Source organism: Rhizobium moroccans, assembly GCF_057559155.1.
Map to the genome: position 1 here is coordinate 1 of NZ_JBHFJG010000012.1, position 41,712 is coordinate 41,712.

Sequence of the window (41,712 nt, forward strand, 5' to 3'; positions counted from 1 at the left end):
CCGATTCCTGATTGGTGATCGCCGCGGACAGGTGGTTGCGGGCAGCCGTCTTGTCGCCCGCCACGATCGCCATGGCGCCGAGGTGATAATCGGTGAAGACCTTGAACCAGTCCGGGCCCTTGAGCGCGCGCACGCTTGCCATCGCCGCCTTGCCCTTGCCGGCGCCGACATCCGCCCATGCGGTGATCAGCGCATGGGTCAGCCGGTCGAGGTCGTTAGGCCCCTCGTAGGGGAGTAGCGCCTTTGCTTCCTTGAACTTGCCGTCGCGAATGGCGTCGAGCCCACGTACGATGGTGGTGATCCGCTCGACGGCCTTGTCGTCCTTGAGGGCGTCGGCTTCCTTGAGGCCCTCCTCGAACTCGCCATTGAGGAAGAGCGCGATCATCAGCCTTTCGCGGATTTCGAGATTGGCGGGATCGAAGCCGAGCGCCTTGCGGTAGAGCGTGATCGCGGTCGGATAGTCATGATCCACGTCGGCGGTGCGGGCTGCGAGAAATGCGCCGGAGAAGGAATGCACGTTCTCGGGGGTGAAGGTTACGATTTCCTTCGCGGTGGGAGCTTCCTCGGAAGGAGCGGCCTTCGCCGTCATGCCGAAGGAGAGTACTGCGACGAGAGCCGCGCTGGAAAGCAGAAGAAGGCTGGAGTTCCGCCGCATGAATATGCCTTTCGCTGATGGTGGCGCGACGTTTCGCGCTCGCCGTCCCGCATCACTTGATTCACGATAGAATGGCTTTTTTGGTACCGGACTGCAAGAAATCTCGGGCTTCGTTTCCTGCCGCGGCGATCACGAAGCGAGCAGCGCCATCCGTTCCAGGTCCTTCGGCCGCCCGCAAAGCCGGAAGACGGCGAGAAGGTCGTCACGGCTGGCGATGAAGGTTTTGGCGGTGCGATAGCTGACTTCCTGTCGCTCCTTGATTGCCACTCGATGCCAGGCACCCTCCGAGAGCGCGTCGAAGCCGGCCATGATTTCCACCGGTATTTTGCCGAGATCCGGGCGCAGCAGGATTTGCGAACGAAAACGCTCGGTACCGGTGCCGGCCACGTTGGGAAACCCATGCCGGCGGACAAGCCGCTCCGCGTCGGCAATGGAAATCAGAACATCGATATCGGCAATCGGCGTCGGCATCCGGTATCCGTGGAGCCGCATCGCGGTTCCGCCGAACACGCACCAGGGATCCCGGCACGCCGACATCAGGTCGGCGAGACGGTTCAGCGCCTCTTCGAGCCGATGGTTGTCGTCCCCAGCCCTGTCGTCCGGAGCACCCATCAGCTTTAGTTGACGCGCTGGATCGAGAAGTCGATCACTTCCATGAGCGCGGATTTGAGCGGCGAGGCCGGCAGCGGTGCCAGGGCATCCCGCGCGATGGTGCCGTAATGCTCCGCCCGGCTGATAGTGTCGTTGAGCGCGCCGTATTTGTTGATGAGCCCGAGCGCCTTTTCCAGGTTCTCGTCGCTGCTTTCGCCCTTCTCGATCGCCTCGCGCCAGAAGGCCCGCTCGGCTTCCGTGCCGCGGCGATAGGAGAGAATGACCGGAAGCGTGATCTTGCCTTCGCGGAAATCGTCCCCGACATTTTTGCCGAGATCGGCTGCCTTGCCGCCATAGTCCAGCGCGTCGTCGACGAGCTGGAAGGCAAGCCCAAGGTTCATGCCGTAGGATTTGAACGCGGCGCGGCCGGCCTTGTCGGCATTTGCGATGATCGGGCCGACTTCAGCCGCCGCAGCGAAGAGGGCCGCCGTCTTGGCGCGGATGACGGCGAGATAATCGTCCTCCGTCGTCTCCATGTTCTTGGCGACGGAAAGCTGGAGAACTTCACCCTCGGCGATCACAGCCGCGGCCGTGGAAAGCACGTCGAGCGCCTCGAGCGAGCCGACATCCACCATCATCCGGAAGGCCTGGCCGAGCAGGAAATCGCCCACCAGCACGCTCGCCTGATTGCCCCATATGGTGCGCGCGGTGGATCTGCCGCGGCGCAGGTCACTTTCGTCCACGACGTCGTCATGCAGCAGCGTCGCCGTGTGCATGAACTCGACGCTGGTCGCGAGCTTCACATGGCCATCGCCCCGGTAGCCGAAGAGCGAGGCGGACGCGAGCGTCAGCATGGGCCGCAGGCGCTTGCCGCCCGAAGAGATCAGGTGGTTGGCGACCTCCGGGATCATCTGCACGTCGGAGCCCGCCTTCGACAGGATAAGCTGGTTCACCCGTTCCATATCCGCTTTGGTGAGATCCACCAGTGGCTTGACGGAAGCCGGTTTGTTTTTGCCTTCTTCAAGCGGTATCACGACGCCCAACGATCGGACTCCTGTTCAAATCTTGTGCAGGACAATAGAAAGGGGAACATAGTGCGGCAAGGGCCAAATCGCTTTTTCGCCCAGTTTTGGAAGGGTTTCCCAAGGGATGCGTGAATTAATCCGAACGAATGATGCCGTGCTTCTGTCGTTTGCGGAAAGCCTCATGAAGGATGCGGGCATCCATTGCCTGATCGCCGACCAGGCGATGAGTGTGCTCGAAGGCTCGCTCGGCCTCCTGCCGCGCCGCTTCCTGGTCGATGAGGAAAGGGCGAAACAGGCTCGCCGCATATTGATCGACGCAGGATTAGAGGCGGAGTTGAGGGACGACCAGGCATGAAGGAGACCGTCGATGCCTTTCATCGCGGCCGCTTCCATGTAATCCAGCCGAAGGGGGAAGGACATCGCTCCGGCGTCGACGCAATGCTGCTTGCCTCTCTTGTCGAGGGGGAAGGGCCGATCAGCGTGGCCGACCTCGGCGCGGGCGCGGGCGCGGCCGGACTGGCCGTAGCGTCACGCCTCGATCACGCGAAAGTGCTTCTTGTCGAGCGTTCGCCGCTGATGGCCGACTACGCCCGCAAGACGCTCGCCTATCCCGAAAACGAAAGATTTGCCGATCGGGTGCGGGTGATCGAGGCGGATGTGACGCTCACCGGTAAGGCACGGCTTGCCGCGGGGCTTGATGACGAGGTCCATGACCACGTCATCATGAACCCGCCGTTCAACGATGCAGCGGACCGGCGCACGCCCGACCAGTTGAAGGCCGAGGCTCATGCGATGAGCGAAGACCTGTTCGAGAGCTGGCTTCGTGCCGCGGGCGCGATCATGAAGCCGGGCGGGCAACTTTCCCTGATCGCCAGGCCGCAATCGATCGGCCAGATCATTGCCGCCTGCGGGAAGCGTTTCGGCGGGCTGGAGATCACGGCCGTCCATCCTCGTCCCGGCGAGGATGCCACCCGGATACTGGTTACCGCGATCAAGGGTTCGCGAGCGCGGCTTACATTCAGGGCACCCCTCATCCTGCATGGCGAGACGGGGCATGGTTTCACGAAGGAGGCCGACGACCTCAACAACGGCCGCGCCGTCTATTCCCGCCGGAAACGCTGAAATTACTGAATTTTCACCGATCAACCATTGCGTTTGCGGTCCGCTTACATACATCACGGGTTCACGATTTGCGTCTGACAGGATGGACAATGGCAGGTTTTTTTCAGCGTTTGATGCCGAAACGGTTTCGCAAGAAGGGGGTGACCATCCCCGTCGTCAGGCTTCACGGCGCAATCATGACCGGCGGCGGGCAGTTCCGCCCGGTTCTGAACCTTGCCACCGTCGCGCCCGCTCTGGAAAAGGCCTTCGCCAGGAAGGACGCGCCGGTCGTCGCCATCTCCATCAATTCGCCGGGCGGCTCGCCGGTGCAGTCGCGGCTGATCTTCCAGCGCATCCGGTCGCTGGCCGAGGAGAAGGACAAGAAGGTCCTTGTCTTCGTTGAGGATGTCGCGGCCTCCGGCGGCTACATGATCGCGCTTGCCGGCGATGAGATATTCGCCGATCCGACCTCGATCGTCGGATCGATCGGCGTCGTTTCGGGCGGCTTCGGTTTTCCGGAACTCCTGCGCAAGATGGGTATCGAGCGCCGCGTCTATACCGCTGGGGAGAACAAGGTGATCCTCGATCCCTTCCAGCCGGAAAAGGAAGGCGACATAGAATACTTGAAGACGCTGCAGCTCGAAATCCACACGGTCTTCATCGACATGGTGAAGGCGCGCCGCGGCAGACGGCTGGCAGATGATCCGACGGTCTTTTCCGGCCTGTTCTGGACCGGCACCCGCGGGCTGGAGCTGGGGCTGGTCGATAGCCTCGGCGAGATGCGGGATACGTTGAAACGCCGTTATGGGGCGGATACGAAGCTGGAATTGATCGGCAGCGCGCGGACGCTTTTCGGCCGCAAGGTTCCGGGCGTCGTGTTCGGCGGTGGCCATGCCGGCGAAATTGCCGCGGGCGCCACGGCGGGCCTTGCAGCCAGCCTCGAAGAAAAGGCATTGTGGAGCCGTTACGGGCTTTGAAGACCGCGCGAGGATACGAGGGGAAATGGCGCAGCTCATATTTCTGATTATTTTGTTGGGTGGCGGATGGCTGCTCTACAAGAAATTCATCAAGGATGCAGAAAAGCTGACGGAACGTTCCCGCCGGCAGGAAAAGGAGCGCCAGACCGGCGCGATTGCCACGCTGGAAAAGGATCCTGTGACCGGGGAGTATCGCGTAAAGAAGGACGAGGAGTGAGGCCCGGCCTTCTATTTTCTCCCTTTTATCTGTCGTTCCCAATTTGAGCCCGCATAGCCCACACAGATGATGAACACCGTGCGCGTTTCATCATCCACCGTGAAACAGATGACAGCTTTTTCCGCTGCGGGAATGGCGCGGAGCCTTGGCCGTAGATCGTCGCGAATGCTGCCGATCTTGGGAAGGTCCGCCAGTCGATAAGTGGCAGCTTCTATCTCTGCAAGTTTCCGATCTGCTGTGATTTTGCCGCTATAGTCCTCAATGAATTTGTGGATATCGACCAGATCTTGTTCGGCTCGGGGATGATACTCAAGTCGATAGACTGGCATCAGCTACCCTTGTGCTTTTCTTCGAGCCGTGCACGTACGCGGTCGAAGAGATTATCCTTGTCCATCGCTATCCACTGATCCCTGGGCAATTCCATCCGTCGACGGATTTCGTCCGCCATGCCTGCGAGAGGATCACGGGCCTCGGTTGTTTCCTCGCTCTGTCGCAGGGTGTCGATGCCGGCTTCCAGCACCTTCTCGACCGAAGGAAATTGACCGCTCTCGACCAACTGCTCGGCATAATGCAGATATCGCTCCGATAGGGTCACGTTGTTTTTGACGTTCATCGCGGTTCTCCGGAAATTGCCCGATCCTACCATAGATCGAAATTCAGCGGCATAGTGCAATATGGGCGAACGCATAAATCCTTGACCCTTGGCTGCCCTCGTGGCACTCGTCCGCGACGAAATCACAAAATTCCGGCCATAATCCATGACGAACCTGCCCGACCATATGTCTCCGAAGCGCTCCTTCCAGGGGCTCATCCTCGCGCTCCACAATTATTGGGCGGACAAGGGCTGCGCTGTACTGCAGCCCTATGACATGGAGGTCGGCGCCGGCACCTTCCACCCCGCAACCACGCTTCGCGCGCTCGGGCCGAAGCCGTGGAAGGCGGCCTATGTGCAGCCGTCCCGCCGCCCTTCGGACGGTCGTTACGGCGAAAACCCGAACCGGCTGCAGCACTATTATCAGTATCAGGTCATCCTGAAGCCGAATCCCTCCAACCTGCAGGAGCTCTATCTCGGCTCGCTGGAGGCGATCGGCCTCGATCCCCTGCTGCATGACATTCGCTTCGTGGAGGACGACTGGGAAAGCCCGACCCTCGGCGCTTGGGGCCTCGGCTGGGAATGCTGGTGCGACGGCATGGAAGTCTCGCAGTTCACTTACTTCCAGCAGGTCTGCGGCATTGAATGCTCGCCGGTCGCGGGCGAACTCACCTATGGCCTGGAACGGCTCGCCATGTATGTGCAGGGCGTCGACAACGTCTACGACCTGAACTTCAACGGCCGCGAGGGCGAGGAAAAGATTTCCTATGGCGACGTCTTCCTACAGGCCGAGCAGGAATATTCCCGCCATAACTTCGAGTTCGCTGACACCGCCATGCTGCACCGGCATTTCATCGACGCGGAAAAGGAATGCCAGGCGCTTCTCGCTGCCGGCGCTCCGGGCGCCAGCGCCAATCAGATGCTGCACAAATGCGTCTTCCCGGCCTATGACCAGTGCATCAAGGCAAGCCACGTCTTCAACCTTTTGGATGCACGCGGCGTGATCTCCGTCACCGAGCGCCAGAGCTACATCCTGCGCGTACGTACGCTCGCCAAGGCCTGCGGCGAAGCTTTCCTTCTGACGGATGCCGGCGGTGCGAATTTCGGCAGGGAAGCCGCCTGAGGAAGGCTGGATTTCTCCAGCCCTTTGGCTCTAACCCTTTGGAAATTTGACGCAACCGACGATTTATGCCTAGTGTCCCGCCGTAGACTTCCGGTCTCAGGGGGATTCGCGCATGTATATCCTGCTCGGCATCATCGTCGTCGTCGGCCTCTATCTGGTCTTCCTCTACAACAGCCTGGTGAAAAGCCGGCAGATGGCCGAAGAGGCCTGGTCCGGCATTGACGTGCAGTTGAAGCGTCGCGCCGATCTCATCCCGAACCTCATCGAGACGGTGAAGGGTTACGCGGCGCACGAGAAGAGCACGCTTGAGGAAGTGATTTCGCTTCGCAATCAGGCACAATCCATCCCGAGCGGAGATGTCGCTGCCCGCGCGCAGACAGAAGGGCTGCTCTCCCAGGCGCTCGGCAAGCTCTTCGCGCTGGCGGAGGCCTATCCCGATCTCAAGGCCAACCAGAACTTTTCGGAGCTGCAGGCCTCGCTGGAAACCATTGAAAGCGAGATCCAGATGTCCCGGCGCTACTATAATGGCGCCGCCCGCGACCTGAACGTCAAGGTGGAAAGCTTTCCGTCCAATCTCGTCGCCGGCCAGTTCGGCTTTTCGCAGCGCGAGTATTTCGAAATCACCGACGAGGCGGATCGCGCCGTGCCCGCCGTCAAGTTCTGACGCCGTTGGACTTTGGCGAAGAAGGCATTTATGAGCGGGCTCGCGCCCTTTGATCGACTGCGCGAGCGACGGAAGAGACAGACATCATGGCCAGAGCCAAGCTCACGATAATCCCCCCCGGCAAGCCGCTTATCGGCCGCGCCGCTCCTCCCGGCTCGAAATCGATCACCAACCGCGCATTGCTTCTGGCCGGTCTGGCTAAGGGTACGAGCCGGCTCACTGGTGCGCTGAAGAGCGATGATACGCGCTATATGGCGGAGGCTCTGCGCGCCATGGGAGTGAAGGTCGAAGAGCCCGACGCGACCACCTTCGTGGTGACCGGCTCCGGCAAGCTTCAGCCCCCCGCAACACCGCTCTTTCTCGGCAATGCCGGTACTGCGACCCGCTTCCTGACGGCCGCTGCGGCGCTCGTCGATGGCAAGGTCGTGGTCGATGGCGACGAGCATATGCGCAAGCGGCCGATCGGCCCGCTGGTCGAGGCACTCCGCTCGCTCGGCATCGACGCCTCAACCGAGACCGGCTGCCCGCCGGTGACGGTCAACGGCAAGGGCGGCTTCGAGGCAGAGCGGGTGCGGATCGACGGCGGACTTTCCAGCCAGTATGTCTCCGCACTTCTCATGATGGCGGCAGGCGGCGCCCGCCCCGTCGTCGTGGAATTGCTCGGCGAGCATATCGGCGCGCTCGGCTATATCGATCTCACGGTTGCCGCCATGCGCGCCTTCGGCGCAAAGGTCGAGCGCACCAGCCCCGTCACCTGGCAGGTGGAGCCGACTGGCTACCGCGCCGCCGATTTCCACATTGAGCCGGATGCCTCCGCCGCGACCTATCTCTGGGCCGCGGAAGTGCTGACCGGCGGCCAGATCGATCTCGGCACGCCGGCCACAGATTTCACCCAGCCCGATGCTAAGGCCTACGATCTGATCGCGAAATTCCCGCATATGCCCGCGGAAATCGATGGCTCCCAGATGCAGGATGCCGTGCCCACGCTCGCCGTGCTTGCCGCCTTCAACGAGACGCCGGTGCGCTTCACCGGCATCGCCAACCTGCGTGTGAAGGAATGCGACCGCGTTCGCGCGCTATCGACAGGCTTGACCAATATCCGGCCGGGTCTCGGCACGGAGGAGGGGGATGACCTGATCGTCGCCTCCGATCCGGCGCTCGCGGGTCAGGTGCTGCCTGCCGATATCGATACTTTCGCCGATCACCGCATCGCCATGAGCTTCGCGCTCGCGGGCTTGAAGATCGGCGGCATCACCATTCTCGATCCCGATTGCGTGGCGAAGACCTTCCCGGCCTACTGGGATGTGCTGGCCTCGCTCGGGGTAGCTTACGACGAAGACGCATAAAGGTTTGCAAAAGGCGCGCGGCGCGCAAAGAGGAGGAAGGTCGTGATACGGTGGTTCTCCGGTTTCTGCGTCGCGTTCTTCGCCTTTCTGTCGGTCTTCGTTCTCGCCCTTCCGGCGGTGGCTGAGGAATATATCCGCTCCTATCATTCGGAGATCCGGGTGGCGCCGAATGGCGAACTGGCGGTCGTCGAAACTATTACGGTGAATGCCGAGGGCCGGAATATCCGTCGCGGCATCTTTCGCGATTTTCCTCTGACCATGCAGGATGCGGCGGGCCGCACGGTACGCGTCGGCTTCGATGTGGTATCCGTCACCCGCGATGGCCGGCCGGAGCCCTGGCAGACCGAATCCGTCACCGGCGGCACCCGCATTATCGCCGGTTCGCAGGATGTGCTGCTCGATTATGGCGAGCATACCTACGTCATCACCTACACGACCGACCGGCAGATCCGCTTCTTCGACGATCATGACGAACTCTACTGGAACGTCACCGGCAATGGCTGGCAATTCCGCATCGCCAATGCTTCGGCGCGCGTGACGCTGCCGGAGGGCGCGCGTATTACCCAAACGGCAGCCTTCACCGGCGCTTTCGGCGCGAGGGAACGCGACGCGACCATGTCGGGCAACGGCAATACGGCCGTGTTCGCCACCACGAGAACGCTCGGCCGGCAGGAAGGCCTTACCATCGTCGTCGGCATTCCGAAGGGCGTGATTGCGGCTCCGTCCGCCGATCAGCAGCGAGCCTGGTGGCTGCGCGACAATATGGGTCTTCTGATCGGTTTCGGCGGGCTCGTTCTGGTGGCGCTCTATTATGGCCGCAGTTGGCTTGCGGTCGGCCGCGATCCGGCGCGCGGTGTCATGGTGCCCCGCTGGGATGCGCCGGACGGCATCTCCCCGGCGCTCGTCAATTACATCGAGAACAAGGGCTTTTCCGGCGCGGGCTGGACAGCGCTTTCGGCAAGCGCGCTGGACCTTGCCGTGAAGGGCCATGTCACGCTGGAGGATCTGGATAAATCCATCACCATCCGCCGCACGGACAAGCACGCGGAAAAGGCCCTTCCGGTCGGTCAGGCGGCGCTCCTGCAGGCCGTCGGCGGTCCGGGCGATGCGCTGGTGATCGACAAGGCGAACGGCGACCGCGTGCAGACGGTCGGGGCGAGCTTCCGCCGCGCCATGGAAAGAGAGCACCGCGGCAAATACTACCGTTCGAACACCGGCTATGTGATCGGCGGCATCGCGCTGAGCCTGCTGATCCTGGGCGCGGTGCTCATCTTCGGCAATCTCGATCCGGATATGATCGCCGTTCTGATCGTGCCCACCTTCTTCGCCGTGTTCTTCGGCATCTTCGCGGTGAATTTCGGCAAGGCCATGCGGCGCAAGAGTTCGCTGGCCTCCAAATTCATGATGATCCTGATGATGGGTTTCTTCGGTTTCGTGGCGATCTCCACGCTCTCGGGCATCGTTGTCGGGCTTGCCTCGGAACTGACTGGCATGGACCATTGGCCGATCTTTGTCGCCGTTGGCGGCATCGTTCTCCTGAACGTCATCTTCTTCTTCCTGATGGGCGCGCCCACTCCGCTCGGGCGGAAGATGATGGACGGCATCGAGGGATTGCGGACCTACCTCACGCTTGCCGAAAAGGACCGCATGAACATGGCGGGCGCCCCGCAGATGTCGCCGCAGCATTTCGAAACGCTGCTCCCCTATGCGGTCGCGCTCGATGTCGAAAAACCCTGGAGCCGCGCCTTTGAAACCTGGCTCGCCACGGCGGCGGCCGGTGCGGTGGCAGCGGCTTACGCGCCTACCTGGTATAGCGGGCATTCCATCGGTAATTTCGGCGAGCGCATCGGCGGCTTCTCCTCCTCCATGGCGGATACGATCGCCTCCACCATCCCGACGCCGAAATCCTCCTCGTCCTCCTCCGGCTTCGGCGGAGGCGGCTTCTCCGGGGGTGGCGGCGGCGGAGGTGGCGGTGGCGGGTGGTAGCTTCTGCCGGCGACGGTTCGGCATAGCGTCACCTCCCCCTCAAGGGGAGGGTGAGTGTCTGCCTCGACGGCCTGCCCATATCCGATATGTTGCATCTTGAGATTGAAATTCGGCCGGATGACATGATCAAGAAGAAGCCCTCGAAAACCACTCCGTTCAAGGTTGCCAATGCACGTCGCCTGCGCAATGGCAGCACTGATGCGGAGGCGAAGCTTTGGCGCAATCTGTACCGCATTCCCATGGAAGGGACGCATTTCCGTCGTCAGGTGCCAATTGGCAGGTATTTTGTTGATTTCGCCTGCCATCAAATCGGTCTGGTGATCGAGCTCGATGGCGGTCAGCACGCGGAAGACGCCGCAGTCCTATACGATAACGAGCGCACGGCATTTCTCGAAAACCAAGGCTATCAGGTCATCCGTTTCTGGAACCATGAGGTGACGAGCGAGCTGGACGCCGTTCTCGACACGATATTTGCCATTGTGCAGCAGCGCCTAACTTTGCTAGCAGAGGCCGACAATTTTCACCCCACCCCGGCACTGCGTGCCGACCCTCCCCCTCAAGGGGAGGGTGAGGAAAAGTGACATGCCCGACCTACTCCTAGAGCTTCGTTCCGAAGAAATCCCGGCCCGCATGCAGCGCAAGGCCGCGGGAGACCTGAAAAAGCTCGTTACCGACGTGCTGGTGGAAGCGGGTTTGACCTATGAGGGCGCGCGCGAATACTGGACGCCGCGCCGGCTGACGCTGGATATCCGAGGCCTCACCGCCCGCTCCGCCGACCAGCGCGAGGAGCGCAAGGGACCGCGCACCGATGCGCCGGAAAAGGCGATCGAAGGCTTTCTACGCGGCGCGGGCCTCGCTTCGGTCTCCGAGGCGCAGGTCGTCAGCGACCCGAAGAAGGGCGATTTCTATGTCGCCGTGATTTCGAAACCCGGCCGCGCCGCGGAAGAGATCATCGCCGATGTCATGCCCGGCATCATCCGCAATTTCCCTTGGCCGAAATCCATGCGCTGGGGCGCGGCTTCCATGCCGAAGGGCGCCCGCTTCGGCGGCATCGATGGCAAGGGATCGGAAAGCCTGCGCTGGGTGCGCCCACTGCAGTCGATCGTCTGCGTCTTCGGTCCCGAGCACGAGGAAACCCAGGTCATCCCCTTCGAGATCGACGGGATCGTGGCCGGCAACGTCACCTACGGCCACCGTTTCCATGCGCCGGGCGCGATTACCGTGCGCCGCTTCGAGGATTATGCGGCGAGCCTCGAAAAGGCGAAAGTCATGCTCGATGCCGAGCGCCGCAAGGACGTGATCCTGCACGATGCGCGCGACATCGCCTTCGCCAACGGTCTCGAATTGGTGGAAGACGAAGGCCTGCTCGAAGAGGTTTCCGGCCTTGTCGAATGGCCGCATGTGCTGATGGGCGAGTTCGAGAAGGAATATCTCGAAATCCCTTCCGAGATCATCCGCCTCACCATCAAGACCAATCAGAAATGTTTCGTCTGCCGCCCGCAGGGTGGCGAGGGCCTTTCCAGCCGCTTCATCCTTATCTCGAACATCGACGCCAAGGATGGCGGCAAGGAGATCATTCACGGCAATAGCAAGGTGGTGCGCGCGCGCCTGTCCGATGCCAAGCATTTCTGGACCCGCGACCAGGGCGACCTGCCGGACCTGGAGACGCTGCAAGACTCGGCCGCGAAGTTCGACCTCGATCTCGCAAAGCCGCTCGACCAGCGCATGGCCAAGCTCGACGCGTTGAACGTCACCTTCCATGCCAAGCTCGGTACGCAGGGCGAGCGCGTCGCGCGCATTCGGGCGCTCGCGGCGGAGTTGGCCAAGATCACCGGTGCGGGTCCGGCGCTGGTCGATCGCGCAGCCGTGCTGGCCAAGGCGGACCTGCGCACCGAGGCGGTCGGAGAATTCCCGGAACTGCAGGGCCTGATGGGCCGCAAATACGCGGTGCTGCAGGGCGAAAATCCCTCTGTCGCCGCCGCAATCGAGGATCACTACAAGCCGCAGGGCCCCTCCGATCGCGTGCCGGACGACAAGGTGGCGATCACCGTTGCGCTCGCAGACAAGCTCGATACGCTCGTCGGTTTCTGGGCGATCGACGAAAAGCCCACCGGCTCCAAGGACCCCTTCGCGCTGCGTCGCGCCGCGCTGGGTGTGGTGCGTATCCTGCTGGAGCGGAAGGTGCGGTTGCCGCTTCTCGCCGTGACGAAGGATGCCGATCTCCTCGCCTTCTTCCATGATCGTCTGAAAGTCTACCTGCGCGATATGGGCGCCCGGCACGACATCATCGACGCCGTGCTGACCCCCGATGCCGACGACCTTCTGATGGTCGCCCGTCGAGCCGAGGCGCTGACTGCCTTCATCACGTCCGAGGACGGCAAGAACCTGCTGGCCGGCACCAAGCGCGCCGTGCAGCTCCTCGCGGCCGAGGAGAAGAAGGGCACCGTGATCGCCGATAGCGTTTCGGAAGAGCTGTTGAAGCTCGATGCGGAAAAGGCCCTCTGGGCCGCCATTCAGACGGCTTCGAAGGAAGCATCCGAGGCGATCGCCAACGAGGATTTCCGCTCCGCCATGGAGGCGCTGTCGAAGCTCCGCGCGCCGGTCGATAAATTCTTCGATGACGTGCTCGTCAACGACGAGGACGCGGCGATCCGCGCCAACCGCCTGGCATTGTTGAAGGCGATCCGCGAGGCGACCGGCACGGTCGCGGATTTCTCCAAGATCAGCGGCTGATTTCCCAAATCCATTGGCAAATGGTGGCATATGTGTTACTAATTGCCAATGAAGATCACCGAATACCTGGACCGGAATGGATCGAGCCCGTTCAGCCGGTGGTTTACGAAAATCGACGCACGCGCCGCTTCGAAGGTAACAATCGCCTTGGCGCGGATCGAACAGGGCAACCTTTCGAACGTCAAATCGGTCGGCTCGGGAGTCATGGAATACCGGATCGACTACGGTCCCGGATATCGAATTTATTTCGGCCGTGACGGCGATCAACTGATCATCTTATTGGTTGGCGGCACCAAGCAGCGGCAACAGAACGATATCGAGACGGCGCAAACCTACTGGCAAGAATATAAATCCAGGAAAGGAAGCTAAGATGGCGCTGACCCGGGAATTTAAGGAAACGATCAAGGCGCGTATGGACAAAGACCCAGCATTTCGCGCGGCTCTGCTTTCCGATGCCGTGGAACTGCTTCTCGAAGGCGATCTGGATACGGGCAAGAGCGTTTTGCGCGACTTCATCAACGCCACGATTGGTTTTGAGGAATTGGCCGGAAGGGTGAACATGCCCTCGAAGAGCCTGATGCGGATGTTCGGCCCAAAGGGCAATCCGCGGGCCGACAACCTTTTCAATGTCATCCGCGAACTTCAAGAGAGTTCAGGCATCCATCTTGCGGTTGCCGCAGCATAAGAAAACCGCCGGGCTTTTGACCCGGCGGCTTTGTTTTTGCCTGAAGGTGGCTGCTCAGCCCGCCATGCGCATCCGCTGCGCCATCTGCTGCAGCCCGCCCGAAGCCGAACCGGAACCATTGACTCGGAATCCGCTGATGAGGCCGATCAGCTCTTCGGTGTCGACCGCGAGCGCTTCGGCCGAGGCCGTGGTCTCTTCCGCCATTGCCGCATTGTGCTGGGTCGCAGCGTCGAGCTGATTGAGCGAGGAGGCTATGGAACGCAGCGTCGTATCCTGTTCGGATGCCGAATGGGCGATCTTGCTGACGATGTCGCTCGCCGCCTTCACCTGATCGGAGATGCGCTTCAGCGCCTCGCCGGCTTCGCCCACCAGCCGCACGCCGTTCTGCACCTGGCCGGAGGAGCGGGAGATCTGGTCCTTGATCTCCTTGGCCGCCGCGGCGGAACGCTGGGCAAGCTCGCGGACCTCTTGAGCAACGACCGCGAAGCCCTTGCCGGATTCCCCGGCACGGGCGGCTTCCACGCCCGCGTTGAGCGCAAGCAGGTTGGTCTGGAAGGCGATGTCGTCGATGACGCCGATGATCTTGGAGATTTCGTCCGAGGAGTGCTCGATCGCGCCCATGGCGTCGATCGCCTGGGTGACGATCTGGTCGGAGCGGCTGGCTTCGCCGCTGACGGAAGTCACCCGCTGGGCGGCCTCATGCGCGCCTTCAGCGGTCTGGCGCACGGCAACCGCCAGTTCGTCCAGCGCGGCGGAGGTCTCTTCCAGGTTCGCGGCCTGCCGTTCCGTCCGCTGGGAGAGTTCGGCGGAAGCCCGGCGGATTTCCTCCTTGGAGCCGCCGATATCGACGCTCTTGGAGTTCACCTTCGCCATCGCGGCTTCCAGATGGGAAAGCGCGTCGTTGAAGTTCGTGCGCAGCGAGGCGTAGCGGCTGCCGAGATCGCCGCAGCGGACCGTCAGGTCGCCGCGGGCGAGATCGGCCAACGCATCGCCGATCGTGGAAACGACGCGGGCCTGAAGCTGCGCTTCTTCCTGCTGCATGTCGGCGTTCTGCTGCCGCTCGCGGTCGAGCTCCTGCTGCTGCTTCACCTGGCGCTCGGCCATGGCATGGCGTTCGCGAATCTTTTCCTGCAGCGCCTGGGTGGCTTTGGCCATCAAGCCGATTTCGTTCGACATCTCCGTGTGGGGAATGGCGATCGAGACGTTCTCGTCCGCCACCGCTTCGAGAGCGGTGTGGACTGCCGCCAGCGGCCTGGTGATATTGCGGATGACGATCGCCGCAACGCCGAGCGCCACGAGGAAGGCGATGATCCCGGTGCCGACCACTTCCATGATCGTGTTGTTCACCTTGGCGTCGAGGTCGTCGGTATAGACGCCGGTGGCGACCACGACTTCCCAGGGTTTGAAGTCGGCCGAATAGACCGCTTTCTTATAGACTTCATCAGCCGGTGTGCCGGGCTTTTCCCAATAATATTCGGTAATGCCGCCGCCGGCGCGACCCTTGGCGACCAGTTCCTCGCGGAACAGGTTCCCCATCTTGTCGGGCTGGCCCTTCTGCTGGACGCCGACGGTTTTCGGGTTGAAATGAAAGACTGTGACCATGTCGTAGCTCATGCCGAAGATATAGCCGGCCGGCTCGAACTTGATGGCCGCCACATTGGCATAGGCGAACTTCCGGGCGTCCTCGCGGGTCAGCGTGCCGGCCTGCTCCTGCTCGTAATAATACTGCATGATCGAGACGGCGGATTCGACCTGGTTTTCCAGCATCTCGTAACGCTCGGCATAGATCGAAGCGATCGAGGAGCGGACCTGGTAATAGGTCACGGTGGCGAAGGCCACCATCAGCACGGCCACGAGGGCCAGCAGTTGGTAGGATATCTTCAGATTCTTCATTTTCTACTCAATGTTCAGGCGGCCGGAAGCTTCCGCCAGGAAGCGGCCGGTGCGATGCGGGGTCTTGTTGGGGAGGCGCATCCTGCGCCGATCATGTGCGTCATCGCACCTGGCCGCAAAGTGCAGCCGAACATTTGAGAAAAATTTAATATTCTTCGCGGCTTGGCGAGAAAGACCCATAAAATTTTATGGGCCTGCGCCGGTCGCTGGTTAGATGCGCTCTTTGAGTGTTCTGCCTCAGTCGAGGCGGGGGCGAAGCTGGAAGCCGGCAAGCTCGAGCTCAGCGGGTTCGGTGGTCTCGTGCGCATCGACGGCGCTCGTCATCGTCGCAAGGTCTATCCCGTCCGAAGGCGGGTCCGCGGCGGCGATCGCCGCTTCGGTCGAGAGCCCGTCGAGCAGATCCACCTTCGCAACGGCATGGGGCCCATCCGCCATCCATGCCGGCATCTTGCGCACATGCACGACAGGCGAGCCGCCGAGCCAGGCTTCGGTGCGGGCGATCTTCCGTTCGCCGTTGATCTCGATGACGGCGGTCTTTTGCGTTCCGGGTTCGAGCTGCGGCACACGGTAATCGGTGCTTTCCTGCTTGGCAGGCGGAGGCGGGCAGTCGGGGCAGGCCTTCATCACGATGCTGCCATTGCCGCTTGGAGTGTCGGCGAGCGGCGTGATCGATGACGCGAAGGCCGCGTCGGTCGCAAACACCAGGGCGATGGACAGGATCAGACGGCGCATGACGCAACTCCCCTTTTGCTCGAGAGATAGCGTCGCTTCGTTTCGATCCCGTCAGGAGAAACGGTAAATTTTGAATGAATCCCGCGTGTGGATTATTGCTGTTCGCGCGCAACCGCTCGCCAGCCGATATCGCGGCGGCAGAAGCCGTTCTCCCAGCCGACATGCTCCACCAGCATATAGGCGTGCGCCTGGGCCTCGGCCACGCTCTTGCCGGTGGCGGTCACGTTGAGCACGCGCCCGCCGGTCGCGACGAGCGCGCCGTCTTTCAGTGCCGTTCCCGCGTGGAAGATCTTCTCGCCTTCGCGGGTCTGCGGAAGCTCCTTGATCGGAGTTCCCTTGTCGTAGGAGCCGGGATAGCCCTTGGAAGCCATCACCACGGTCAGCGCGACATCGTCGCTCCATTCCGCCGAAACCTTGTCCAGCGTGCCGGTCGCGGCCGCATAAAGCAGCGGCAGGAGGTCGCTCTTCAGCCGCATCATCAGCACCTGGCATTCCGGATCGCCGAAACGGACATTGTATTCGATGAGCTCCGGCCCCTTGGCCGTGATCATCAGCCCGGCGAAGAAGACGCCGGTGAAGGGATAGCCGCTTTCCGCCATGCCGCGGATCGTGGGCTCGATGATTTCGCTCATGGTGCGGGAGACCATCTCGGGCGTCATCACCGGGGCAGGGGAATAGGCGCCCATGCCGCCGGTATTGGGTCCGGTGTCGCCATCGCCGACGCGCTTGTGATCCTGCGCGGTGGCGAGCGCCAGCGCCGTCTCGCCGTCGGAGAGGCAGAAGAAGCTCGCCTCCTCGCCGTCGAGATAAGCTTCCACCACCACTTCCGCGCCGGCCGCGCCGAAGGCGCCTTCGAAGCAATCGTCGATTGCGGCAAGCGCCTCGTCGACCGTCATGGCGACGGTGACGCCCTTGCCGGCGGCAAGCCCGTCCGCCTTCACGACGATCGGAGCACCCTGTTCCTCGATATAGGCGCGGGCGGCGGTGGCATCGGTGAAGCGGCGATAGGCGCCGGTCGGAATATCGTAGCGGGCGCAGAGGTCCTTGGTGAAGCCCTTCGAACCTTCGAGCTGCGCGGCGGCGGCGGAAGGCCCGAAGACGGCAATGCCCTTCGCCCTCAGGCTGTCGGCCAGGCCATCCACCAGCGGCGCTTCCGGCCCGATGACGACGAATTCGATCCCCTTGTCGGCGCAGAAGGCGGCGACGGCGGCGTGATCCTCGACATTCAGGGAGACGAGTTCGGCATGTTCGGCAATGCCGGGATTGCCCGGCGCGCAGTAGAACTGCGTCAGTAGCGGCGACTGGGCAAGCTTCCAGGCGAGCGCATGCTCGCGTCCACCCGAACCGATCAGCAGAACCTTCATGTTTCGCCCCTTCCTGTTCCTGACCGGCGGTTAAGGGGAGGGGCGGTAAAGGTCAAGTGAAATGCGCGCGATGTCGCTCCTCACTCTAATCCCTGCGGAAAGAGGGGCAGGCAAAAATGTGGAGCTTATGAGCGGCCACATTGCCTTGCCTTAAACTTTGACTATGGTCTCGCCTCCGATTTGAAAGTGAGAGACCATATGGCCGCCGACACCCGCTTCCTTGCCGCCGCGATCGCCGTGGAGATCAACGCCCGACCGGAGCAGGCCGCTGCCGCGATCGGATTGATCGATGAGGGTGCGACTGTCCCCTTCATCGCCCGCTACCGCAAGGAAGTGACCGGCGGCCTCGACGATACGCAACTGCGCACGCTCTCGGAGCGGCTCGTCTATCTGCGCGAGCTCGAGGCCCGCCGCGCCACGATCGTCGAGTCCATCACCTCGCAGGGCAAGATGACCGACGATCTTGCCGCCAAGATCGGCAAGGCGGCCACCAAGGCGGAGCTGGAAGATCTCTACCTGCCCTATAAGCCGAAGCGCCGCACCCGCGCCGAGATCGCCCGCGAACGGGGCCTAGGCCCGCTGGCGGAGGCGATCTGGGCGGATCGCTCCGCCGATCCTGCAAAGCTCGCGGAAGCCTATATCAGCGACGAAGTGCCGGACGTGAAGACGGCGCTGGAAGGTGCGCGCGATATTGTCGCCGAAACGATCTCGGAAAATGCCGACCTGCTCGGACGCCTGCGCCAGCATATGCGCGAGCGGGCCGTGCTGAGGGCGAAGGTGGTCGATGGCAAGCAGGAGCAGGGCGCCAAGTTCGCCGATTATTTCGATCATTCCGAACGCTGGGCGAACGTTCCGAGCCATCGTGCGCTCGCCATGCTGCGTGGCTGGAACGAGGAAGTCCTGACCGTGGCGATCGAGGTGGATCAGGACGATCCTTCGCCGGTGAAGCCCGCACAGCGCATCATCGCCGCTGCTTTCCAGATTACAGACAAGGGGGCTGCCGACCGCTGGCTGATGGAGGCCGCCGGCTGGACCTGGCGCGTCAAGCTCTCCACCTCGCTGTCGCTCGATCTGATGCGTGAAATGCGCGAAAAGGCGGAGGAAGAGGCGATCCATGTCTTCGCCCGCAACCTCAAGGATCTGCTGCTCGCCGCGCCCGCCGGCTCGCGCGCCACCATGGGTCTCGATCCGGGCATCCGCACCGGCGTCAAGGTCGCGGTGGTGGACGGCACGGGCAAGCTGGTGGAGACCACGACGGTCTATCCCTTCCCGCCGAAGAACGATATCCGCGGCACCCAGGCGGAACTTGCCGCGCTCGTCCGCAAGCACAATGTGGAGCTGATCGCGATCGGCAATGGCACCGGCAGCCGCGAGACGGAAAAGCTGGTCGCCGACATGCTGGCGGCTCTGCCGGCTCCCACTTCGGGAACCAAGCCCACCAAGGTGATCGTCTCGGAAGCGGGCGCCTCGGTCTATTCTGCCTCCGAAACCGCTGCCGCCGAGTTTCCCAATCTCGACGTATCACTGCGCGGCGCCGTCTCCATCGCCCGCCGCCTGCAGGACCCGCTTGCCGAACTGGTGAAGATCGAGCCGAAATCGATCGGCGTCGGCCAGTACCAGCACGATGTCGATCAGGGAAAACTCTCCCGTTCGCTCGATGCGGTGGTGGAAGATGCCGTGAACGCGGTCGGCGTCGATCTCAACACGGCGTCCGCGCCGCTGCTCGCGCGCGTTTCCGGCCTCAGCCGCTCGATCGCCGATGCGATCGTCATCCATCGCGACACCAATGGCCCATTCGAAAGCCGCAAGGAACTGTTGAAGGTCGCCCGGCTCGGCAACCGCACCTTCGAGCAGGCGGCGGGCTTCCTGCGCATCCCCAACGGCAAGGAGCCGCTCGATGCGTCGGCCGTCCATCCGGAAGCCTATGGAGTGGCCAAGAAGATCGTCGCCGCCTGCGGCCGCGATCTGCGCTCGCTGATGGGCGATAGCGCCACGCTGAAAGGCCTCGATCCGCGAAAGTTCATCGACGAAACTTTCGGCCTGCCGACGGTGAAGGACATCATTGCGGAGCTTGAAAAGCCTGGCCGCGACCCGCGTCCGAGCTTCAAGACGGCGACATTTGCGGAAGGCGTGGACGAGATCACCGACCTCAAGCCCGGCATGATGCTCGAAGGCACGGTGACGAATGTCGCCGCCTTCGGTGCCTTCGTGGATATCGGCGTGCATCAGGATGGACTGGTTCACGTATCCCAGCTTGCCGACCGCTTCGTGAAGGACCCGCATGAGGTCGTGAAGGCGGGTGACGTCGTGAAAGTGCGGGTTGTCGAGGTGGACGTGAAGCGCAAGCGAATCGGTCTCACCATGCGCAAGGATGGCGGCGAGCCTGATCCGGCCCCGCGCGGCGATCGAAACAGCCGGCCCGCCAACCCGAAATTCGCGAATACCGAGAAGCCGGCGGCCCAGGGCGCGTTCGGCGCCGCACTCGCAGAAGCCTTGAAACGCCGATAAAAATTCGCCTTACCCCTTGGAAAATCCAACCGTCAATCCATGTTTGACGGTTGGATTTTCTGTGTCATTTTGATGGCAAAAATCCGCTTGTAAGTTCCCTGGAAAGTATTATTTCTTTCCAAATTGATAAGGCAGCCTTAGTATCTCTGGAGGTGAGACCATGGCCTCGTCCCTTCGCAAACTCCTCGACAGGATTATCAAAACTGGCACCCTGACCGTGAAAGGCCCAGGGGGAGAGCAGCGATTTGGAGGAGGAGGGGGAAGGACCGTCGGTCTTCGCTTCACCGATGACGAGGCCGAGCGGGAGCTTGCGGCCGACCCTCAGTTGAAGCTCGGCGAGCTTTATATGGAAGGCCGGATGATCGTCGAAGAAGGCGACATCTACGAGCTCATGGCGCTCGTCAAGGACAACACGCTGAGCGAGGGCCTGTCCTTCGGCATGATGTGGCGGGGGCTTGCCCGCATCGCGGTTTCCCAATTCCGCAATCGCGTGCCGATCAATCACAATCAGCGCAACGTCGCTCATCATTACGATCTCAGTGAAAAGCTCTTCTCGCTGTTCCTCGACGAGGACTGGCAATATTCCTGCGCCTATTTCAATCCGCCGGGCATTTCGCTCGACGAGGCGCAGCTCGCCAAGAAGCGCCATATCGTGGCGAAACTTCAGGCCGAGCCCGGCCAGCGGGCGCTTGAGATCGGCTCCGGCTGGGGCGGCATGGCCATGTATCTCGCCGAGTCCTCGGGCGTCGATGTCACCGGCATTACGCTCAGCAAGGAGCAGCTCAAGATCTCGCGCGAGCGAGCGGCCAAGCGCGGGCTTGCCAACAGCGTCCGTTTCGAACTGCAGGATTATTATTACCTGCCGCCGCAGAAGCAGTACGATCGCATCGTTTCCGTCGGCATGTTCGAGCATGTCGGCCGGCTGAACTATCGAAAGTTCTTCAACAAGGTGGATGATGTGCTCGCCGATGACGGCGTCATGGTGCTGCATTCGATCGGCCAGCCCCACCCGGCGCTCATCACCAATCCGTGGATCGAGAAGTACATCTTCCCCGGCGGCTATATTCCTGCGATCAGCGAGGTGATGCCGGCGATCGAGAAGGCGGGTCTCCTGGTATCGGATATCGAGATCCTGCCGATGCACTATGCCCATACGCTGCGCCACTGGCGCCAGCGCTTCATGGCGAACAGGGAGAAGGCGGCCGCCCTTTACGACGAGCGTTTCGTGCGCATGTGGGAGTTTTATCTGGCCGGCTCGGAAATGGCATTCACGCACGAGAAGTTCTTTATTTTCCAGATGCAGATCGTCAAGCAGCGGATGGCGGTGCCGGATAACCGGAACTACATCTACGAACGCGAGGCCGAATTGAAGGCCTTCGAAGAGCAGCGCCTGCCGCTGGACAAGATCGCGGTCTGAGAGGCAATCGCTTTTCCTTGACCGGTTCGCGGGGCGGGGAGTAGAACCCGCCAATGACCAACGCCGACGATCTCAACGGGCGCGTTTTCGACGCGCCCTCGGACAACTGGGTCTACCGGGTGCTGCCGCGCCCGGCATGGCCCTATGCGCAACTCGCCCGCTGGGATCGGCCGATCGGCTGGCAGCTTCTGCTCTGGCCATGCTTCTGGTCTTCGGCGCTCGCCGCCAATGCAGCGGCGGCCGAGGGTAGCTTCTCGCTACCGCTCTTCCTCTTCCATCTCGTCCTCTTCTTCATCGGCGCGGTCGCTATGCGCGGCGCGGGGTGCACCTATAACGATCTGGTCGATCATGACATCGATATGGAAGTGGCGCGCACCCGTTCGCGGCCGCTGCCTTCGGGCCGGGTGACCCGTTTCGAGGCAAAGGTCTTTCTGGCCGCCCAGGCATTGGTCGGTCTGCTTGTGCTGGTTCAGTTCAACGGCTTTGCGATTTTCCTCGGCATCCTGTCGCTTGCCGTGGTTGCGATCTATCCCTTCGCTAAGCGGTTTACGGATTGGCCGCAATTCTTCCTCGGGCTTGCCTTTTCCTGGGGTGCGCTGATGGGCTGGGCCGGCATGTTCGGCAGCCTTTCCATGGCGGCGATCTGGCTCTACATGGCCGCGATCGCCTGGACGATCGGCTACGACACGATCTACGCGCATCAGGACAAGGAAGACGACGCGCTGATCGGCGTGCGCTCGACTGCGCGGCTTTTCGGAGAAAGAACAAAGCCCTGGCTGATCGGGCTATACGGCGCGGCACTCGTCTTCCTGCTGCTCGCCTTCCTCGCGGCCGGCGTCGGCCTGCTTGCCTATCTCGGCTTGCTGGTCGCGGCTCTCATGTTCGCTTGGCAAATCCTGGTTCTCGATATCGACAATCCGGACCAGTGCCTCAAGCTGTTCAGGTTCAATTTCTGGGTCGGCACGGTTCTTTTCGTCGGCTTGCTTCTGGCCCTTCTCGTGGCTTAGATAATTTCAGAAGAAGTGTGAAAACGCAAAAAGCCCGGCAATGAGCCGGGCTTTTTCGTAAATCGCGGTCGGCGGTGGATCAGCGGCGCGCGATGATCTCCTTGCCTTCGATCTTCATGGCGACGCCGAGGCTGCCTGTCGAGCGGCGCACTAGGAAGCGCGGCCGGCGGGCGGCGAAATAGGAATGGCGGCGGCGGGGCTTTATGTCCTGGGTGCGCACCTGGCCGATATGGTTTTCCAGCGGCCGTGCGACGCCATCGGCTTCCACCATCAGCATGGGAATGCGGAAGGCTTCCGACCAGTTGCGCCAATCGGCGGCGATATCGCAGAGATCGTGGGCGACGAGCAGCGGAATGCAGAGATCCGGATCGTCATGGTGCAGTTCGAGCGTTACCGTCACTTCGCCGTCGCCATGGTCGATGGCACGGGCGGCCACGCCCTTGAAGGCGCGCGCCGGCAGGGCGAAGGAAAGCGGCAGGCCGCTTGAGGGAAGGGTCTTGCGCAGCACGGCGCCACGCTCGTCGATAGTGATTGCAACATCTCCTGATGTCTCGCGCAGGGCATAGGTGACCTGCTGCGGAAAGCGAGACGGATCGAGCCTCAATGTCGACCCTGCCCATGAGGGCTTCAGAACGGAATTGGTCATTGTGTATGCTACCCTTGTTTTACCTGAGAGCCGTTTTCCGGTCTTCTCCACGGGACTTTTGTCCTCTGAGGGCCAAGATAGGGTGCCCATCTTCGAGACTGCTTAAAAATCGCGGTTAAGGAAGGTTTGCCGCCTCCGATGGTTAGCGAAACGCCCAAGCTTTTGGGTTTCCAGAGGGTGAACGCCCTCCGAACCGTTTCATCGCGGGATTGGTTCAAAAGCTACGGACAAGGCTGATGGCCGATACTCGCCGGGCATCATTCCGACCTGAAGGGCACGTCCATGGTAACGACCTATCTCAGCTATGATCTCGTTACGCGCAACCTGCCGCAGAGCCTCTCGCGCGTCGCAAAGCAGACGGACGTTGCCCGTGACTCTCAGTACTACAAGGACAATATCGGCAAGATCAAAACGGTGGACGAGTTCGTCAACGATTACCGGCTGTTCTCCTATGCCATGACGGCCTACGGACTGGAGGACATGATCTACGCCAAGGCCTTCATGAAGAAGGTCCTCGAAAGCGATTTGAGCGACGCGAACAGCTATGCCAACCGCCTGGCCGACGAGCGTTACCGGGACTTTGCCGCAGCTTTCAATTTCGGGGGAGTCGGCGGAACGGCCGTCGCGCAGTCCTCCGCGCAGATGGACGATCTGATCGGCCTCTACGACCAGACCGTCAAGACGGTGGAGGACACGGTTTCCGAGGAAACCCGCTATTTCAAGGTGATGATGGGCGAGGCCGGAAACGTCAAGAATGTCGATCAGTTTCTGCAGAACGACCGGCTGCGCAATCTCATGTTCACGACCTACGGCATCGATGGGACCTACTACAATTATTCGGTCATCAAGGGCGTGCTGACCAGCGATCCCAACGATCCGAACAGCTATTACAACACGGTCTTCGGAACCAAGCTCGAGCAGTACCCGGCCCAGTACAATGCCGCAAAGCAGGAGGATACCGACCTTCAGAACCGGCAGACCATTATCGGAGAGATTCCGAAAGCGGAGGAATCGCTGGCTTTGGGCCAGGAGGCCAAGGCCGATGCGGAGGCGGAGATCGCCGAACTCGAAGCGCAGTTGAGCGATCCCGATTCCGGTGTCGATCCGGAGGAGACGCAGGCAAAGCTCGACGCCAAGAGGAAAGAGCTGGCGGATATCGAGGAGGCGCTGGTCTCCGTGCAGGAGGGGCTCGATGGGTACCGCGAAACCCTTGAAGAGCTGAACGCCAAGTTGGTGCCGGTCGAACAGACCGATGCGCGCCGCGCCGAACTCGCCACCCTCATGAACAGCCTCGGTCCGCAAATCACCTATGCGGAGAAGATGAAGAAGCTGGCGGAGGATTTCCAGTTCAACGCGGATGGCAGCGCACCGGCCGATGGCGCGCTGACAGAGGAAAAGCTGGAGTCGATCCTGGCCAGCTATTTCAGCAAGCAGTCGCGCGAGACCAATGCCGAGGCCATATTCAACCAGCAATATTTCGAGAAGAAGATCGCCACGGTCACCAATGTGAGCGAGATCGTCAACGATCCGATCCTCTACGATTACATCCGGGCGGCCTTCGATCTGAACGAAGTCTATATCGTGAAGTCCACGATCGAGCAGATCCTGATGAATTATAACGGCATCGTGGAGGAGTACGCCGAGACGCGTCCCCAATACAAAGAGCTCTACGAAGCCTTCAACTTTGCGGCTGATGGCACCGTGGCCGCCGGCCAGGCGCTGAAGCCCGAGGCGCTCAACTCCGTGCGCAGCAACTATTACAGCCGCTACGATGATAAGCAGGACGAGGCCCATGACAAGGCCTACAGTCTCTACAAGCAAGGCATGGCGGCCGTCAAAACGCTCGATGATTTCCTCGGCACAAAAGCGGTCTACACCTTTGCTTTGCAAGCCGTCGGCATCGACCCGGCCTCTATCTCGACCATCAAGTTGAAGAAGGTTCTGACCAGCGATCTTTCCGATCCGAAGAGCTATGTCTACCAGTTGAAGGACGAGCGTCTGCTGACGCTGGCAAGAACGTTCAACTTCAATGCCAAAGGACAAATCACCCCGCCGGCTCTGGCGCAGTCCACTGCCACCATCACGAATGTCGGCAAGGAATATATCCTGCGCGAGACGCGTTTCCTCAAGGGCGATGCGCTGGAAGCGGCCAAGAAGAAGGCGGAGGAGGAATCCAAATACTATACCTCCGCCATGCAGGCGCTCGACAATCGCGACCAGCTCCTCAAGGACCGGCGCCTGATGGATATCCTGCTGACCGCCAAGGGCATCGATCCCACGACGGTGACGGACGATTTCCTCAAGAAGGCCTTCACATCCGATCTCGATGACCCGGAAAGCTTCGTCAACACGCTGGAGGACAAGCGCTTCGCCCAGATGGTCGGCAGCTTCAATTTCGACAAGGACGGCAATGTCAGCCGGGCCGCCTCCGCTCAGGTGCAGAATGCCGGCGAAGTGCTGGCGACCGAGAGCGCCTATCTGCGCCAGGTTCTGGAAACTCAGCAGGGCGGGGAGAATGCCGGCGTGCGCCTCGCGCTCTACTTCCAGCGCATGGCCGACAGCATCACCGATCCTTACGTGATCATCGGCGACGACGCCCTCTTGGAATTCTTCCGTATTACCTTCAGCCTGCCAGCAGAAATCAGCAACATGGATGTCGATCGGCAGGCGAAGGTGGTGGAGAAATACCTCAATCTCGAAGATCTCTCCGATCCGGAAAAGCTCGACAAGCTCGTGAAGCGCTTCACCATGATGTACGATCTGGAGAACAACGTGGCCACTTCGCCGGCGCTCGGTATCCTAACCGGTGGCGGTGGCGCAGTCGGCATCAGCGCCGATACGCTTTGGGCGCTCTCTCAGGTCCGTTCGGGATAGGCGAGACGCTCAACCGTCCTCGGTCTTGTCGCGGGGCTCGTAGGCCGGGTCCGCCTTCGCTTCGAGCCAGGCGAGGTCCTTGCGCATCGCTTCTCGGGCGGCTTCTTCCATCTGCCGGTATCGGGCGAGCAGTTCCTGTCCGAAAGGAGTCAGCCCGGCGCCGCCGCCGGACTTCCCGCCGTGGCGGGTGGAGATCGACGGCTCGCGGAACATCCGGTTGATCTCGTCGCCGAGCAGCCATGCCCGGCGGTAGGACATGCCGATCGCCGCGCCGGCCGCGCGGATCGAACCATGCTCGGCGATCAGCTCCAGAAGCTGCGCCTTGCCGGGCCCGAGGCGCACCCCGTTTTCCAGATCGAGGCGGATCGTCAGTTTCGGTTCGCGGGCCATCACGCCTCGACCACCTTGCCGGGGTTCATGATGCCGGCGGGATCAAAGGCGCGCTTGATGCGCCGCATCAGCTCGATCTCGATCGCGGGGCGGATATGCGCCAGCTCGTCGCGTTTCAACTGGCCGATGCCGTGTTCGGCGGAAATGGAGCCGCCTTCGGCCAGCACGATGCCGTGCACGATCTCGTTCATCTCCCGCCAGCGGGCCAGGAAGGCGGGCTTGTCGGCCTCTATGTCCGGGCCGATGGGCTGGGAGATGTTGTAATGGATATTGCCGTCGCCGAGATGGCCGAAGGCGCAGATACGTGCGCCGGGCATCGCCGCCAGCACCGCCTTTTCGGCTTCCGCCATGAAGGCTGGAATGCGCGAGACCGGCACGGAGACGTCGTGCTTGATCGAACCTCCCTCCGGCTTCTGCGCGTCCGACATGCTTTCGCGCATGTGCCAGAGCGCCTTCTGCTGCGCCACGGAGGAGGCGATCACCGCGTCACGTACGAGGCCGGCCTCGAAGCCTTGCCCAAGCAGGGATTGCACCATCGTCTCGGCGGTTTCGGCGGAATCCGAGGTGGAGATATCGATCAGCGCGTACCAGGGATGCGGTTGGGAAAACGGATCGCGCACGCCCGGAATGTGGCGGGTGGTGAATTCGATGCCGATCCGCGGCATGAGCTCGAAGCCGGTCAGCGCCGTGCCGCAGAGATTGGAGGCGCGCTCGAAGAGAAGCAGCGCATCCTCCGGCGAATTGACGCCCGCCAGCGCCACTTGATGGCCGACCGGCTGCGGAAAGAGTTTCAGCACCGCACCGGTGATGATGCCGAGCGTGCCCTCCGCGCCGATGAAGAGGTCGCGCAGGTCGTAGCCGGTATTGTCCTTTTTGAGGCGGCGCAGCCCGTCCCAGATTTCGCCGGTCGGCAGCACCACTTCGAGCCCAAGGCAGAGCTGGCGCATATTGCCATAGGCAAGCACCGCCGTGCCACCGGCATTGGTGGAAAGATTGCCGCCGATGCGGCAGGAGCCTTCCGAGCCGAGCGACAGGGGGAACAATCGGCCCACGGATTCGGCTGCCCTTTGGACGTCGGCGAGGATTGCGCCGCCATCGGCCACCAGCACATTGGCGATCGGATCGACGTCGCGGATGCGGTTCATGCGTTCGAGCGAGATGATGAGATCGCCGCCGGTGCTGCGCGGCGTCTGCCCGCCGACGAGGCCGGTATTGCCCGTCTGCGGCACGATGGGCGTGCCCGTCTCGCTGGCAAGCTTCAGGATGGCGGAAACCTCTTCCGTCGATCCGGGCTTCAAGAGCATGGGGGAGGTGCCGTGATAGAGGCCACGGTTCTCGACGAGATGCGGTGCGAGGTCCTGTGGATCGCGCAGCACGTGATTGGCGCCGACGATCGCCGCGAAGTGTTCCAGCACTTCTGGCGCAGGTCCCGGAACGTCCATCGGCTACTCCTCCCGTTATTCTCTCGGCGCGGCCGCGCGCGCCAGCCGGTCGTTGATCGCTTCGCCCAAGCCCTCGTTGGGGATTGGGCCGATGGCGATGCGCTTAGCTCCGCTGGCATCCGCCCGTTTTAGATAGTCGAACAGGTTTGCGGCGGCTTGCGCAAGATCGCCGGAAGGGCTCAAGTCGAAAACTGCCGTGGCAGGTTCGATCCCTGTTATCGGAGTGTCGCCGAAGCGGATGAGGGCCTCGCCGGGCTCCACATGGCTGGCGTTCAGCCGCACGGCGGCCGTCGGTGCATAGTGTGAGGCGAGCATGCCCGGCGCCTCGATGATCGCGACAGGCCCTTCGGCGCGGATGAGCGGAAGTCCGGTGATCCTCTCGATCTCCTCGCCTGCCACCCCACCGGGGCGCAACATCCGCACCGCGCCGTCCTCCACGCGCAGGATGGTGGATTCGACGCCGACTGGTGCTGCACCCCCATCGAGGATCAGTTGCAGCTTTTCCCCGAGATCTTCAGCCACATGGGCCGCACTCGTCGGGCTCACCTTGCCGGACGTATTGGCGCTGGGTGCGGCAAGCGGCCGATCGAGGACGCGGATGAGCTCGCCGGCAAAGCCTCGCGGAATGCGGATGCCGACGGTATCGAGCCCGGCGGTTGCGAGTGCATGAATGCCGCTCCCGGCCCTCAGCGGCAGGATGAGGGTGAGCGGCCCCGGCCAGAAGGCTTCCGCAAGCTTTCGGGAAATGGGATCGAACTCCGCATAGCGCTCCGCCATGGCGAAATCGGCCACATGGCAGATCAGCGGATTGAAGCGCGGTCGGCCCTTGATCTCGTAGATGCGGGTGATCGCGGCGGGATTGGTGGCGTCTGCGGCAAGCCCGTAGACGGTTTCGGTCGGAAGCGCGATGGGAAAGCCTTCCGAAAGCACGGTCGAGGCCCGCGCCAGCGCGCGTTCCCTGTTCTGCCGGATATCGATGATCTCTGCGGTCATGTCCGCTCGTCAATAGCGCGGCGGAGGCCGTGTTTAAAGCCTTTTGATGATGGCGCGAACCGCCTCGTCCGGCGCCCCGAGCAAAAGCACGTTCTTCAGCGCCTCCTTGGGGTCGCGTGTTTGGAACAGGAGCCCGTTCCCGCGGATCGAGCGGTCGAGCCGCGTCGGCTTGCCCGCTTCGCCCTCGATCGCGACGGCAAAGAACATGCGGGAATAATCCGGGTTGATGCGCTCGAAGAACCGATCGTTCTCGCCGATCTCGGAAAAGAAGTTGGCGATGTAGAACGACCAGCTCACCTGCGCATGGCGCGAGAGGAGGGTGCTCGCGGCCGTCACATGGCAATAGCCGAGATGCGGATTGTCCTCGAGCGTGCGGTGGAAGATCAGCTTGGGGAAACGGATGGAGCGGTGAAAGCCGTTGATCCGCTCATGGCTCTTCTCGCCGGCTACCGTGAGTTTCTTGCCGGTGCGGTCGGCCACTTCCTGATAGGTGAGATAGCGCCGCTCCTCGGGAACCCAGATGGGGTGCGCGCGCGAAATGCGCCCGGTGCGCAGGAATTCGGAGTGATAGGTCGCCTTCGCTGGCGCGACATAGGGCCTATACTCCCTGCTGTCGTAATAGCGAAGCTTTCCCCTGGCCTGCACGTCCCGCCCTCCGTTTTCGCGCGGAATTTAGAGGCCGACGATTAACGTCTCGTTTCTCTGGAACGACGGAGGCTGGCGGCATTTGTCGCCGGTCGTCAATACGGCTGCGGATGTCGCATTGTCGCCTATGCGACAAGGAGGACCGGTGATTATATGCCCTCAAGCTCAAGGTGCCGCTCTTGCTAGGGAAGAGCGGAAAATTGGGAAGCCGGCGAGGGTTTTACCACCCTGATCCGGCGCTGCCCCCGCAACGGTGGTGGAGTGTCGAGGCATGGCAAATGCCACTGGGAAAGAAGCCGCAAAGGCCGCCTGGGAAGGTGTCATGCCGGTCCTTCGGGACAGCTCCTGAGCCCGGAAACCAGCCTTGAACGATAAGTCATGACCGATCGCGGTGGGCGTTCGGAGGACGGGTAGAGGCAGGCGCTCGCCTGTCGGCTTTCCCATGTCCTTCCGCAACCCGATTTACGAGGAAACGGAAGATGGATATCCACAATCAGGTCCTGCGGCAGCTCAAGAACCGCCGTGAGGGATTCAGCCTGGAACAGCCTTTTTATATCGATCAGGAATATTACAAGCTCGATCTGGAAATGATCTGGTATCGCGATTGGTTGTTCATCGGCCATGATTGCGAGGTGCCGAAGGCTGGCAACTATTTCACCGTGCAGATCGGCGATTATTCCGTCATCATCGTCCGTGGCCGCGATGGTCAGGTCCGCGCTTTTCACAATTCCTGCCGCCACCGCGGCAGCCGCGTCTGCACCACCGAGCGGGGCTCGTCCGCGCGCCTGGTTTGTCCCTATCACCAGTGGACCTACGAGCTGGATGGTTCCCTGCTTTTTGCCCGTCACATGGGCGAGAATTTCGACAAGGCGAACTTCGGACTGAAGAAGGTGCATTGCCAAAGCGTCGCCGGCTATATCTTCATCTGCCTTGCCAACGAGGCGCCGGATTTCTCAACTGTGCGGGCCGCGATCGAACCCTACATGGCGCCGCACCGGCTCTCGGAAGCCAAGGTCGCCCACCAGTCGACCATCATCGAGAAGGGCAACTGGAAGCTCGTCTGGGAAAACAACCGCGAATGCTACCACTGCGCGGCGAACCATCCGGAGCTTTGCCGCACCTATCCCGAAGCGCCGAGCGCGACCGGGGTTCAGGGCGCCAAGGACGATCCGGTGATCGCCGAACATTGGGCGCGTTGCGAAGCGGCGGGCCTTCCGAGCGAGTTCCGCATGTCGCCGGATGGCCAGTTCCGCGTGGCCCGGATGCCGTTGATCGAGGACGCCGAAAGCTATACGATGAGCGGCAGGCGCGCCGTGCGGCGTCCATTGTCCGATGACGTCACGATCTCGCATATCGGCACCATGCTGCTCTTCCACTATCCCACCACCTGGAACCACATGCTTGGCGATCACACGATTTCCTTCCGCGTGACCCCGATCGGCCCGCAGGAGACGGCCGTCACGACCAAGTGGCTCGTCCACAAGGATGCGGTCGAAGGCGTCGACTACGACCTCGAGGAACTGACGCATGTCTGGAACATGACCAACGACCAGGACCGCCAGATCGTCGAGGAGAACGCATTCGGCATCCGCTCGCCCGCCTATGAACCCGGCCCTTATTCGCCGGAAGACGAAGGAGGCGTCATGCAGTTCGTGGAGTGGTATTCGAATTTCATGATCGAGCGCCTGCAGGGCGAGCAGAAACTGTCGGCGGTGGCGTAAGATGAACATGGCGCTCACCGCTTCGACTTCCTATCCGCATCTGGACGAGATGAAGCCCTGGAACGACCGGCAGCATCTCCTCGAATGCCTCTCCGTCACGCCGGAAGCGCCCGACGTGATGACCTTCACCTTCCGCGCCGACCGCATGAACTGGTTCCGCTATGTACCGGGCCAGTTCGTGACCCTGGAACTGCCGGTCGGCCCGGAACCGGTCATGCGGACCTATACGCTTTCCTCCAGCCCCTCGCGGCCCTATGCGCTGGCGGTGACGGTGAAGGCGCAAAAGGAGAGCATCGGCACCCGCTGGATGTTCGAGAACCTGAAGCCCGGCATGCGCATCCGGGCCTTCGGTCCGCTCGGGGATTTTTCCTATGTCCGGCATCCGGGCGAGAAATACCTCTTCATTTCGGCGGGCTCCGGCATCACGCCGATGATGTCGATGACCCGCGACATGAGTGACCGGGCGCCGCAGAGCGATATCGTTTTCCTGAATTGCTCGCGCTCGCCCTCCGACATCATCTTCCGGCACGAGCTGGAATATATGGCCCGCTTCATGCCGAAACTGTCGCTCGGCTTCATCGTCGAGCAATGCGGCCGCACCGATCTCTGGTCGGGCCTGAAGGGCATGGTGGACAAGGCGAAGATCGCGCTGCTCGCACCCGATTTCCTGGACCGGACGGTCTTCTGCTGTGGCCCGGAACCGTTCATGGCGGCGGTGCGCTCGCTGCTCGAAGCCTCGGGTTTCGACATGCGGCGTTACCATCAGGAGAGTTTCCAGCCGGCCCAGCCCTCGGTCGAGGAATTGCCCGCGACCACCGCCGATGGCGAGGCTCTGGCGACCATCGCCTTCTCCTCCTCCGGCAAGCAGATTTCCGCCCAGCCCGGCCAGACGGTGCTGATGACGGCGCGCGCGAACGGGGTACGCATCCCGGCGGCCTGCGAATCCGGTCTCTGCGGCACCTGCCGGGTCATGCTGCTTTCGGGCGAGGTGGAGATGAACCACAATGGCGGCATTCTCGATGAGGATATCGAGGAGGGCTACATCCTCGCCTGCTGCTCGCGCCCCAAGGGTGATATCGAGGTGGAAGCCTGAAGAATCCCCTGAATTTCCAGTGGCTTGGAACAAAATCGCGGTGACTGCGTTGTGGCTCGTCCAACTCCTGCAGGGGAAGCACCGACATGAATGCTCTTCGTTTACGCTTGGCCGCCGCTGCCGCCGCCCTGGTCATGACGATCACCGGCATCGGCCCGGCCCAGGCCTTCACCATGCCCGCCATGCCCCAGCCGGCGGCATCCCGTATCATAACCGACGTGCAGTATCGCGACCGCGATCGTTGGGAGCGTCGCCGCGACTACCGCCGTGGTTATCGCGAGGGCTATTACAACGGCCATCGCGGCTACCGTGATCGCCGTCCGGGCTATCGTTTCCACAATGGCTATTGGTTCCCGCTCGCGGCTTTCGCGGCCGGCGCGATCATCGGCGGCGCCACGCAGGCGCGGCCGGTCGTTCCGCGCGGCGACTATAGCAACAGCCACTATGCCTGGTGCGAGAACCGCTACCGGACCTATCGCGCATCGGACAACACTTACGTGTCGAGCCCCGGCGTGCGCCGCATTTGCAACTCGCCGTATTGACGAATCCGAAAGATCTACGGAACCATCCCGCCCGGAGAAATCCGAGCGGGATTTTTCATATTTCGCCTTCGTTTCAGCCCAAAGAAGCCATTCCCTATCGTTAATCGCCGGTTCAGGATCATCTTCCTAGGATCGCGACGGATTTACGGGTTGCCTGCCCTCGAGGATGACTATTCGCCCGAAGGCAAGCGCCGCTCCGACTGGAACTGTTCCGGTCAACTAGAAATGGAGATAGAAATGCTCACGCTGTTCAAGAAACTCGCGGTTGCCGGTCTTTCCGCCGCCGTGCTTGCCGGCTCCCTCGTGCCGGCTGAGGCCATGCCGCTGCCGGCGCTCGATAAGCCGGCTGCCGCCTCCGAGGTGACGCAGGTGCAGTATCGCGACTGGGACGGCCGGCGTGACTGGCGCGACCGTGGCGATTGGCGCGATCGCCGCGACTGGCGGGAATCCCGCCGCGATTACCGCCGCGGCTATCGCGAGGGCTATTACAACGGCCATCGCGGCTACCGTGATCGCCGCGCCGGCTATCGCTACCATGAAGGTTATTGGTTCCCGCTCGCGGCCTTTGCCGCCGGGGCGGTGATCGGCGGCGCCGTTGCCGCACCGCGCTATGTCGAGCCGGCTCCGGCTCCGGCTCCGGTCGCAGGTAACCTCAACCCGCGTCACTACGACTGGTGCGCTACCCGCTATCGGTCCTATGACAGCTACAGCAACACCTTCCAGCCCTATAACGGGCCGCGCCAGCAGTGCCTTTCGCCCTACTACTGATCGGCCAGTCTGAATAAGAGCTTGATGAACCCGTCCGGTGAAAGCCGGGCGGGTTTTCTCGTTTCTAGAGGATTCCCGCTCGCCGCAGCACCCACCATGCCGCCGCCACAGAAAACAGGATGAAACCGACGGCAAAGGCTGTTCCTCCTATGCCTTCGGCGAAGGGAAGCGACGAGGTGTTCATGCCGAAAAAGCCCGTCACCAGGGATGGCGGCAGCAGGAAGGCGGTCATCAGCGACAGGATGTAAAGGTGGCGGTTCGTCTCCGAGGAAAGCTTCGAATCGATCTCCTCGTGCAGCAGTCTTGCCCGCTCCTGCAGCGCATAGACGTCGTGATCCACGGCTTCCAGCCTGTTCATCAGCCGGGAGGCGACATCGTCGAAACCTTCCGGCATCTCGTCGTCTTCGGAGGCCGCCGCGCGCCTGAGCAGGGTCAGCACCGTACGCAAGTGACGATGCAGTCTTACGACGGTCCGCCGAACCGGCGCGAGCTTTCGCCGCTCGTCGCGGGGCGCGTTGTCGTAGACGAAATCCTCGATGAGGTTCAGCTCCTCCGTCAGCTCCATCACCAGCGTAATCAGCGTGCGTTGGAATTCCGCGACGATGGTTTCGAAGACGTCGATCGGGCGTTTGAAACGCGAGGCGTTCTTCTCGACCGCTCCGCGTACGCGGTCGATCGAGCGCAGCGGCTGCAGCCGGGTGGTGATGATGATCCTGTTAGAAACGAAAAAGTGCAGCCAGCCGATATCCCTGGTCTCGCTGTCGAACTCCCGCTGGAAATCTACCAGCGTGCCATGGACGAGCTGTTCGTCGAGCGTGATGGTCGCGTGCGTGTCATGGGTGGTGAGCGCCGCGACGGCCGCAGGCGTAAGGCCTTCGAGCCCCTCCAGAAACGAGGTGACGCGGCTGTCCGCGAGGTTGAGATGCAGCCAGAGGAACCCTTCGCCGATGTCGAGATCGCTACGGTTGGCCTCGGCCGGAAGGCGGGTACAGGAGGAAGAGCCAGGATGGAAATGATAGGCCCAGACGAGACCGGGAATGGCAGGCGGAACAAGAAGCATGAGGCGTGGACTCGCGAAATGATCCGCTAGATTATCGGAGTTATGTGACGCCAATTTCACGCAGGAGGGTTCAGGGCGTAATCGGACGAGGCGGCAGCTCATTGACAACCGTATTTACGTTTACGTAAAAGAAAGTAATCGCGATGGTGGAGTCGGCTTGAGGGGGGCTGCCGCCTGCCGAGAGGGCCACGAGGAGGAAGAACCATGTACAAGGCACCTGTGGAGGAGATCGCCTTCACGCTCAATCACGTCGCGGGACTGGCTGACGCCATCGAGATCGGCCGCTTCGGAGACCTGAGCTCCGATCTCGTAGAGGCGATCCTGGAAGAGGCGGGCCGCTTCGCGAGCGACGAGATGGCGCCGCTCGGTGAGGCGGGCGACAGGCAGGGCGCGAAGCTGACCGATGGCGAGGTCAGGACGCCCGACGGCTGGGCGGACCTTTATCGTCATTGGCGTGAAGGCGGCTGGAACGGCCTGACGGGCCCGGAAGCCTTCGGCGGCCAGAACCTTCCGCACATGCTGAACGTCGCGACGCTGGAGATGTGGAACTCCGCCTCCATGGCCTTTGCGCTGGCGCCGACGCTCACCATGGGCGCGATCGAGGCGCTCGACAAGCACGGCAGCGAAGCCCTCAAGGAAACTTACCTCGCGAAGCTGGTATCCGGCGAATGGACCGGCACCATGAACCTCACCGAGCCGCATGCGGGCTCGGATCTCGGCGTGCTGAAGACCCGCGCCGAACGCAATGACGACGGCTCCTACCGCATCTTCGGCCAGAAGATATTCATCACCTGGGGCGAACACGACGCGGCGGAGAACATCATCCATCTCGTTCTCGCCCGGCTTCCGGATGCGCCGGCCGGCACGCGCGGCATTTCGCTCTTACTGGTGCCGAAATTCCTGGTGAACGAGGACGGCTCGCTTGGACCCCGCAACGACGTCTTCTGCCATTCGATCGAACACAAGCTCGGCATCCATGGCGCGCCGACCTGCACCATGATTTATGGCGACGGAAAATATGGTGAGGAAAAAGGAGCGATCGGCTGGATCGTCGGCGAGGAGAACAAGGGCCTCGCCTGCATGTTCACCATGATGAACAATGCCCGCCTCGCGGTCGGCATGCAGGGTGTCGCGATTGCCGAAGCCGCCACCCAGAAGGCGATCGCCTATGCCAGGGAGCGGACGCAGGGCAAGGCGCCCGGCTGGTCCGATTCGGGCCAGGCAGGAGGGATGAGCCCCATCATCGAGCATCCGGATGTCGCCCGTATGCTCATCACCATGAAGGCGTTGACGCAGGGCGCTCGCGCCATTTGCTATGCCTGCGCCCATGCCATCGACACGGCGCACCACACCGAAGGCGACGAGGCCCGCCATTGGTCCGAGCGCGCCGCGCTTTTGACCCCCATCGCCAAATCCTTCGCCACCGATATCGGCGTGGATGTCGCCTCGCTCGGCATCCAGGTGCATGGCGGCATGGGCTTCATCGAGGAGACGGGTGCTGCCCGCTACCTCCGCGATGCGCGCAGCGCGCCGATCTACGAAGGCACCAACGGCATCCAGGCGATGGATCTCGTCACCCGCAAGCTGCCGCTTTCGGACGGAAATCATGTGAGCGGCTTCATCGCGGAACTGAAGGATATCGCAGACAAGGTCGCGGCCTCCAACAATGTAGAGTTCGGCGAGACCGCGGATCGCCTGAAGGCGGCGATCGTCGCACTCGAAAATGCCACGACCTGGCTGCTCGAGGGGCAGGCGGAAGGCCGCCTATCCGAGGCGCTTGCGGGCGCCACGCCCTATCAGCGGCTGTTCGGGCTGGTGCTGACCGGCGCCTATCTCGCCAAGGGCGGGCTCGTCGAGGCGGATGATGGCGGCCCGGCAAGGCGGGTGGCGCTTTGCCGCTTCGCCGCCGAAAACCTGCTGGCCGAAAGCTCGGCCCTGCGTGACCGCGTGATGTCGGGAGCGGCGAGCCTGGAAGCCGCCCGCTCGGTTCTGGCTTGAAGGGGAACGGCGTGAGCGACAGTCATATCCTTGTCGAGCGTCCGGAGAACCATCCGGGCGTCATGGTCATCCGCTTCAACCGGCCGGAAAAGAAGAACGCAATCACCTCCGCCATGTACGATCGCATGACGGCGGCGCTCGAAGAGGCGAATGCGGATGAGGCAATCCGCGCCGTCGCCTTCCTCGGCACGGAAGGCTGCTTTTCGGCCGGCAACGACATGGGCGATTTCCTCGCCTATGCCATGTCCGGCTCGAAGGAAGCGCCCGCCGCGGCCGTTTTCATCAAGGCGCTGGCGGTGGCCGAAAAGCCGCTCGTTTCCGGGGTCGATGGCCTGGCGATCGGCATCGGCACGACGCTGAACCTGCATTGTGACATGACGGTCGCATCCTACCGTAGCCTGTTCAGGACGCCCTTTGTCGATCTGGCGCTCGTGCCGGAAGCCGCCTCCAGCCTTCTCGCGCCGAAGGTGATCGGCCATCAGCGGGCCTTTGCCATGCTGGTCGCGGGCGAGGGGCTTTCGGCGGAAGCCGCCCTCCAGGCCGGCATGATCTGGAAGGTCGTGGAGCCGGAAGCGGTGGAGGTGGAAACGCTGGCGCTCGCCGCGAGCCTGGCGAAAAAGCCGCCGCAGGCCTTGAAGATCGCCCGCGATCTCGTCCGCGGCCCGCGCGATGCGGTGCTCGCCCGCATCGATGAGGAACTCGTCCACTTCGCAGCCCGGCTCAGGAGCGCCGAGGCAAGGGCGGCGTTCGAGGCGTTTCTGAAGCGGTAGCTCCTACTTCTCCAGCAGCGCCGCCGCTTCCACATGCGGCGACCAGAGGAACTGGTCGATCGGCGTGACGGAGCGGATTTTGTAACCGGCATCCACCAGGATCTTGAGGTCGCGGGCAAGGGTGATGGGATTGCAGCTCACCGCCGCGATCGTCTTGATGTTGGAGCGGGCTATTTCCTTCACCTGCGCTTCGGCGCCGGCGCGAGGCGGATCGAAGACCACGGCGTCATAGTTCTTCAGTTCCATGGGGATCATCGGCCGGCGGTAGAGGTCGCGCTTCTCCACGGTTACCGGCTTCAACCCTTGCGTATTGCGGGCGGCATGGTCGAGCGCCTTCAGCGGCTTTTCTTCGCCTTCTACCGCGTGCACCTTGGCGGTGCGGGCAAGTCTCAGCGCGAAGGTGCCGGAGCCGGCGAAAAGGTCGAGCACGCGCTTGGCTTTGCCGATATGGGAAAGCACGAGCTCGGCCATGGCTTCTTCCGCCTGTTTCGTAGCCTGCGTGAAGGCGCCCGCCGGCGGCGAGACCTTGACCCCGCCGAAATCGATCAGCGGCTTCTGCGGCTCGATCAGAATTTCGCCGTTCACCGAAGCCCGGGCGATGCCCTTGAGCCCGAGCACGGTTTCGGTCGCCGCCCGGCGCTGCTTGTCGGAAAGCGGCTTCAAGCCTTCGGCGGCGATATCGAGGCCGGAAAGCGTTTCGAGAACCGTGATGCGGAAGGTCTCCGATCCGGTCGCGAGCGACTGGCCGATGGCGCGGATTGCATCGAGCCTCGCCACGATACCCGGCGAGGCGATGGGACATTCCTCGATCGAGACGATATGATTGGTCTCGGCACGGTTGAAGCCGAGCAGGAAGTCCTTCTCCGTCCGCCGCGCCGAAAACACTGCGCGGCGCCGCTCGCCGGGGTTGGCGACGACGAGTTCGCGGACTTCCGGGGTCAGCCCTTTGGATTTCAGCGCGTCGATGACGAGCGCCCGCTTGAAGGCCCGGTAGGGAGCATCCGCCAGGTGCTGCAGCGAACAGCCGCCGCAGGCGTCGCGATCCGGGCTGAAATGGCGACAGAGCGGCTCGATGCGGTTCGGGGAGGCGATGGAAGTCGACATGACCGCGCCGTGATTGCCGTTTCGGGCGATCGCCACGGTCTCGCCGGGCAGCGCATAGGGCACGTAGATCGGCCCCTTCTCGCTCTCCGCGATGCCGTGTCCCTGCGCGCCGAGCCGCGTGATGGTTACCGTTTCCGTGCTCATGCCTTCTGTCCTGCCAACAGGAATTCCTGGTTGCCGTCGCCGCCGGAAATAGGGGAGGGAATGAGGCCGAAGCTCTTCCAGCCCATGTCTTTACTCAGCCAGCGTTCGAGTTCCGCCGCCACCTCGGAAGCGCTTTCCGGGTCTTTGAGAAGCCCACCCTTGCCGATCGCCTCGCGGCCGGCTTCGAATTGCGGCTTGACGAGCAGCGCGCATATGGCGCCTTGCGCGACAAGCTTCAATGCCGGCGGCAGCGCAAGCTTCAGCGAGATGAAGGAGACGTCCGATACGACGAAATCGATCGCCCGCCCGCCGAGATCGCCTTCCGAGAGATTGCGGGCGTTCAGCCCTTCGATATTCGTCACGCGCGGATCGCCGGCGATGCGCTCATGCATCTGGCCGTGGCCCACATCGATCGCCGTCACATGCGCCGCGCCGCGTTCGAGCAGTACCTCGGTAAAGCCGCCGGTCGAGGCGCCGACGTCCAGGCAATCGCGGCCTTTCGGATCCAGGCTGAAATGATCGAGCGCGGCGACGAGTTTCAGCGCGGCGCGCGAGACATAGTCCTTGGCCGGATCGTCGATCGCCAGAGGGACATCGGGCGGAAAAACCTGGCCCGCTTTCGTCACGATCTGTCCGTTGGCGCTCACCGTGCCGCGCGTGATCGCATCGCGCGCCCGGGAGCGACTTTCGAAGATACCGCGCGAGACGAGAAGCTGGTCGAGGCGCTGTGTTTGCGGGGTTTGAGACATGACCGCAGTCAATGACCGTCATCGACAACGCATGCAAGCGTTTCCTGTCATGCGCTGCCTTCGGACCTCCCTCAAAATCCCCATGAAAACTCGGGGCCGGACCGCAAGACATTCTTAAGGCGGATCGGATTCTGTGGAGCATGGGAGAGAAGTCCGCCGTCCCTAGGTCCACCGAGAACCCGTCATGTCCTTGAAAAATCTTTCGCTGAACAAAAAGCTCATCTTCACCTTCGCCGCTTTGATGTCGGTTTGCCTTCTCGCCTCCGCGGGCGTTTACTGGCAGGCCTCGAAATCCCGCGATGCCTCCGCAAGGCAGGTCGCGTCCCAGACGATCGTCGGGCATGTGGATGCAGCCCTCCAGGCCATGCTGGAACAGGCCGTCAACCAGCGCGGCTTCCTGCTCTTCAAGAGCGACAGCACCTATAACGATGTCTTCGCCAATCGAGAGAAGATGATCGCGGCGATCGACGCGGCAAAGCAAGCCGCGGCGGATATGCCGGCGCTGATCGCTTCGCTGGACGCCATGCGCAAGGCGGCGGATGTCTTCCACACGCAGCTTACCGAGCCGCAGCTCGCGGCGCGCAGGAACAGCGACATGCCGATCGATCAGGTCATCGAGATCGGCCGCAACCAGTCGCGCGGCCAGCTCGATGCCTTCCGCGAGACGGCGGCAGAGATCAAGCAGCAGGTGCATGAGCTTTCCGCCGGCCTGACGGCAGAACAGAGCGAGGCGTTCGGCGATCTGCGCATGGCCCTGCTCCTCGGCGGTGCTGCTGCCGGTCTCATTGCTGCGCTGCTCGTCTGGGCGCTGTCGCGGGCGATCGTCACGCCGATCGTCGGCATGACACAGGCCATGTCCCGGCTTGCCGGCGGCGACAATGATATCGTCGTTCCCGCCCTCGAGCGCGGCGACGAAGTGGGTCAGATGGCCAAGGCCGTCGCGGTCTTCAAGGATGCCGCGATCGAAAAGCTCCGCCTTTCGCGCGATGCCGATCACCTGCGCGAAACCGCCGATCGCGAGCGCCAGGCCGCCGAGGCCCAGAAGGCGAACGAAGCGGCCGAGATCGAATTCGCGATCGACTCGCTTGCGACCGGCCTTGCAAGCCTCGCCAACGGCGATGTCGCCTATCGTCTGGAAACACCCTTCTCCGCTCGTCTCGACCGGCTGCGCGTCGATTTCAACCAGTCGCTCGAAAAACTGCAGGCGGCGCTCCGGTCTGTCGGTGAAAACGCATCCGCCATCAATGCCGGTGCTTCCGAGATCCGTTCCGCTGCCGATGATCTCGGCCGCCGAACCGAACAGCAGGCCGCGGCCGTTGAGGAGACGGCTGCCGCTCTGGAGGAGGTAACCACGACCGTCAAGGAATCGGCACGCCGCGCCGAAGATGTCGGCCAGCGCGTCGAACGTGCCCGCATGGGTGCCGAGAAATCGGGCGATGTCGTTCGCCGGGCGGTTTCCGCCATGGAGGGGATCGCCAAATCCTCCGGCGAGATCATCAACATCATCAGCGTCATCGACGATATCGCCTTCCAGACGAACCTTCTCGCCCTCAACGCGGGCGTCGAGGCGGCGCGTGCGGGCGATGCCGGCAAGGGCTTCGCAGTGGTGGCGCAGGAAGTGCGCGAGCTCGCCCAGCGCTCCGCCAATGCGGCCAAGGAGATCAAGGCGCTGATCACCACTTCCAACCAGCAGGTGCAGGCGGGCGTCGGATTGGTCGATGAGACCGGCAAGGCGTTGCAGGCGATCGTTGGCGAGGTGCAGGAGATCAACGAGCATCTGAACGCCATCGTCACCTCCACGCGGGAACAGTCTTCCGGCCTTCAGGAGATCAACACCGCCGTCAACAACATGGACCAGGGCACCCAGCAGAACGCGGCAATGGTGGAGCAGCAGACGGCGGCAAGCCATAAGCTCGCTCACGAGGCGCAGGCGCTTGACGCATTGCTGCGTCAGTTCAAGCTTGGCGTCGAGACGGCCACAAGAGTGGCGCGTCCGGCTCCGGCTGCCACCGGCGCCCGTCCGGCGGCATCCCCCGCCAACGCGCTGCGTTCGACTCTTGCCCGCGCATTCTCCTCGAAGACGGCTTCGTCCGCCGCGGTAAAGGAAGACTGGTCGGAGTTCTGATCCTTAAGCGGATGATCGCCTTGAGACAGGCC

General features: G+C 62.4%; 38 protein-coding genes, 1 pseudogene and 1 riboswitch. Of the genes and pseudogenes, 23 read left to right on the plus strand and 16 right to left on the minus strand.

What is annotated here, in order from left to right; genetic code table 11:
* The 3 genes and pseudogenes from ACE04I_RS08970 to ACE04I_RS08980 form a co-directional block, all read right to left on the minus strand.
* Positions 1-655 (minus strand): annotated as a pseudogene (locus ACE04I_RS08970) (tetratricopeptide repeat protein); the annotation flags it as partial.
* Positions 656-784: 129 nt separating this feature from the next.
* On the minus strand, positions 785-1,267 hold the full coding sequence (locus ACE04I_RS08975) for a hypothetical protein (RefSeq protein ID WP_046796008.1): 483 nt from the start codon (positions 1,265-1,267) through the stop codon (positions 785-787).
* A 5-nt stretch (positions 1,268-1,272) separates the two neighbouring features.
* The gene (locus ACE04I_RS08980) at positions 1,273-2,289 is read right to left on the minus strand and encodes a polyprenyl synthetase family protein (RefSeq protein ID WP_046796007.1); all 1,017 of its coding nucleotides are present in this window, start codon (positions 2,287-2,289) and stop codon (positions 1,273-1,275) included.
* Positions 2,290-2,395: 106 nt separating this feature from the next.
* Between ACE04I_RS08980 and ACE04I_RS08985 the strand changes: the two genes are divergently transcribed.
* The 4 genes from ACE04I_RS08985 (at position 2,396) to ACE04I_RS09000 (ending at position 4,566) form a co-directional block, all read left to right on the plus strand.
* Complete coding sequence (locus ACE04I_RS08985) at positions 2,396-2,626, plus strand: putative signal transducing protein (RefSeq protein ID WP_046796006.1); 231 nt, start codon at positions 2,396-2,398, stop codon at positions 2,624-2,626.
* On the plus strand, positions 2,623-3,393 hold the full coding sequence (locus ACE04I_RS08990) for a tRNA1(Val) (adenine(37)-N6)-methyltransferase (RefSeq protein WP_487206657.1): 771 nt from the start codon (positions 2,623-2,625) through the stop codon (positions 3,391-3,393). Before ACE04I_RS08985 ends, ACE04I_RS08990 begins: the two co-directional genes overlap by 4 nt.
* A gap of 89 nt (positions 3,394-3,482) precedes the next feature.
* Positions 3,483-4,349 carry a S49 family peptidase gene (locus ACE04I_RS08995; protein ID WP_046796004.1) on the plus strand — a complete coding sequence of 289 codons (867 nt, stop codon included), beginning with the start codon at positions 3,483-3,485 and terminating at the stop codon, positions 4,347-4,349.
* A gap of 25 nt (positions 4,350-4,374) precedes the next feature.
* Complete coding sequence (locus tag ACE04I_RS09000) at positions 4,375-4,566, plus strand: hypothetical protein (protein WP_046796003.1); 192 nt, start codon at positions 4,375-4,377, stop codon at positions 4,564-4,566.
* Positions 4,567-4,577: 11 nt separating this feature from the next.
* On the opposite strand, the gene ACE04I_RS09005 is transcribed toward ACE04I_RS09000, so the two are convergent.
* On the minus strand, positions 4,578-4,895 hold the full coding sequence (locus ACE04I_RS09005; protein WP_046796002.1) for a type II toxin-antitoxin system RelE/ParE family toxin: 318 nt from the start codon (positions 4,893-4,895) through the stop codon (positions 4,578-4,580).
* Positions 4,895-5,179, minus strand: a complete 285-nt coding sequence (locus ACE04I_RS09010) for a hypothetical protein (protein ID WP_046796001.1) — start codon at positions 5,177-5,179, stop codon at positions 4,895-4,897. The genes ACE04I_RS09005 and ACE04I_RS09010 overlap by 1 nt, the downstream gene beginning before the upstream one ends.
* Positions 5,180-5,324: 145 nt before the next feature.
* Between ACE04I_RS09010 and ACE04I_RS09015 the strand changes: the two genes are divergently transcribed.
* The 8 genes from ACE04I_RS09015 to ACE04I_RS09050 all read left to right on the plus strand — a co-directional run bounded on the left by ACE04I_RS09015 (position 5,325) and on the right by ACE04I_RS09050 (position 13,695).
* Complete coding sequence (locus ACE04I_RS09015) at positions 5,325-6,281, plus strand: glycine--tRNA ligase subunit alpha (RefSeq protein WP_046796000.1); 957 nt, start codon at positions 5,325-5,327, stop codon at positions 6,279-6,281.
* Positions 6,282-6,393: 112 nt separating this feature from the next.
* Entirely contained in the window at positions 6,394-6,945 is a 552-nt protein-coding gene (locus ACE04I_RS09020) for a LemA family protein (RefSeq protein WP_046795999.1), read from the plus strand.
* Between the two features lie 86 nt (positions 6,946-7,031).
* Positions 7,032-8,291 (plus strand): 3-phosphoshikimate 1-carboxyvinyltransferase, encoded by a 1,260-nt coding sequence (locus ACE04I_RS09025; protein WP_046795998.1) that lies wholly within the window; start codon positions 7,032-7,034, stop codon positions 8,289-8,291.
* Positions 8,292-8,333: 42 nt separating this feature from the next.
* A complete protein-coding gene (locus tag ACE04I_RS09030; protein ID WP_046795997.1) occupies positions 8,334-10,277 on the plus strand; it encodes a DUF2207 domain-containing protein in 1,944 nt (647 codons plus the stop codon).
* Between the two features lie 122 nt (positions 10,278-10,399).
* Positions 10,400-10,858 carry an endonuclease domain-containing protein gene (locus ACE04I_RS09035; RefSeq protein ID WP_046796088.1) on the plus strand — a complete coding sequence of 153 codons (459 nt, stop codon included), beginning with the start codon at positions 10,400-10,402 and terminating at the stop codon, positions 10,856-10,858.
* Position 10,859: 1 nt separating this feature from the next.
* Positions 10,860-13,010, plus strand: a complete 2,151-nt coding sequence (glyS, locus tag ACE04I_RS09040; RefSeq protein ID WP_487206992.1) for a glycine--tRNA ligase subunit beta — start codon at positions 10,860-10,862, stop codon at positions 13,008-13,010.
* A 48-nt stretch (positions 13,011-13,058) separates the two neighbouring features.
* A complete protein-coding gene (locus ACE04I_RS09045) occupies positions 13,059-13,379 on the plus strand; it encodes a type II toxin-antitoxin system RelE/ParE family toxin (RefSeq protein ID WP_487206993.1) in 321 nt (106 codons plus the stop codon).
* A gap of 1 nt (position 13,380) precedes the next feature.
* Positions 13,381-13,695, plus strand: a complete 315-nt coding sequence (locus ACE04I_RS09050; RefSeq protein WP_046795995.1) for a helix-turn-helix domain-containing transcriptional regulator — start codon at positions 13,381-13,383, stop codon at positions 13,693-13,695.
* Positions 13,696-13,749: 54 nt separating this feature from the next.
* Here ACE04I_RS09050 and ACE04I_RS09055 read toward each other — a convergent pair whose 3' ends face one another.
* The 3 genes from ACE04I_RS09055 to purD form a co-directional block, all read right to left on the minus strand.
* Positions 13,750-15,588, minus strand: coding sequence for a methyl-accepting chemotaxis protein (locus ACE04I_RS09055; protein WP_046795994.1), 1,839 nt, complete (start codon positions 15,586-15,588; stop codon positions 13,750-13,752).
* Between the two features lie 237 nt (positions 15,589-15,825).
* A complete protein-coding gene (locus ACE04I_RS09060) occupies positions 15,826-16,320 on the minus strand; it encodes a plant virulence effector HPE1-like domain-containing protein (protein WP_046795993.1) in 495 nt (164 codons plus the stop codon).
* A 92-nt stretch (positions 16,321-16,412) separates the two neighbouring features.
* Complete coding sequence (gene purD, locus ACE04I_RS09065; protein WP_046795992.1) at positions 16,413-17,684, minus strand: phosphoribosylamine--glycine ligase; 1,272 nt, start codon at positions 17,682-17,684, stop codon at positions 16,413-16,415.
* 198 nt (positions 17,685-17,882) lie between these two features.
* On the opposite strand from purD, the gene ACE04I_RS09070 reads away from it, so the two are divergent.
* The 3 genes from ACE04I_RS09070 (at position 17,883) to ubiA (ending at position 22,616) form a co-directional block, all read left to right on the plus strand.
* Positions 17,883-20,192 (plus strand): Tex family protein, encoded by a 2,310-nt coding sequence (locus ACE04I_RS09070; RefSeq protein ID WP_046795991.1) that lies wholly within the window; start codon positions 17,883-17,885, stop codon positions 20,190-20,192.
* A 160-nt stretch (positions 20,193-20,352) separates the two neighbouring features.
* Positions 20,353-21,609 (plus strand): cyclopropane fatty acid synthase, encoded by a 1,257-nt coding sequence (locus tag ACE04I_RS09075; protein ID WP_046795990.1) that lies wholly within the window; start codon positions 20,353-20,355, stop codon positions 21,607-21,609.
* Between the two features lie 53 nt (positions 21,610-21,662).
* Positions 21,663-22,616: a 4-hydroxybenzoate octaprenyltransferase gene (gene ubiA / locus ACE04I_RS09080; RefSeq protein WP_046795989.1), complete on the plus strand. Its 954-nt coding sequence runs from the start codon at positions 21,663-21,665 to the stop codon at positions 22,614-22,616.
* Between the two features lie 79 nt (positions 22,617-22,695).
* Here the strand turns inward: ubiA and ACE04I_RS09085 are convergent, their stop codons facing one another.
* On the minus strand, positions 22,696-23,262 hold the full coding sequence (locus tag ACE04I_RS09085; RefSeq protein ID WP_046795988.1) for a DUF6101 family protein: 567 nt from the start codon (positions 23,260-23,262) through the stop codon (positions 22,696-22,698).
* Positions 23,263-23,544: 282 nt separating this feature from the next.
* Between ACE04I_RS09085 and ACE04I_RS09090 the strand changes: the two genes are divergently transcribed.
* Entirely contained in the window at positions 23,545-26,136 is a 2,592-nt protein-coding gene (locus ACE04I_RS09090; RefSeq protein ID WP_046795987.1) for a DUF1217 domain-containing protein, read from the plus strand.
* A 9-nt stretch (positions 26,137-26,145) separates the two neighbouring features.
* Here the strand turns inward: ACE04I_RS09090 and ACE04I_RS09095 are convergent, their stop codons facing one another.
* The 4 genes from ACE04I_RS09095 to ACE04I_RS09110 are packed head-to-tail and all read right to left on the minus strand — an operon-like array spanning position 26,146 to position 29,606.
* On the minus strand, positions 26,146-26,526 hold the full coding sequence (locus ACE04I_RS09095; protein WP_046795986.1) for a winged helix-turn-helix domain-containing protein: 381 nt from the start codon (positions 26,524-26,526) through the stop codon (positions 26,146-26,148).
* Positions 26,526-27,968: an FAD-binding oxidoreductase gene (locus ACE04I_RS09100; RefSeq protein ID WP_046795985.1), complete on the minus strand. Its 1,443-nt coding sequence runs from the start codon at positions 27,966-27,968 to the stop codon at positions 26,526-26,528. Before ACE04I_RS09100 ends, ACE04I_RS09095 begins: the two co-directional genes overlap by 1 nt.
* A gap of 15 nt (positions 27,969-27,983) precedes the next feature.
* Entirely contained in the window at positions 27,984-28,961 is a 978-nt protein-coding gene (locus tag ACE04I_RS09105; RefSeq protein ID WP_487206994.1) for an L-threonylcarbamoyladenylate synthase, read from the minus strand.
* A 33-nt stretch (positions 28,962-28,994) separates the two neighbouring features.
* Complete coding sequence (locus ACE04I_RS09110) at positions 28,995-29,606, minus strand: DUF6656 family protein (protein ID WP_046795983.1); 612 nt, start codon at positions 29,604-29,606, stop codon at positions 28,995-28,997.
* A gap of 151 nt (positions 29,607-29,757) precedes the next feature.
* A riboswitch (cobalamin riboswitch) is annotated at positions 29,758-29,987 on the plus strand.
* A gap of 98 nt (positions 29,988-30,085) precedes the next feature.
* Here ACE04I_RS09110 and ACE04I_RS09115 point away from each other — a divergent pair.
* The 4 genes from ACE04I_RS09115 to ACE04I_RS09130 all read left to right on the plus strand — a co-directional run bounded on the left by ACE04I_RS09115 (position 30,086) and on the right by ACE04I_RS09130 (position 33,730).
* Positions 30,086-31,327, plus strand: coding sequence for an aromatic ring-hydroxylating oxygenase subunit alpha (locus ACE04I_RS09115; protein ID WP_046795982.1), 1,242 nt, complete (start codon positions 30,086-30,088; stop codon positions 31,325-31,327).
* A gap of 1 nt (position 31,328) precedes the next feature.
* On the plus strand, positions 31,329-32,420 hold the full coding sequence (locus ACE04I_RS09120) for an FAD-binding oxidoreductase (protein ID WP_170986308.1): 1,092 nt from the start codon (positions 31,329-31,331) through the stop codon (positions 32,418-32,420).
* 86 nt (positions 32,421-32,506) lie between these two features.
* Positions 32,507-32,962, plus strand: coding sequence for a BA14K family protein (locus ACE04I_RS09125; RefSeq protein ID WP_487206995.1), 456 nt, complete (start codon positions 32,507-32,509; stop codon positions 32,960-32,962).
* Positions 32,963-33,199: 237 nt separating this feature from the next.
* Positions 33,200-33,730, plus strand: coding sequence for a BA14K family protein (locus ACE04I_RS09130; protein ID WP_487206996.1), 531 nt, complete (start codon positions 33,200-33,202; stop codon positions 33,728-33,730).
* Between the two features lie 64 nt (positions 33,731-33,794).
* Here the strand turns inward: ACE04I_RS09130 and ACE04I_RS09135 are convergent, their stop codons facing one another.
* Positions 33,795-34,790, minus strand: a complete 996-nt coding sequence (locus ACE04I_RS09135; RefSeq protein ID WP_046795979.1) for a transporter — start codon at positions 34,788-34,790, stop codon at positions 33,795-33,797.
* A gap of 204 nt (positions 34,791-34,994) precedes the next feature.
* Here ACE04I_RS09135 and ACE04I_RS09140 point away from each other — a divergent pair, with 204 nt between their 5' ends.
* Both ACE04I_RS09140 and ACE04I_RS09145 read left to right on the plus strand, forming a co-directional pair.
* Positions 34,995-36,788 carry an acyl-CoA dehydrogenase gene (locus ACE04I_RS09140; protein ID WP_487206997.1) on the plus strand — a complete coding sequence of 598 codons (1,794 nt, stop codon included), beginning with the start codon at positions 34,995-34,997 and terminating at the stop codon, positions 36,786-36,788.
* Between the two features lie 11 nt (positions 36,789-36,799).
* Positions 36,800-37,558 carry a crotonase/enoyl-CoA hydratase family protein gene (locus tag ACE04I_RS09145; protein ID WP_082118430.1) on the plus strand — a complete coding sequence of 253 codons (759 nt, stop codon included), beginning with the start codon at positions 36,800-36,802 and terminating at the stop codon, positions 37,556-37,558.
* 3 nt (positions 37,559-37,561) lie between these two features.
* On the opposite strand, the gene ACE04I_RS09150 is transcribed toward ACE04I_RS09145, so the two are convergent.
* Together ACE04I_RS09150 and ACE04I_RS09155 are read right to left on the minus strand one after the other, a co-directional pair.
* Positions 37,562-38,806, minus strand: a complete 1,245-nt coding sequence (locus ACE04I_RS09150; protein WP_046795977.1) for a class I SAM-dependent RNA methyltransferase — start codon at positions 38,804-38,806, stop codon at positions 37,562-37,564.
* Positions 38,803-39,555, minus strand: a complete 753-nt coding sequence (locus tag ACE04I_RS09155) for a TlyA family RNA methyltransferase (protein ID WP_046796085.1) — start codon at positions 39,553-39,555, stop codon at positions 38,803-38,805. Before ACE04I_RS09155 ends, ACE04I_RS09150 begins: the two co-directional genes overlap by 4 nt.
* A gap of 184 nt (positions 39,556-39,739) precedes the next feature.
* On the opposite strand from ACE04I_RS09155, the gene ACE04I_RS09160 reads away from it, so the two are divergent.
* A complete protein-coding gene (locus ACE04I_RS09160) occupies positions 39,740-41,680 on the plus strand; it encodes a methyl-accepting chemotaxis protein (RefSeq protein ID WP_046795976.1) in 1,941 nt (646 codons plus the stop codon).
* The last annotated feature ends 32 nt before the right edge of the window (positions 41,681-41,712 follow it).

What these genes read in the sequence shown, in the direction of transcription:
- ACE04I_RS08975 (WP_046796008.1), bottom strand. Translation starts at nt 1,267, where the DNA reads ATGGGTGCTCCGGACGACAGGGCTGGGGACGACAACCATCGGCTCGAA.
- ACE04I_RS08985 (WP_046796006.1), top strand. Translation starts at nt 2,396, where the DNA reads ATGCGTGAATTAATCCGAACGAATGATGCCGTGCTTCTGTCGTTTGCG.
- ACE04I_RS08990 (WP_487206657.1), top strand. Translation starts at nt 2,623, where the DNA reads ATGAAGGAGACCGTCGATGCCTTTCATCGCGGCCGCTTCCATGTAATC.
- ACE04I_RS08995 (WP_046796004.1), top strand. Translation starts at nt 3,483, where the DNA reads ATGGCAGGTTTTTTTCAGCGTTTGATGCCGAAACGGTTTCGCAAGAAG.
- ACE04I_RS09000 (WP_046796003.1), top strand. Translation starts at nt 4,375, where the DNA reads ATGGCGCAGCTCATATTTCTGATTATTTTGTTGGGTGGCGGATGGCTG.
- ACE04I_RS09005 (WP_046796002.1), bottom strand. Translation starts at nt 4,895, where the DNA reads ATGCCAGTCTATCGACTTGAGTATCATCCCCGAGCCGAACAAGATCTG.
- ACE04I_RS09010 (WP_046796001.1), bottom strand. Translation starts at nt 5,179, where the DNA reads ATGAACGTCAAAAACAACGTGACCCTATCGGAGCGATATCTGCATTAT.
- ACE04I_RS09015 (WP_046796000.1), top strand. Translation starts at nt 5,325, where the DNA reads ATGACGAACCTGCCCGACCATATGTCTCCGAAGCGCTCCTTCCAGGGG.
- ACE04I_RS09020 (WP_046795999.1), top strand. Translation starts at nt 6,394, where the DNA reads ATGTATATCCTGCTCGGCATCATCGTCGTCGTCGGCCTCTATCTGGTC.
- ACE04I_RS09025 (WP_046795998.1), top strand. Translation starts at nt 7,032, where the DNA reads ATGGCCAGAGCCAAGCTCACGATAATCCCCCCCGGCAAGCCGCTTATC.
- ACE04I_RS09035 (WP_046796088.1), top strand. Translation starts at nt 10,400, where the DNA reads ATGATCAAGAAGAAGCCCTCGAAAACCACTCCGTTCAAGGTTGCCAAT.
- glyS (WP_487206992.1), top strand. Translation starts at nt 10,860, where the DNA reads ATGCCCGACCTACTCCTAGAGCTTCGTTCCGAAGAAATCCCGGCCCGC.
- ACE04I_RS09045 (WP_487206993.1), top strand. Translation starts at nt 13,059, where the DNA reads ATGAAGATCACCGAATACCTGGACCGGAATGGATCGAGCCCGTTCAGC.
- ACE04I_RS09050 (WP_046795995.1), top strand. Translation starts at nt 13,381, where the DNA reads ATGGCGCTGACCCGGGAATTTAAGGAAACGATCAAGGCGCGTATGGAC.
- ACE04I_RS09055 (WP_046795994.1), bottom strand. Translation starts at nt 15,588, where the DNA reads ATGAAGAATCTGAAGATATCCTACCAACTGCTGGCCCTCGTGGCCGTG.
- ACE04I_RS09060 (WP_046795993.1), bottom strand. Translation starts at nt 16,320, where the DNA reads ATGCGCCGTCTGATCCTGTCCATCGCCCTGGTGTTTGCGACCGACGCG.
- purD (WP_046795992.1), bottom strand. Translation starts at nt 17,684, where the DNA reads ATGAAGGTTCTGCTGATCGGTTCGGGTGGACGCGAGCATGCGCTCGCC.
- ACE04I_RS09070 (WP_046795991.1), top strand. Translation starts at nt 17,883, where the DNA reads ATGGCCGCCGACACCCGCTTCCTTGCCGCCGCGATCGCCGTGGAGATC.
- ACE04I_RS09075 (WP_046795990.1), top strand. Translation starts at nt 20,353, where the DNA reads ATGGCCTCGTCCCTTCGCAAACTCCTCGACAGGATTATCAAAACTGGC.
- ubiA (WP_046795989.1), top strand. Translation starts at nt 21,663, where the DNA reads ATGACCAACGCCGACGATCTCAACGGGCGCGTTTTCGACGCGCCCTCG.
- ACE04I_RS09085 (WP_046795988.1), bottom strand. Translation starts at nt 23,262, where the DNA reads ATGACCAATTCCGTTCTGAAGCCCTCATGGGCAGGGTCGACATTGAGG.
- ACE04I_RS09090 (WP_046795987.1), top strand. Translation starts at nt 23,545, where the DNA reads ATGGTAACGACCTATCTCAGCTATGATCTCGTTACGCGCAACCTGCCG.
- ACE04I_RS09095 (WP_046795986.1), bottom strand. Translation starts at nt 26,526, where the DNA reads ATGGCCCGCGAACCGAAACTGACGATCCGCCTCGATCTGGAAAACGGG.
- ACE04I_RS09100 (WP_046795985.1), bottom strand. Translation starts at nt 27,968, where the DNA reads ATGGACGTTCCGGGACCTGCGCCAGAAGTGCTGGAACACTTCGCGGCG.
- ACE04I_RS09105 (WP_487206994.1), bottom strand. Translation starts at nt 28,961, where the DNA reads ATGACCGCAGAGATCATCGATATCCGGCAGAACAGGGAACGCGCGCTG.
- ACE04I_RS09115 (WP_046795982.1), top strand. Translation starts at nt 30,086, where the DNA reads ATGGATATCCACAATCAGGTCCTGCGGCAGCTCAAGAACCGCCGTGAG.
- ACE04I_RS09120 (WP_170986308.1), top strand. Translation starts at nt 31,329, where the DNA reads ATGAACATGGCGCTCACCGCTTCGACTTCCTATCCGCATCTGGACGAG.
- ACE04I_RS09125 (WP_487206995.1), top strand. Translation starts at nt 32,507, where the DNA reads ATGAATGCTCTTCGTTTACGCTTGGCCGCCGCTGCCGCCGCCCTGGTC.
- ACE04I_RS09130 (WP_487206996.1), top strand. Translation starts at nt 33,200, where the DNA reads ATGCTCACGCTGTTCAAGAAACTCGCGGTTGCCGGTCTTTCCGCCGCC.
- ACE04I_RS09135 (WP_046795979.1), bottom strand. Translation starts at nt 34,790, where the DNA reads ATGCTTCTTGTTCCGCCTGCCATTCCCGGTCTCGTCTGGGCCTATCAT.
- ACE04I_RS09140 (WP_487206997.1), top strand. Translation starts at nt 34,995, where the DNA reads ATGTACAAGGCACCTGTGGAGGAGATCGCCTTCACGCTCAATCACGTC.
- ACE04I_RS09150 (WP_046795977.1), bottom strand. Translation starts at nt 38,806, where the DNA reads ATGAGCACGGAAACGGTAACCATCACGCGGCTCGGCGCGCAGGGACAC.
- ACE04I_RS09155 (WP_046796085.1), bottom strand. Translation starts at nt 39,555, where the DNA reads ATGTCTCAAACCCCGCAAACACAGCGCCTCGACCAGCTTCTCGTCTCG.
- ACE04I_RS09160 (WP_046795976.1), top strand. Translation starts at nt 39,740, where the DNA reads ATGTCCTTGAAAAATCTTTCGCTGAACAAAAAGCTCATCTTCACCTTC.